This window comes from Enterobacter cloacae complex sp. P40C2 (assembly GCF_014930695.1).
Taxonomy (GTDB): domain Bacteria; phylum Pseudomonadota; class Gammaproteobacteria; order Enterobacterales; family Enterobacteriaceae; genus Enterobacter; species Enterobacter pasteurii.
On the sequence record NZ_JADBRP010000006.1, the window covers coordinates 1 to 57,671 of the forward strand.

The window sequence follows — 57,671 nt, forward strand, 5'->3', positions numbered from 1 at the left end:
GTCTTGCGACGTTAAGAATCCATGTCACTTTGAGTGCCCACACAGATTGTCTGATAAATTGTTAAAGAGCAGTGCCGCTTCGCTTTTCGCTGCGGCGCGGGGTGTGCATATTACGCTTTCCCGCTTCAGAGTCAAGTGATTATTTCGCTTTTCTCTGCTGACCCGGCGGCTTGCGTGCCGTTGTTCCGTGTCAGTGGAGGCGCATTATAGGGAGTTCTTCCGAAGTGACAAGAGGAAATTTAAAAAAAGTTTCTGACCGTGTTTTTTTTCACCAAAAGCGATGAGATCAAGCTACAAATTGTTCTATTTGATGTATCTGCAACCACAATCACACCTGAGGTGGCATAATTAGCGGCAAGAATAGTTAAGGAATAAAAGCGATGCCATTAAGCGCACAACAGCTGGCAGCCCAAAAAAACCTGTCGTACGTGCTGGCAGAGAAGCTGGCTCAGCTGATCCTGGCAGGTGTATATGCTCCAGGCAGCATCCTGCCCAGCGAGATGGAACTGGGCGATCGGTTTGGCGTAAGCCGTACCGCCGTTCGCGAAGCGGTGAAAACCTTATCGGCGAAAGGGATGGTGTTACCACGTCCGCGCATTGGCACCCGCGTTATGCCACAGGGGAACTGGAACTTTCTCGATCAGGAGTTACTCACCTGGTGGATGACCGAAGATAATTTTAACCAGGTCGTCGACCACTTTCTGGTCATGCGCAGCAGTCTTGAACCGCAGGCCTGCCTGCTTGCCGCCACGCTCGGCACCGCAGAGCAAAAAGCGCAGCTCAATACCTTAATGGAAGAGATGGTGTTCCTGAAAAAGCACTTTAACCGCGAACGCTGGGTCGAGGTCGATATGGCCTGGCATGAGCATATCTATAATATGAGCGCGAATCCGTTTCTGACGTCTTTTGCTTCTTTATTCCATTCGGTGTACCACACTTACTTTACCTCTATTACGCAGGATGAGGTGGTGAAGCTGGATCTGCATCAGGCGATTGTCGATGCTATTCAGGAGAGCGACGGGCAGCGAGCCCTGAGTGCGTGCCAGGCATTGCTGGCCGCGCCAACCCACCAGCAGGTAAATAAATGACAGAGAAAAAAGCGCGCAGTATGGCCGGATTGCCGTGGATTGCAGCCATGGCGTTCTTTATGCAGGCACTGGATGCCACTATCCTCAATACCGCACTTCCCGCAATAGCACAGAGCCTTAACCGTTCTCCGCTGGCGATGCAGTCAGCCATCATCAGTTACACCCTGACGGTGGCGATGCTTATTCCGGTTAGCGGCTGGCTGGCCGATCGATTCGGTACCCGAAAAGTTTTTATGGTGGCGGTCACGCTCTTTACGCTTGGCTCGCTGGCCTGCGCCCTCTCCACCTCATTGACGGAGCTGGTTATCTTCCGCGTGCTGCAGGGTATTGGCGGCGCGATGATGATGCCCGTCGCTCGCCTGGCGTTATTGCGCGCCTATCCGCGCAGCGAACTGCTCCCCGTACTCAACTTTGTGACCATGCCGGGGCTGGTCGGTCCGATACTTGGTCCGGTACTCGGCGGGGTACTGGTTACCTGGGCAAGCTGGCACTGGATTTTCCTGATTAATATTCCGATTGGCGTGGCCGGGCTGATTTACGCCCGCAAATACATGCCGAACTTCACCACGCCTCGACGCAGCTTCGATATGGGCGGCTTTTTCCTGTTTGGCCTGAGCCTGGTGCTCTTCTCCAGCGGGATGGAGCTGTTCGGCGAGAAAATCGTGGAAACGTGGCTGGCGCTTGCCGTTATCCTCAGCGGTATTCTGCTGTTCCTTCTTTATATACGTCACGCGCGCCGCCACCCGACGCCGCTTATCTCTTTATCCCTTTTTAATACCCGAACATTTTCCGTCGGGATCGCGGGCAATATTGCCTCACGTCTGGGCACGGGCTGCGTACCCTTCCTGATGCCGCTGATGTTGCAGGTCGGTTTTGGCTATCCGGCGCTGATCGCGGGCTGCATGATGGCGCCCACGGCAATGGGATCGATTCTGGCGAAATCCACGGTTACGCAGGTGCTGCGCTGGTTCGGCTATCGTAAAACGCTGGTTGGCGTAACGGTATTCATTGGATTGATGATTGCGCAGTTCTCGCTGCAGTCTGCGGCGTTACCCATCTGGATGCTGATCCTGCCGCTGTTTGTGCTGGGGATGGCGATGTCGACGCAGTTCACGTCGATGAATACGATAACCCTGGCGGACCTTACCGACGAGAACGCCAGCAGCGGCAACAGCGTACTGGCGGTGACCCAACAGCTGTCGATCAGCCTCGGGGTCGCCGTGAGCGCCGCGGTCCTGCGGTTTTATGAAGGGTTTGACGGTACCAATACCGTGGAGCAGTTCCACTATACCTTTATCACCATGGGCGCGCTTACGGTGGTATCGGCGCTGGTCTTTATGCTGTTAAAACCGAAAGATGGCCAGAACCTGATTAAAGAGCGTCATAAGGAAAAGGCTAAACCGAACCGCGTTCCATCAGAACAGGAGTAAGCTGCAGCCGTTGCTGTTGCAGCGTGGGCTGCGCCATGCGGTGGATCAACACATCAATGGCCAGCTCGCCCAGTTCATCCTTAGGCTGATGAATCGTCGTCAGCGGCGGCGTCATGTAGCGCGCCAGTTCGATATCATCGTAACCAATAATCGCCATATCTTCCGGAACGCGTAATCCGGCCTGATACAGCGCCTGATACGCGCCAAACGCCATCGCGTCGTTACCGATAAATACCGCCTGCGGGCGAGTCTCCTGCGCCAGCAGTTTCTGCATCGCCTCGAATCCGCCGTTAAATTCAAAATCGCCGGTGATCTGATAACCATCAGGAACGGCAAGCCCCGCACGCTGCATTGCAGAGAGATAGCCTTCCAGCCGCAGGCGCGCCGGGGTTTTATCCAGCGGACCGGTAATGCAGGCAATGCGGGTATGACCTTTATCGATCAGATGCTGCGTCGCCATATCGCCGCCCAGCAGCGAGTTATCCTGGATCAGATCGCTGGTACCGTCGAACGGCGCCCAGTCCATCATCACCGTGGGAATAGAAGGGTAGCGCTGGATGATCTCTTTCGAAGGTTGATGCGTTTCGGTACAGAGCAACAGCAGCCCGTCGACGCGTTTTTGCATCAGCGTCTCCAGATTGCGGTTCATGCGCTGCTCGTCCCCTTCGGTATTGCACAGCACCAGGCTGTAGCCGCGCTCAAAGCAGCTGCGCTCCACGCCGCGCACCAGTTCAGAATAGAAAGGGTTGGTACTGGCCGTGATCAGCATGCCGATGGTGCGCGTCTGGTTGAGCTTCAGGCTGCGCGCCAGCGCCGACGGCGCATAGTTGAGTTCTTTTATTGCAGCGTCAACTTTCTCCCGAATCGCCTCGCTGACGAAGCGATCTTTATTGATAACGTGGGAAACAGTCGAGGTAGAAACACCCGCCATACGGGCGACATCTTTCATTGTGGCCAAGCGTTACCCCTGCTGACTTAAGAATTCATCGATCTCTTTACGCCACGGCACGGAAGGCTGAGCGCCTTTACGCGTCACCGCAATCGCGGCGGCAGCATGCGCAAAGCGGATCGCGTCATCCATCGCTTTCCCTTCCAGCAGCGCCGTCACCAGCGCACCGTTAAAGGTATCTCCAGCGGCGATGGTATCGATGGCTTTCACCTTGAAGCCCGGTACGCGACGGCCTTCGCCGTTGACGCTTGCCCACACGCCGCGGCTACCGAGGGTGATAATCACGGTGCCGATGCCTTTGTCGTGCAGCGCTTTTGCTGCACGCGCTGCGTCGTCATCAGTTTCCACGCGGATCCCCGTCAGCTTTTCCGCTTCGGTTTCATTCGGGGTGATGATATCCACCAGCGCCAGCAGTTCGTCTGATAATACACGGGCAGGCGCAGGGTTCAGTACGACAGAGGTATGATTTTCCTGGGCTATTTTCGCGGCGGCGAGCACGCTTTCAACCGGCGACTCCAGCTGCATCAGCAGGGCTGCCGCTCCGGCGATGATTTCACGCTGCGCTTCAACGCGTTCTGTCGTTAACGCAGCATTGGCCCCCGCATGAATACCGATGACATTCTCACCTTCCGCGTTGACGAAAATCAGCGCCACGCCGGTAGATTCCCCTTCAACCACGCTGACTGGCGCAATATCGATATTGTCGCTGGCCAGCTGTTTGCGAACGCGCTCGCCGGTATCGTCATCGCCCGTGCAGGCGATAAACGCGATATTCGCCCCGCTGCGCCCGGCCGCTACCGCCTGGTTTGCGCCCTTACCGCCGAACGCCACCTGGTACTGTTTGCCGGTGACGGTTTCGCCCGGCGTGGGGAACGTTTCAAGGTTGAGAATGTGATCGGCATTGATACTGCCAAGGACGACGAGGTTGCCTGCGGTTTTCATGTATGAGCTGTCCATCTGAGAGCGCCACCGGTATTACCCGGTGGCGTATGCCACACTTTTCTTTTATTTGGTGTCCCTCAGGCAGCCAGCGACTGCCTGAATCGCCTTTTACTGCTTAATGACCAGCTTCAGGTCAACCGGGTATTTGGCCTGAACTTTTTCGCCCTTCAGCACTTTATCGGCAGTTTGCACGCCAGTTGCGCCAATCTGCTCAGGCAGCTGAGCGATGGTCGCAGCCAGTTTGCCATCATTTACTGCTTTTTCACCATCCGGAGTGCCGTCAAATCCGACAACCATCACATCAGTTTTACCCGCAGTCTGAAGCGCACGCAGCGCGCCCAGCGCCATTTCGTCGTTCTGAGCGAATACGGCCTTCACGTCAGGATGCGCGGTCAGCAGGTTCTGCATAACGTTCAGACCTTTAGTACGGTCGAAGTCTGCCGGCTGGCTCGCCAGCACGTTAAATTTGTGCGCAGCAACGGCCTGCTGGAAGCCTTCACCACGCTCACGCGCAGCGGACGTACCGGCAATGCCCTGTAGTTCGATAACTTTCGCGCCTTCTCCGGCTTTCTTCGCAATGTAATCACCGGCGATTTTACCGCCCAGTACGTTATCAGACGCGATGTGGCTGACAACTTCACCTTTCGTTGCCTGACGGTCAAGGGTGATGACCGGGATCTTCGCCTGGTTTGCCATCTTCACGGCGTTACCTACCGCGTCGGAATCGGTTGGGTTGATCAGCAGGATTTTGGTACCACGAACGGTTAAGTCCTGAACGTTCGCCAGCTCTTTTGCCGGGTTGTTCTGAGAGTCCAGCACCACCAGGTTGTAGCCCAGCTTGTCCGCTTCTTTCTGCGCGCCATCCTTCAGGGAGACGAAGAACGGGTTGTTCAGGGTTGAGACAACCAGCGCGATGGTATCTTTCGCCATGGCGTTAGCACTTACGGTTGCGCTCAGCGCGACAGCAGAAACCAGGGTAGCCAGTTTTTTCATGTTCATATCTAAGATGTCCTGTAGTGTCGTCAGTTACTGTTTTTTGTTGTCTACCAGTACCGCCAGCAAAATCACCACTGCCTTAACGATCATCTGGTAATAGGAGGAAACACCTAACAAATTCAAACCATTATTCAGGAAACCGAGGATCAGTGCGCCGATCAATGTCCCAACAATGCGACCTTTACCGCCAGCAAGGCTGGTACCGCCCAGAACCACTGCCGCGATGGCATCCAGCTCATACCCCGTACCCGCCGTTGGCTGCGCAGAAGAGAGGCGCGCCACTTCGATGATGCCCGCCAGAGACGCCAGCAGGCCGCACAGGGAGTAAACGATAATTTTGACTTTATTAACGCTGATGCCGGACAGACGCGTTGCCGCCTCGTTACCGCCCAGCGCATAGATATAACGGCCCAGACGGGTATGGTGCAGCATGTACCACGCCGCCAGGAAGACGATAGCCATGATCCAGACCGGCGTCGGGATACCCAGCGGACGGCCGATACCGAACCAGCCAAACAGATCGGCATTTTCGGTAAAGCCGGTATTCACCGGGCTACCGTTGGTGTACACCATGGTGACGCCGCGCAGCAGCAGCATCATCACCAGCGTGGCAATAAACGCCTGTACGCGGCCTTTTGCCACAATTACGCCGGTTACCGCGCCAATCGCCGCGCCAGCCGCCAGCGCAGCGGCAACGGCCACCAGCGCGTTGACTTCAATACCGACAATCGACGCGGCAATCGCACCGGTAAGCGCCAGCAGGGAACCGACGGACAGATCGATACCCGAAGTCAAAATCACCAGCGTCATCCCCACCGCCATAATGGCGTTTACGGAAGTCTGCTGAAGAATGTTGAACAGGTTATTAACGGTAAAAAAGTTCGGGCTCATGGTCGATACAATCGCGATCAGCACCAGCAGGGCAATCAGCGATTTTTGCTCCATCAGCCATGCCTTTGTGAAATAGCGGCGACCAGAAACAGCCTGGGTAGTCATCTTCTTACTCCTGATTCACGCGATTAAGCTTGCCCACAGCGGCAGCCATCAGAACTTCCTGGGTGGCCTGCTCGCGAGTGAATTCACCGCCGAGATGCCCTTCATGCATGACGATAATGCGATCGCTCATGCCTAATACTTCTGGCATCTCGGAAGAGACCAGAATGATGCTCAGACCGTCGGCCTTAAACTGGTTAATCAGCTGATAAATCTCTTTTTTGGCACCCACGTCTACGCCACGGGTTGGTTCATCGAGGATCAGCACTTTCGGGCGCGTCATCAGCCCGCGGGCAATGGCCACTTTCTGCTGATTACCGCCGGACAACAGGCCAATCGCCTGCTCCATCGACGGCGTTTTAACGTTAAAGAGACGGATAAAATCGCTGACCGCCTGCTGTTCATCTTTGTGCTTCAGGCTGCCGCCGCTGCGGCTGAAATAGCGCAGTGCGGTGAGTGACATGTTCTCTTTCACCGACATGCCCAGCACCAGGCCGTCGCGCTTACGGTCTTCGGAGATATAGACAATGCCGTTCGCCAGGCCATCCTGCGGCGAGCGGGTGACCACCTCGTGGCCGTCAAGAGTGACGTAACCGCTGGTGCGCGGCAGTGCGCCGTAGAGCACTTTCATAAGCTCGGTGCGCCCCGCGCCCATCAGGCCTGCGACGCCGAGGATCTCGCCCTGGCGCAGGGTAAAGGTCACGTCGTTTACGCCCGGCCCGCAGAGGTTATCCACCTTCAGGCGGATGTCGCCCGGCGCTTTGTCCAGACGCGGATACTGATCTTCAAGCTTGCGTCCCACCATCATTTCGATAAGCGAATCTTCCGTCAGCGTCGCCACTTCGCGCTCGGCGATAAACTGGCCGTCGCGAAAAACGGTGACGTCGTCGCAGATCTCGAAGATCTCTTTCATGCGGTGAGAGATATATACAATGCCGCGGCCCTGCGATTTCAGCTCGCGGATAACGCGGAACAGGGATTCGGTTTCCGTATCGGTCAGGGCGTCGGTCGGTTCATCCATAATGATGACCTTCGACTCAAAGCTCAGCACCTTAGCGATTTCCACCATCTGCTGATCGCCGATGGAGAGGTCCCCCACCAGCCGGTCGCTCTTAAAGCGCAGGTTCAGCTTCGCCAGCAGTTTGTCCGCTTCGGCGTACATGGTTTTCCAGTCGATTTTTCCGAACCGGTTCACGAACTCGCGGCCCAGGAAGATGTTCTCCGCAATGGTGAGCTGCGGGATCAGGTTTAGCTCCTGGTGGATAATGCCGATACCCGCTTCCTGCGAGGATTTCGGGCCGTTGAAGGTGGTCTCTTTACCCAGCCAGACGAGTGAACCGGCATCGCGCTGATAGATCCCGGTCAGCACTTTCATCATGGTGGATTTGCCGGCGCCGTTCTCGCCCACCAGCGCCATCACGCGTCCGGAATAAACGTTCAGCGCCGCGCCGGAGAGGGCTTTTACGCCCGGGAACGATTTATCGATCCCTTTGAGTTGCAGTAATGCGTCCATGATGGCCTCAGAAGGTGACGCCAGCACAGAGAATGATATTCGCATACGGGGAACACTCCCCGCTGCGAATCACCGCCTGACTGTCTGCGGTTTGTTGTTTGAACTGCTCGTGCGTTGTGTAACGAATTTCTATGGTGTTTCCCTGGTGCTGTTGCAGTTGCTCAATAAACGTGAGCAACGTTTCGTGGAGTTGCGGATTATGTTGTTTGATTTCCGCAGCGAGAATGGCCGTCTCAACCTGCATCTCCGCGGTCACCACTTCCAGTACCTGCATAAACGAGGGTACGCCCTGCGTTAACGCCATATCGATACGGGTTGTGCTGCGCGGAACCGGTAAGCCTGCATCGCAAACCACCAGCGTATCGGTATGCCCAAGGCGGGAAATAACCGATGAGATTTCTGAGTTGAGTACTGTGCCTTTCTTCATTTTTTGCTCCACTAGCGAAACGTTTCGCTAAAAACAGTGTAGCCGCAAGAGTGTTCAGAAAACCATCATGACGTAACGGATTTGTGATCGAAGTCGAAACGTTTCGCTAAGTGAAATGAGGCAGAAGGTAAATGCAAAAACGGTAACCCTGAGGTTACCGTTTTTTATGTTTGCGCCCTCTTACTCTGGAAAGCGCATCAGGCCACACGGAGGCTTAAATCTCGACCTGCGTCCCCAGCTCAATCACGCGGTTAGGCGGGATTTCAAACTGGTCAGGCGCGCGCAGGGCGTTACGCTGCAGGATCAAGTACAGCTTGCCGCGCAGGCGCAGATACCATGGGCGTTTTCCGATGATCAGCGACTCGTGCGACATAAAGAACGATGTCTCCATCATTCGGCAGCTTAACCCTTCCAGGCCGCAGCGGTGGAACACCTCTTCCACGTTCGGCGTTTCGCGCCAGCCGTAGCTCGCCACCACGCGCCAGAAGGTCGGCGATAGCTGCTCAATCTGCACGCGACGCACGTTGTGTACATACGGCGCGTCTTCGGTGCGCAGCGTCAGCAGGATCACGCGCTCGTGCAGCACCTTGTTGTGCTTAAGGTTATGCATCAGCGCAAACGGGATCACGTTCAGCGCGCGAGACATGTACACCGCGGTACCCGGCACGCGCACCGGCGGGGATTTCTCCAGCGAGGCGATCATCGCTTCCAGAGAGTTACCATGCTCGTGCATACGACGCAGCAGGCGGAAACGCTCGCTCTTCCACGTCGTCATCACAATAAACATCACCAGACCCAGCGTCAGCGGCAGCCAGCCACCGGAGACAATCTTGTCGAGGTTAGCGGAGAACAGCGGTACGTCGATGCAGAGGAAACCGACCAGGATCAGCCCGACCAGGAACTTATTCCAGTGCCAGTTACGGTACGCCACCGTGGTGGAGAGCAGAGAGGTCAACACCATCGTTCCGGTCACGGCGATACCATACGCCGCCGCCAGGTTACTGGAGTGCTCGAAGCTGACGATAACAATCACCACAGCAAAATAGAGCAGCCAGTTGACGAACGGAATGTAGATCTGGCCTGACTCCATCTCCGAGGTATGAATAATGCGCATCGGGGAGAGATAGCCCAGACGCACAGCCTGACGCGTCAGGGAGAACACGCCGGAGATCACCGCCTGTGAGGCAATCACCGTCGCCAGCGTCGCCAGGATCAGCATTGGGACCAGCGCCCAGTCAGGAGCCAGCAGGAAGAACGGGTTTTTAATCGCTTCAGGATGTTCAAGCAACAGCGCGCCCTGGCCGAAGTAGTTCAGCACCAGTGAAGGCAGGACAAGGCTAAACCACGCTACGCGGATAGGGAGTTTCCCGAAGTGGCCCATATCCGCATACAGCGCCTCGACGCCGGTAATGGAAAGCACCACCGCACCCAGCGCCACGAACGACACCACTTTATATTCCAGGAAGAAATGCACCGCCCACATCGGGTTCAGCGCATGCAGGACATCCGGGTTGGCAATAATGCTGCGCAAGCCCAGCGCCGCCAGGATCAGGAACCAGGCCAGCATAATAGGTGCGAACAGCTTGCCCACCAGACCGGTACCGTGTTTTTGTATGGCAAACAGCAGTGTCAGCACGATAATAGCGAGTGGAACGACCCACGTATCAAGCTGCGGCGCGACAATCTCCAGCCCCTCTATGGCTGACATCACCGAAATCGCCGGCGTTATCACCACTTCCCCATAGAAGAAGCTGCCGCCTATCAGGCCGATAATGACCAGTACGGAGGTCATTCTTGCCGACGTATTGCGTCCGGCAAGGGACATCAGGGTCAGAATACCGCCCTCGCCCGCGTTATCAGCACGCATAACGAAAGAGAGATACTTAACGGAAACTACCAGGATCAGCAGCCAGAAGATGAGCGAGAGGAAACCAAATACGGCGTCGCGCTCTACACCAAAACCAAACTGACCGGACAAACATTCACGAAGCGTATAAAGCGGGCTGGTGCCGATATCACCGTAGACAACCCCGATCGCCGCAAGCGTTACTGCGGGTAATGATTGCTTATTATCAGTGCTCATAGACTAGTCTTTTCGTTTGAATAACAAATGTGTGCTTAGTCCCTTGGCCCACAAAAAGCGCACAGTATGCACGATTCAATGCAAAATCGTACCCCTAAATGCTGCCGCATTAATGTAGCGCAAAGAAAATAGCGCCGCACTTCAGCCTATTATCAGGCCAGACCGAAACGTCTATACTCGCTTCAATTAGCCGCCACGACGGCGAAAGGATGCAAAACTATTATGGCTCACTCACATTTATTAGCAGAAAGAATTTCCCGCCTCAGCAGCGCGCTGGAGAAAGGCCTTTTCGAGCGTAGCCACGCCATTCGCCTCTGTTTACTGGCGGCGCTGAGTGGTGAAAGCGTATTTCTGCTGGGACCGCCGGGCATTGCCAAAAGCCTGATCGCGCGCCGCCTCAAGTTCGCATTCCAGAACGCCCGCGCATTTGAGTATTTGATGACCCGTTTCTCCACGCCGGAAGAAGTGTTCGGGCCGCTCTCTATTCAGGCGTTAAAGGATGAGGGACGCTATGAGCGTCTGACGGCGGGCTATCTCCCTGAAGCCGAAATCGTCTTTCTTGATGAGATCTGGAAAGCCGGTCCGGCCATACTGAACACCCTGCTGACGGCGATCAACGAACGCCGGTTCCGCAACGGCGCGAGCGAAGAGAAAATCCCCATGCGCCTGCTGGTGGCCGCGTCAAACGAACTGCCCGAAGACGACAGTAGCCTGGAAGCGCTGTATGACCGCATGCTGATCCGCCTGTGGCTGGATAAAGTGCAGGACAAGTCGAACTTCCGTTCAATGCTGGTGAGCCAGCAGGACGAGAACGAAAACCCGGTGGCAGCGTCATTGCAGGTGACGGACGAGGAATACCACCAGTGGCAGGAGGAGATCGGCAAGATAAAGCTGCCGGATAGCGTATTTGAGCTGATCTTCATGCTGCGCCAGCAGCTTGATTTACTGCCTTCCGCGCCGTATGTCTCTGACCGTCGCTGGAAAAAAGCGATTCGCCTGCTTCAGGCAAGCGCGCTGTTCAGCGGTCGCGATGCCGTCGCGCCAGTCGATCTGATCCTGCTGAAAGACTGCCTGTGGCACGACGCCGAAGGGATGAACCTGATGCAGCAGCAGCTGGACGTTTTGATGACCGGGCACGCGTGGGGCCAGCAGTCGATGCTTAACCAGCTGGGAGCAATTGCCCAACGCCGCCTCCAGCTCCAGCAGCAGCAAAGCGATAAAACCGCGCTAAAGGTGAACCGCCTCGGCGGGATGTTCGCCCGTAAGCCGCACTATGAACTGCCGGCCGAACTGACCGATGACTCGCTCACCCTGCTTCTTCAGCAGCCGCTGAAGCTGCATGATATGCAGGTAGTGCACGTGACGATCGAACGTGTCGCGCTGGCGCAGTGGCTGGATAAAGGCGGCGAGATCCGCGGCAAGCTCAACGGAATCGGCTTTGCCCAGCCGCTGACGATGGAAGTCGACAGCAGCCAGCATCTGGTGATCCGCGACGTCAGCCTTCAGGGATCGCGCCTTGCGCTGCCGGGCACGGCCTCCGACAGTATCCCGGAGGAGATCAAACAGCAGCTGGAAGCGCTGGATACAGAATGGCACCGGCAGCACACGCGCTTCAGCGAGCAGCAGAAATGCCTCTTTATCCATAGCGACTGGCTGGGCCGCATTGAAGCCAGCCTTCAGGACGTTGGCGCGCAGATCAAACAGGCGCGTCAATGCTAACGCTGGACACGCTCAACGTCATGCTGGCGGTTAGCGAGGATGGTTTAATCGAAGAGGTTGTTATCACCCTGCTTGCTTCACCGCAGCTGGCGGCCTTCTTTGAAAAATTCCCGAAGCTCAAAAGGGCAATGACGGACGATCTCCCACGCTGGCGCGATAACCTGCGGCAGCGGTTCAAGGAGACGGAAGTTCCGCCGGAGCTGACAGAGGAAGTTGCCGGCTATCAGCAGTGCCAGCGGCTTTCTACGCCGCAGTTTATTGCCCGGCTTCAGCAAACCCTGACTCTGCTTGATAACGTTCACTCCCCGTTTGCCGGCCAGGCCAGAGCGCTGGTCACGGACAACCCCACCTTCACGTCCGCGCTGCACACGCTTTTTTTACAGCGCTGGCGGCTGAGCCTTGTGGTGCAGGCCACGACCCTTAACCAGCAGCTGCTGGAGGAGGAGCGCGAACAGCTGCTCAGTGAAGTGCAGGAGCGAATGACGTTAAGCGGCCAGCTGGAACAGGTGCTGGTGGAGAATGAAAACGCTGCCGGACGGCTCTGGGATATGAGTGCCGGGCAGCTAAAGCGTGGCGATTATCAGCTGATCGTGAAGTACGGCGACTTTCTGGCAGAGCAGCCGGAGCTGATGAAGCTCGCGGAACAGCTGGGCCGCTCCCGGGAGGCCAAATCGGTCCCAAAGAAAGATGCGCCGATGGAAACCTTCCGCACGCTGGTACGCGAACCCTCCACCGTGCCGGAGCAGGTGGATGGATTACAGCAAGGTGATGACATCCTGCGCCTGCTGCCTACGGAACTCGGCACGCTGGGAATGACCGAACTGGAGTACGAGTTTTATCGTCGGCTGGTGGAAAAACAGCTGCTCACCTATCGGCTGCATGGCGAAGCCTGGCGCGAGAAGATCGGCCAGCGACCGGTAGTGCGTCAGGACTTTGACGAGCAGCCGCGCGGGCCTTTTATTGTCTGCGTGGATACGTCCGGATCGATGGGGGGCTTCAATGAACAGTGCGCAAAGGCGTTCTGCCTGGCACTGATGCGCGTGGCGCTTGCCGACCGCCGTCGCTGCTACATCATGTTATTTTCCAGCGAAGTGGTGGGATATGAACTGACCAGCTCACAGGGGCTGGAGCAGGCGATCCGCTTTTTAAGCCAGCGCTTTCGCGGGGGCACCGATCTGGCCAGCTGTTTTCGCAGCATCATTGAACGCATGCAGGGCGGCGACTGGTACGACGCGGATGCGGTGGTGATTTCCGATTTTATTGCCCAGCGGCTGCCGGACGATGTGGTGAATAAGGTGAAGGAGATGCAGCGCGTTCACCAGCACCGTTTTCATGCGGTGGCGATGTCTGCCCATGGAAAACCCGGCATCATGCGCATCTTCGATCATATCTGGCGCTTTGATACCGGGCTGCGTAGCCGCCTGCTCAGACGCTGGCGACGCTAATTAAAGAAGAGAGCCGACGCTTTCACGTACCTGCTGCGGCCAGACGCCACACTGCACCTGGCCAATGTGGGACAGCTGCAGCAGCAGCATGGTCAGACGAGACTGGCCAATACCGCCACCGATGGTCTGCGGCATTTCACCGCGCAGCAGCGCCTGGTGCCACTCCAGCTTCAGACGATCTTCATCTCCGGTAATGGCCAGCTGACGCTTCAGCGCTTCAGCATCCACGCGGATCCCCATAGACGAGAGTTCAAACGCATCTTCCAGTACCGGGTTCCAGACCAGAATATCGCCGTTCAGACCGGCATACTCGCTCTCGCCCACGGTGCTCCAGTCATCATAATCCGGCGCGCGGACGTCATGACGTTTACCGTCAGAGAGTTTGCCGCCAATGCCGATCAGGAATACCGCCCCCAGCTCTTTGGCGATCGCCCGTTCACGGCCTTTGGCATCCAGATCCGGGAAACGGCTCAGCAATTCCTGACTGTGAACAAAGTGGATCGTTTCCGGCAGGAACGGTGCCAGGCCAAACGCTTCGCTCACGGCGGCTTCAGTCGCTTTGATCCCCGCGTAAATTGCCTCAACGGTAGATTTGAGCGTACCGACGTGGCGCTCGCCGTCACCCATTACGCGCTCCCAGTCCCACTGGTCAACGTAGACAGAGTGAATCGGGGAGAGGCGGTCTTCATCGGGGCGAAGGGCTTTCATGTGCGTGTAGAGCCCTTCGCCCGCGCTGAAGTCGTGTTGTCCCAGGGTCTGACGTTTCCACTTCGCCAGTGAATGAACCACTTCGAACTGGGCGTCTGGCAGTGTTTTCACTTTCACCTGTACCGCTTTTTCGCAACCAGACAAGTTATCCTGCGTCCCGTCACCCACGCGGCTCAGAATCGGAGCCTGCACTTCAATAAGGCCAAGCTTCTCTTCCAGCTGGCGAGAAAAATGGGATTTTACGAAACTGATCTGGCGTTGTTTTGCGATGTAAGCGGTTTTCATTATTTATACTCCTGCGTCCTGTTGGTAATGATTAAGCAACAGAACCGGCACCTGATTCAATAACCCATCAACAAAAAGGCACATTCACTTTTGATTCGTTAAAATAAGGCGCTAGAATAGACATATTCATTAATCTTCATAAGAAAAAGCTATGGAAAATTATCAGATCGACAATCTGGACCGCGGCATTCTGGAAGCGCTAATGGCCAACGCACGCACCGCGTATGCCGAACTGGCGAAACAGTTTGGCGTCAGCCCCGGGACGATTCACGTGCGCGTAGAGAAAATGAAGCAGGCAGGGATCATCACCGGCGCGCGCATTGATGTCAGCCCGAAGCAGCTCGGGTACGACGTTTGCTGCTTCATTGGCATTATTCTCAAAAGTGCCAAAGACTACCCTTCCGCGCTCGAGAAGCTGAACGCGCTGGATGAGGTCACCGAGGCGTACTACACCACCGGGCACTACAGCATCTTTATAAAGGTGATGTGCCGATCCATCGACGCCCTTCAGCAGGTACTTATCAACAAGATCCAAACAATCGATGAAATTCAGTCCACCGAGACGCTGATCTCCCTGCAAAACCCGATCATGCGTACTATCCGCCCGTGATCGGGCAAATTCATTCCCACATTTTCCACAGGTAGATCCCAGCTCGTTCACAGCGTACAATGTCCGCCTCTTTATCTGAGCGAGCGATCAATGGCGGACATTACTCTTATCAGCGGCAGCACGCTTGGCGGTGCTGAATATGTAGCGGAACATCTGGCCGAGAAGCTGGAAGACGCGGGCTTTTCCACGGAAACCCTGCACGGACCGCTGCTTGACGATCTCCCGACTGACGGGGTCTGGCTGCTGATCACCTCCACGCACGGCGCGGGCGATCTGCCGGATAACCTGCAACCTTTATATGACGAACTGCTGGAACAACAGCCCGATCTGTCAAACGTCCGGTTTGGCGCAGTCGGGATCGGCAGCCGTGAATATGACACGTTCTGTGGCGCAATAGAGAAAGTCGAAGCTGCGGTGACCGCTTGCGGAGCAAAACAGCTGGGTGAAACGCTGAAGATCAACATCCTCGATCATGACATTCCGGAAGATCCAGCCGAGATCTGGTTGGGTGAATGGAAAAATTTACTCAAAAACGATTAAAGATCGCGCGATCAGATGTGGATAACTCTGGTTAAAAGCTCGTATTAAGCCGTAGTTATCCAAAGTATAACCCTGAGACTGTTTTCGCCCTGTGTATAAAGTGGCGATCTGATCCCAGCTTATACGGTCCAGGATCACCGATCATTCACAGCAAACGATCCTTCCTAACTGCATGATCTTATTTATTGGATCGGACTTATCCACAAAGGTCTGCGATCCTAATAAGAGATCACAATAGAACAGATCTCTAAATAAAAAGATCTTCTTTTTAATAGCCCAGGATCCCAATGCTTTCTCGAAAGACTAAAGTTGAGTAGAATCCACGGCCCGGGCTTCAATCCATTTTCATACCGCTTTACGCGAGGCAGACCACCATGTTTTATCAGGATCCTTTTGACGTCATCATCATTGGCGGGGGTCACGCAGGCACTGAGGCCGCAATGGCCGCAGCGCGAATGGGTCAGCAGACCCTGCTTTTGACACACAATATCGACACGCTGGGACAAATGTCCTGTAATCCGGCGATTGGCGGCATTGGGAAAGGACACCTGGTAAAAGAAGTGGATGCACTTGGCGGCCTGATGGCGAAAGCGATCGATCGCGCTGGCATTCAGTTTAGGATACTAAACGCGAGCAAAGGTCCGGCTGTACGTGCCACCCGTGCACAGGCAGACCGCGTGCTTTACCGTCAGGCCGTGCGCACAGCGCTGGAGAACCAGCCGAACCTGATGATCTTCCAGCAGGCGGTTGAAGATCTTATCGTTGAGAACGATCGCGTTGTGGGTGCCGTGACCCAGATGGGGCTTAAGTTCCGCGCTAAAGCGGTGGTACTCACCGTCGGGACCTTCCTGGACGGCAAGATCCACATCGGTCTGGATAACTACAGCGGTGGCCGCGCCGGCGATCCGCCGTCCATTCCGCTGTCACGCCGTCTGCGCGAGCTGCCGCTGCGCGTGAGCCGCCTGAAAACCGGTACGCCGCCGCGCATTGATGCGCGCACTATCGATTTCAGCATACTGGCGCAGCAGCACGGCGATAATCCGATGCCGGTGTTCTCGTTCATGGGCAATGCGGCGCAACATCCGCAGCAGGTGCCGTGCTACATCACGCATACCAACGAAAAAACCCATGACGTGATCCGCAATAACCTCGATCGCAGCCCAATGTACGCAGGCGTGATCGAAGGGATCGGACCACGCTACTGCCCGTCGATCGAAGACAAGGTGATGCGCTTTGCCGATCGTAACCAGCATCAGATCTTCCTCGAGCCGGAAGGGCTGACCTCTAACGAAATTTACCCGAACGGCATCTCCACCAGCCTGCCGTTCGACGTGCAGATGCAAATAGTGCGCTCAATGCAGGGTATGGAGAACGCGAAAATCGTTCGTCCTGGCTACGCTATTGAGTACGATTTCTTCGATCCGCGTGACCTGAAGCCGACGCTGGAGAGCAAATTCATCCAGGGTCTGTTCTTCGCCGGCCAGATTAACGGCACCACCGGTTACGAAGAAGCCGCAGCGCAGGGTCTGCTTGCCGGTCTGAACGCCGCCCGTTTCTCTGCTGAGAAAGAGGGCTGGGCACCGGGGCGTTCCCAGGCTTATCTGGGCGTGCTGGTTGACGATCTCTGCACGCTGGGTACCAAAGAACCGTACCGTATGTTTACCTCTCGCGCGGAATATCGTCTGATGCTGCGCGAAGACAACGCCGATCTGCGTCTGACCGAGATCGGCCGCGAGCTGGGTCTGGTGGACGACGATCGCTGGGCGCGCTTCAACGAGAAGCTGGAGCGTATCGAACAGGAACGTCAGCGTCTGAAAACCACATGGGTAAACCCGCAGGCGGAAACCGCTGCCGAAGTAAACGCTCACTTAACTGCGCCGCTTTCGCGTGAGGCCAGCGGTGAAGATCTGCTGCGTCGTCCGGAAGTCACGTATGAGAACCTGGTCAAACTGACGGCGTTCGCGCCGGGCCTGGAAGACGCTGAAGCGGCTGAGCAGGTCGAAATTCAGGTGAAATACGAAGGTTACATCGCGCGCCAGCAGGATGAGATCGAGAAACAGCAGCGCAACGAAAATACGCTGCTGCCGGAAATGCTGGACTATCGTCAGGTGACGGGCCTTTCCAACGAAGTGATCGCTAAGCTGAACGATCACAAACCTGTGTCGATTGGCCAGGCCTCGCGTATCTCCGGCGTCACACCCGCCGCGATTTCGATTCTGCTGGTGTGGTTGAAAAAGCAGGGCATGCTGCGCCGTAGTGCGTAATGCCCTGAACATTGCCCGGTGGCGCTGCGCTTACCGGGCTTACTGAACCCCGTAGGGCGGGTTAGCGAAGCGTCACCCGCCGCTTAAGTATCTCAACAGGTATTCACCGTGCTCAATAAACTCTCTCGTCTGCTGGAACAGGCAGGTATTTCGCTCACCGATCACCAGAAAAACCAGCTGGTGGCCTATGTCGATATGCTGAACAAATGGAACAAAGCGTACAACCTGACCTCCGTACGCGATCCCAACGAGATGCTGATTCGCCATATTCTCGATAGCATCGTGGTGGCGCCGTATCTTAACGGTGAACGTTTTATCGACGTAGGTACGGGTCCGGGCCTGCCGGGGGTTCCGTTGTCCATTGTCCGTCCGGAGAGTCATTTCACGCTGCTGGATAGCCTGGGCAAGCGCGTTCGCTTTTTACGCCAGGTCCAGCATGAACTGAAGCTGGAAAACATTACGCCCGTGCAGAGCAGGGTAGAGGCGTTTCCGGCAGAGCCGCCGTTTGACGGGGTTATCAGCCGTGCCTTTGCCTCGCTCAACGATATGGTGAGCTGGTGTAAGCACCTGCCGGCAGAAAATGGCCGTTTTTATGCGCTTAAAGGGCAGCTCCCGGGGGATGAAATTGAGCAGCTTCCGGACGGCTATACTGTCGAATCCATTGAGAAACTCCAGATTCCTCAGCTCGATGGCGAGCGCCATCTGGTTATAATTAAGCCAAACTCTTTTTAAAAAATTAATAAAAAATGTGGAATTTGTGCTGTTCTGATCGTGTTAAAAAACAGCACTTCCAGCCAGAACGGACGCTGGTTAATTTAACCTTGTTGTTACTATGGATTTTCTTGTGGTTAACCTTACCTTATTCATTCACCATGAAGATAATCAACAATGAAAATATCAGCCTGCTAAAAGTGGGTGCTGGCAACCAGAATGTGATGTTAAATATTTATTAAGAATGTCAATAAAAGGTTTTTGTTGTAGATAAGCCTGTTTTAAAAATAGTTGCGAATTTTTATCTTGAATTTCATAAAGATGGAATAAAGCGTTTTACGTCTTTGATAAATACAACTTTATCGCAAATGTGCAATTTGTGATCTTGTGCACGCTTTATCATCAACGTTTTCGCGCTGTTTGCAGTTTCGCCTGAAGGTCGACGCTTTGGTCAAAAGTTGAAAAATAGCGCTGGGGAAAAATATTTAAACATTTATTCACCTTTTCGCTACTTAATGTTTGAAATCACGGGTACGCACCGTATAATTTGACCGCTTTTTGATGCTTGACTCTGAGCCTTAAAGGACGTTTTATACGACACGCGGCATACCTCGAAGGGAGCAGGAGTAAAAACGTGATGTCTGTGTCGCTCTTGAGTAGAAACGTTGCTCGTAAGCTTCTGTTCATTCAGTTTCTGGCTGTGATAGCAAGTGGACTGCTGTTTAGCCTCAAAGACCCCTTCTGGGGCATCTCCGCCGCGTGCGGGGGTTTGGCGGTAGTGCTGCCAAACGTGTTGTTTATGATTTTTGCCTGGCGTCATCAGGCGCATACACCTGCCAAAGGCCGCGTGGCCTGGTCCTTCGCTCTCGGCGAAGTGTGTAAGGTGTTGCTGACCTTTGCATTGCTGGTGATGGCGCTGGCGGTTTTGAAAGTGGTATTCATGCCGCTGATAGCAACGTGGGTTTTGGTGCTGGTGGTACAAGTTCTGGCTCCAGCTGTAATCAATAACAAAGGGTAAAAGGCATCATGGCTTCAGAAAATATGACGCCGCAGGATTACATAGGTCACCATCTGAATAACCTTCAGCTGGACCTGCGTACATTCTCGCTGGTGGATCCACATCACCCCCCGGCCACCTTCTGGACGATCAACATCGACTCCATGTTCTTCTCGGTGGTTTTGGGTCTTCTGTTCCTGGCCATGTTCCGCAGCGTTGCTAAAAAGGCGACCAGCGGTGTTCCAGGGAAATTCCAGACGTTCGTTGAGATGATCATCGGCTTCGTTCATGGCAGCGTGAAAGACATGTACCATGGTAAGAGCAAGCTGATTGCTCCGCTGGCCCTGACCGTGTTCGTTTGGGTGTTCCTGATGAACCTGATGGACCTTCTGCCTATCGATTTCCTGCCGTGGATCGGCGAGCATGTCTTCGGTCTGCCTGCTCTGCGCGTGGTTCCGTCTGCGGACGTGAACATCACCCTGTCGATGGCGCTGGGCGTGTTTATCCTGATTCTTTTCTACAGCATCAAAATGAAAGGCGTAAGCGGCTTTGTGAAAGAGCTTACCTTGCAGCCGTTCAACCACTGGGCGTTTATTCCGGTCAACCTGATCCTGGAAGGCGTTAGCCTGCTGTCCAAACCTGTTTCACTGGGTCTGCGACTGTTCGGCAATATGTATGCGGGTGAGCTGATTTTCATTCTGATCGCGGGTCTTCTGCCGTGGTGGTCACAGTGGATTCTGAATGTGCCATGGGCCATTTTCCACATCCTGATCATTACGCTGCAAGCCTTTATCTTCATGGTTCTGACGATCGTCTATCTGTCGATGGCGTCTGAAGAGCACTGATTTTTTACCAACACTACTACGTTTTAATTGAAACAAACTGGAGACTGTCATGGAAAACCTGAATATGGATCTGCTGTACATGGCTGCCGCTGTGATGATGGGTCTGGCGGCTATCGGTGCTGCGATCGGTATCGGCATCCTCGGAGGTAAATTCCTGGAAGGCGCAGCGCGTCAACCGGATCTGATTCCTCTGCTGCGTACTCAGTTCTTTATCGTTATGGGTCTGGTGGATGCAATCCCAATGATCGCTGTAGGTCTGGGTCTGTACGTGATGTTTGCTGTCGCGTAGTAGTTGTTTTAAAACCCCAAGCCACAGAAATTTAAGAGGTATTGTGCTGTGAACATGAACGCAACAATCCTCGGCCAGGCCATCGCGTTTATTATCTTTGTCTGGTTCTGCATGAAGTATGTATGGCCGCCTTTAATGGCTGCCATCGAAAAACGTCAGAAAGAAATTGCTGACGGTCTGGCTTCCGCAGAACGCGCTAAGAAAGATTTGGACCTTGCACAGGCCAACGCGACAGACCAGCTGAAAAAAGCGAAAGCTGAAGCTCAGGTAATCATTGAACAGGCTAACAAACGCCGTTCACAGATCCTGGACGAAGCCAAAGCTGAAGCAGAACAGGAACGTACTAAGATCGTGACACAGGCTCAGGCTGAAATTGAAGCTGAGCGTAAACGTGCTCGTGAAGAACTGCGTAAGCAGGTTGCGATTCTGGCTGTTGCTGGCGCCGAGAAGATCATCGAACGTTCCGTGGATGAAGCTGCTAACAGCGACATCGTGGACAAACTTGTCGCTGAACTGTAAGGAGGGAGGGGCTGATGTCTGAATTTGTTACGGTAGCTCGCCCCTACGCCAAAGCAGCTTTTGACTTTGCTGTCGAACACCAAAATGTCGATCGCTGGCAGAACATGCTGGCGTTTGCCGCTGAGGTGACGAAAAACGAACAAATGGCCGAGTTGCTTTCCGGTGCGTTAGCACCTGAAACTCTCGCCGCGTCGTTTATCGCCGTGTGCGGAGAGCAACTGGATGCCAACGGCCAGAACCTGATTAAGGTAATGGCAGAAAATGGTCGTCTCCGTGTGCTCCCGGATGTTCTCGAGCAGTTTGAGCACTTACGTGCCCTTAGTGAAGCAACCGCTGAAGTTGAAGTAACTTCCGCGACTGAACTGAGTGACGAACAGCTTGCGAAAATCACTGCCGCGATGGAAAAACGTCTGTCACGCAAAGTTAAGCTGAATTGCAAAATCGATAAGTCTGTAATGGCAGGCGTAATCATCCGCTCGGGTGATATGGTCATTGATGGCAGCGTACGCGGCCGTCTTGAGCGCCTTGCAGACGTCTTGCAGTCTTAAGGGGACTGGAGCATGCAACTGAATTCCACCGAAATCAGCGAACTGATCAAGCAGCGCATTGCTCAGTTCAGTGTTGTGAGTGAAGCTCACAACGAAGGTACTATTGTTTCTGTAAGTGACGGTGTTATCCGCATCCACGGCCTGGCCGATTGTATGCAGGGTGAGATGATTTCCCTGCCGGGTAACCGTTACGCTATCGCACTGAACCTGGAGCGCGACTCCGTAGGTGCAGTTGTGATGGGTCCATACGCTGACCTCGCCGAAGGCATGAAGGTTAAGTGTACTGGCCGTATTCTGGAAGTGCCGGTTGGCCGTGGCCTGCTGGGTCGTGTTGTTAACACCCTGGGTGCGCCAATCGACGGTAAAGGTCCGGTTGAGCACGATGGCTTCTCCCCAATTGAAGTTATCGCACCGGGCGTTATCGACCGTCAGTCCGTTGATCAGCCAGTGCAGACTGGTTATAAGTCCGTTGATGCCATGATCCCAATCGGTCGTGGTCAGCGTGAACTGATCATCGGTGACCGTCAGACCGGTAAAACCGCGATGGCAATCGACGCCATCATCAACCAGCGTGACTCCGGCATCAAATGTGTGTACGTGGCTATCGGCCAGAAAGCGTCCACCATTTCCAACGTGGTTCGTAAACTGGAAGAGCACGGCGCGCTGTCTAACACCATCGTTGTTGTGGCTACCGCTTCTGAATCCGCTGCACTGCAATACCTGGCACCATACGCCGGTTGCGCAATGGGCGAATACTTCCGTGACCGCGGTGAAGATGCGCTGATCGTATACGATGACCTGTCTAAACAGGCCGTTGCTTATCGTCAGGTTTCCCTGCTGCTCCGTCGTCCACCAGGACGTGAAGCATTCCCGGGCGACGTATTCTACCTCCACTCTCGTCTGCTGGAGCGTGCTTCCCGCGTTAACGCGGAATACGTCGAGAACTTCACCAAAGGTGAAGTGAAGGGTAAAACGGGTTCTCTGACCGCGCTGCCGATCATTGAAACCCAGGCGGGTGACGTTTCTGCGTTCGTTCCGACTAACGTAATCTCCATTACCGATGGTCAGATCTTCCTGGAAACCAACCTGTTTAACTCCGGTATTCGTCCGGCGGTTAACCCGGGTATCTCCGTATCCCGTGTTGGTGGTGCTGCTCAGACCAAGATCATCAAGAAACTGTCCGGTGGTATCCGTACCGCACTGGCACAGTATCGTGAACTGGCTGCGTTCTCTCAGTTCGCATCCGATCTGGACGAAGCAACCCGTAAACAGCTGAGCCACGGTCAGAAAGTGACCGAGCTGCTGAAGCAGAAACAGTACGCTCCAATGTCTGTTGCTCAGCAGGGCCTGGTACTGTTCGCGGCTGAACGCGGTTACCTCGAAGATGTGGAACTGGCGAAAATCGGTAGCTTCGAAGCCGCTCTGCTGGCTTACGTCGACCGTGATCACGCTCCGCTGATGCAAGAGATCAACCAGACCGGTGGCTATAACGACGAAATCGAAGGCAAGCTGAAAGCTATCCTCGATTCCTTCAAAGCAACCCAATCCTGGTAATCGTCCGGCGGCTTGTCTCAGGACAAGCCGCCTGGCATTGAGGAGAAGCTCATGGCCGGCGCAAAAGAGATACGTAGTAAGATCGCAAGCGTCCAGAACACGCAAAAGATCACTAAAGCGATGGAGATGGTCGCCGCTTCCAAAATGCGTAAATCGCAGGATCGCATGGCGGCCAGCCGTCCTTATGCAGAGACCATGCGCAAAGTGATTGGTCACCTTGCAAACGGTAATCTGGAATATAAGCACCCTTACCTGGAAGAACGCGACGTTAAGCGCGTAGGCTACCTGGTGGTGTCGACTGACCGTGGTCTGTGTGGCGGCTTGAACATTAACCTGTTCAAAAAACTGCTGGCGGATATGAAAGGCTGGTCCGATAAAGGCGTTCAGTGCGATCTGGCACTGATTGGCTCTAAAGGCGTCTCTTTCTTTAACTCCGTTGGCGGCAATATTGTCGCTCAGGTGACCGGTATGGGTGATAACCCGTCCCTGTCCGAACTGATCGGCCCGGTTAAAGTGATGTTGCAGGCCTATGATGAAGGCCGTCTGGACAGACTGTACGTTGTCAGCAACAAATTTATTAACACCATGTCTCAGGTGCCAACGCTCACTCAGATGCTGCCTTTACCGGCATCAGAAGATGACGAGCTGAAACAGAAAGCCTGGGATTACCTGTATGAACCCGATCCGAAACCGCTGCTGGATACCCTGCTGCGTCGTTACGTTGAATCTCAGGTTTATCAGGGCGTTGTAGAAAACCTGGCCAGCGAGCAGGCCGCACGAATGGTGGCGATGAAAGCCGCGACCGATAATGGCGGCAGCCTGATTAAAGAGCTGCAGTTGGTTTACAACAAAGCTCGTCAGGCCAGCATTACTCAGGAACTCACCGAGATCGTCTCGGGGGCCGCCGCGGTTTAACCAGGTTTACGAATTACGTAGAGGATTCAAGATGGCTACTGGAAAGATTGTCCAGGTAATCGGCGCCGTGGTGGACGTCGAGTTCCCTCAGGACGCCGTACCACGCGTGTACGACGCGCTTGAGGTACAGAATGGTAACGAGAGCCTGGTGCTGGAAGTTCAGCAGCAGCTCGGCGGCGGTATCGTGCGTACCATCGCCATGGGTTCTTCCGACGGTCTGCGTCGTGGTCTGGAAGTTAAAGACCTTGAGCACCCGATCGAAGTCCCGGTAGGTAAAGCAACACTGGGTCGTATCATGAACGTATTGGGTCAGCCAATCGACATGAAAGGCGACATCGGTGAAGAAGAGCGTTGGGCTATCCACCGCGCGGCACCTTCCTACGAAGAGCTGTCCAGCTCTCAGGAACTGCTGGAAACCGGCATCAAAGTTATCGACCTGATGTGTCCGTTCGCGAAGGGCGGTAAAGTTGGTCTGTTCGGTGGTGCGGGTGTAGGTAAAACCGTAAACATGATGGAGCTGATCCGTAACATCGCGATCGAGCACTCCGGTTACTCCGTGTTTGCGGGCGTAGGTGAGCGTACTCGTGAGGGTAACGACTTCTACCACGAAATGACCGACTCCAACGTTCTGGACAAAGTTTCCCTGGTTTACGGCCAGATGAACGAGCCACCAGGAAACCGTCTGCGCGTAGCGCTGACTGGTCTGACTATGGCTGAGAAGTTCCGTGACGAAGGCCGTGACGTTCTGCTGTTCGTTGATAACATCTACCGTTATACCCTGGCCGGTACGGAAGTATCCGCACTGCTGGGTCGTATGCCTTCTGCGGTAGGTTATCAGCCAACGCTTGCGGAAGAGATGGGTGTTCTTCAGGAACGTATCACCTCTACCAAAACCGGTTCTATCACCTCCGTTCAGGCGGTATACGTACCTGCGGATGACCTGACTGACCCATCTCCAGCAACCACCTTTGCTCACTTAGATGCAACCGTGGTACTGAGCCGTCAGATCGCGTCTCTGGGTATCTACCCGGCCGTTGACCCGCTGGACTCCACCAGCCGTCAGCTGGATCCACTGGTTGTTGGTCAGGAACACTACGACACCGCGCGTGGCGTACAGTCCCTGCTGCAACGTTACCAGGAACTGAAAGACATCATCGCCATCCTGGGTATGGATGAACTGTCTGAAGAAGACAAACTGGTGGTAGCACGCGCGCGTAAGATCCAGCGCTTCCTGTCCCAGCCGTTCTTCGTTGCGGAAGTATTCACCGGTTCTCCAGGTAAATACGTTTCCCTGAAAGACACCATCCGGGGCTTTAAAGGCATCATGGAAGGCGAATACGATCACCTGCCAGAGCAGGCGTTCTACATGGTTGGTTCCATCGAAGAAGCCGTGGAAAAAGCCAAAAAACTTTAACGCCTTAATCGGAGGGTGATATGGCAATGACTTACCACCTGGACGTCGTCAGCGCAGAGCAACAAATGTTCTCTGGTCTGGTCGAGAAAATCCAGGTAACGGGTAGTGAAGGTGAACTGGGTATTTTCCCGGGTCACGCACCGCTGCTCACCGCCATTAAGCCTGGTATGATCCGCATCGTTAAACAGTTCGGTCACGAAGAGTTTATCTATCTGTCCGGCGGCATTCTTGAAGTGCAGCCTGGCAGTGTGACCGTTCTGGCCGATACCGCTATTCGTGGCCAGGATCTCGACGAAGCGCGAGCCCTGGAATCGAAGCGTAAGGCTGAAGAGCACATTAGCAGCTCTCATGGTGACGTGGATTACGCTCAGGCGTCTGCGGAGCTGGCCAAAGCGATCGCCAAACTGCGCGTTATCGAGTTGACCAAAAAAGCGATGTAACACCGGCTTGAAAAGCACAAAAGCCAGTCTGGTTCCCAGGCTGGCTTTTTTTATGGCTCCGTCCAGGGGCTGAACTTTATTCATGCAGCAAAAAAATAGCTAACCTGTTGTCGCTGCTGGTTACTTACCGTGGGAATGCTATATTCCAGAGAAAAAGGGGTTTACTCAGCCCCTAAAGATGGCCTCAAATAGCCATTACAGGCCGATGTTGAACGTTTTAACACCACTCCATTTTTTTGCGCAAAATATGTAGAATTTTCAACATCAAAGGGTTTAACTTCTCACATAAATTACAGTCAGGACGCGTATGTTGAATAATGCGATGAGCGTGGTCATCCTTGCCGCTGGCAAAGGCACCCGCATGTATTCCGATCTTCCTAAAGTGCTCCACACACTGGCAGGAAAGCCTATGGTGAAGCATGTCATTGATGCAGCAAATGAATTAGGTGCCAGCCAGGTACATCTGGTTTATGGCCATGGCGGTGATTTGCTGAAAAAAACGCTGCATGACGATAAGCTCAACTGGGTGCTACAGGCAGAACAGCTCGGTACCGGTCACGCAATGCAGCAGGCTGCACCCTTCTTCGCCGATGACGAAGATATCCTTATGCTTTACGGCGACGTCCCGTTGATTTCTGTAGAAACCCTGACTCGCCTGCGTGAAGCCAAACCGCAGGGCGGCATTGGGTTGCTAACCGTTGTACTGGACGATCCGAGCGGCTATGGCCGTATTACCCGTGAAAACGGCAACGTGACGGGAATTGTCGAGCATAAAGATGCCAGCGAAGCGCAGCGTAAAATTCAGGAGATCAACACCGGTATCCTGATTGCGAACGGTGCCGATCTGAAGCGCTGGCTGTCGAAGCTCGACAACAACAACGCCCAGGGTGAGTACTACATTACCGATATTATTGCGATGGCGTACCGTGAAGGGCGTGAAATTGCCGCCGTTCATCCGGCACGCATCAGCGAAACGGACGGGGTTAACAACCGTTTGCAGCTGTCCCGCCTTGAGCGTATTTACCAGGCCGAGCAGGCTGAAAAGCTGCTGCTGGCGGGCGTGATGCTGCGCGATCCTGCGCGTTTCGATCTGCGCGGCACGCTGGCCCACGGGCGCGACGTTGAAATTGATACTAACGTTATCCTGGAGGGTAACGTGACGCTGGGCAATCGCGTCAAAATTGGCGCCGGCTGCGTGATTAAAAACAGCATTATCGGTGACGACTGCGAAATCAGCCCGTACAGCGTGGTGGAAGATGCGCATCTTGAAGCGGCGTGCACCATCGGTCCATTTGCGCGTCTGCGCCCGGGCGCCGAGCTGCTGGAAGGCGCTCACGTGGGCAACTTCGTCGAAATGAAAAAAGCGCGTCTGGGCAAAGGCTCCAAGGCTGGTCATCTGACCTATTTGGGCGATGCAGAAATTGGCGATAACGTGAACATTGGTGCAGGTACCATCACCTGTAACTATGACGGTGCCAATAAGTTTAAAACCATCATCGGCGACGACGTGTTTGTTGGCTCAGACACGCAGCTGGTGGCGCCCGTCACTGTAGGTAATGGCGTGACCATTGCTGCCGGAACGACCGTAACGCGCGACGTAGCGGATAACGAGTTAGTGTTAAGCCGCGTGCCACAGGTACACAAGCAGGGCTGGAAACGCCCGGTGAAGAAAAAGTAACGACAATATACACCCCTCACCCCTATGGGGAGAGGGCCGGGGTGAGGGGATAATATAATCCTCCCCCCACAGGCAGTACCCATAACAATAACCCCACTCTCTACAAGGCTCGGGGCGCCCGGAAAGGGCAAATACAGGTCAGCGACAACGCATGGCATAACGCCATAATCAGGAAATCTAACTATGTGTGGAATTGTTGGCGCAGTTGCGCAGCGTGATATTGCTGAAATCCTTCTCGAAGGTTTACGTCGTCTGGAATACCGTGGCTATGACTCTGCCGGTCTGGCCGTTGTTGATGCAGAAGGTCATATGACCCGTCTGCGTCGTCTCGGTAAAGTGCAAATGCTGGCCCAGGCCGCGGAAGAACATTCCCTGCACGGTGGCACCGGTATCGCGCATACCCGCTGGGCGACCCACGGCGAGCCGTCTGAAGGCAACGCGCACCCGCATGTGTCTGAACACATTGTGGTAGTGCATAACGGCATTATCGAAAACCACGAACCGCTGCGCGAAGAGCTGAAAGCGCGCGGCTATACCTTTGTCTCTGAAACTGACACCGAAGTGATTGCTCACCTCGTACACTGGGAGCTGGCACAGGGCGGTACGCTGCGTGAAGCGGTGCTGCGCGCTATCCCTCAGCTGCGCGGTGCTTACGGCACGGTAATTATGGACTCCCGCGATCCGTCCACGCTGCTGGCCGCGCGTTCCGGTAGCCCAATGGTGATCGGTCTGGGCATGGGCGAAAACTTTATCGCTTCCGACCAGCTGGCGCTGCTGCCGGTTACCCGCCGCTTCATCTTCCTGGAAGAGGGCGACATTGCCGAAGTTACGCGTCGCAGCGTGACCGTATTCGACACCAAAGGCGAGCAGGTTAAGCGTCAGGAGATCGAATCAAACCTGCAGTACGACGCGGGCGACAAAGGCGCCTACCGTCACTACATGCAGAAAGAGATCTACGAGCAGCCAAACGCGATTAAAAACACCCTGACCGGGCGCATCAGCCACGGTGAGGTGGATCTGAGCGAGCTGGGCGCAAACGCCAACGAGCTGCTGGGCAAGGTTGAGCACATTCAGATCGTGGCCTGCGGTACCTCTTACAACTCCGGTATGGTCTCTCGCTACTGGTTTGAATCTCTGGCTGGCGTGCCGTGCGACGTGGAAATTGCCTCTGAATTCCGCTATCGCAAATCCGCGGTGCGTCGTAACAGCCTGATGATCACCCTTTCCCAGTCTGGCGAAACGGCGGATACCCTGGCGGCGCTGCGTCTGTCTAAGGAGCTAGGCTACCTGGGCTCGCTGGCAATCTGTAACGTGCCGGGCTCCTCGCTGGTGCGTGAGTCCGATCTGGCGCTGATGACCAAAGCGGGCACCGAAATCGGCGTGGCCTCCACCAAAGCGTTTACCACTCAGCTGACCGTTCTGCTGATGCTGGTGGCAAAACTGGCTCGTCTGAAAGGCCAGGATGCTTCCGTTGAGCACGACATCGTGCACGGCCTGCAGGCGCTGCCGAGCCGTATCGAGCAGATGCTGTCTCAGGACAAACGCATTGAAGCGCTGGCTGAAGACTTCTCTGACAAACACCATGCCCTGTTCCTGGGTCGTGGCGATCAGTACCCGATTGCGCTGGAAGGCGCGCTGAAGCTGAAAGAGATCTCCTACATCCACGCTGAAGCTTACGCCGCAGGGGAACTGAAACACGGCCCGCTGGCGCTGATCGACGCGGATATGCCGGTTATTGTCGTGGCACCAAACAACGAACTGCTGGAAAAATTGAAATCTAACATCGAAGAAGTGCGCGCCCGTGGCGGTGTTCTGTATGTCTTCGCGGATAAAGATGCCGGTTTCGCCAGCAGCGACAACATGCACATCATCGAGATGCCGCATGTGGAAGAGGTGATTGCGCCGATCTTCTACACCGTACCGCTGCAGCTGCTGGCTTACCACGTCGCGCTGATCAAGGGCACCGACGTTGACCAGCCGCGTAACCTGGCGAAATCCGTTACCGTAGAATAATCCTTCCAGGCTCCACCATCCGGTGGGGCCTTTTTTATGACAATCCGTCATTTTCAGCTATTTTATCAGTGTCACATAAAGAAAATATTACTGAAAACAGGCTGTCATGTTATCTGGTAATCTCTTGATAAATAAAGAGAGTTTGACTTGTTTTTAAGTGAAATTTTCTTTGTCATAAAACTGTCATAATTCGTACATTTATCTGTCACCTGTTTGTCCTATTTTGCTCATCGTAGCCACTTAAACAATGATTTACGAAATCCTTGCAGGAGACATTATGAAAGTTATGCGTACCACTGTCGCAACTGTTGTCGCCGCGACCTTATCTCTGAGCGCTTTCTCTGCCTTCGCAGCAGCAAGCCTGACTGGCGCTGGTGCAACCTTCCCTGCGCCGGTGTATGCCAAATGGGCGGATACCTACCAGAAAGAAACCGGCAACAAGGTTAACTATCAGGGTATCGGCTCCTCCGGTGGCGTAAAACAAATTACCGCGAATACCGTTGATTTCGGCGCATCCGACGCTCCGCTGTCTGATGAGAAACTGAATCAGGAAGGCCTGTTCCAGTTCCCGACCGTGATCGGCGGCGTTGTGCTGGCCGTTAACATCCCTGGCCTGAAATCAGGCGAGCTGGTGCTGGACGGCAAAACCCTGGGCGACATCTACCTGGGCAAAATCAAAAAATGGGACGACGAAGCCATCACTAAGCTGAACCCGGGCGTTAAGCTGCCTTCGCAGAATATCGCTGTGGTTCGCCGCGCCGACGGTTCAGGTACCTCCTTCGTATTCACCAGCTACCTGGCGAAAGTTAACGAAGAGTGGAAATCTAAAGTGGGTTCCGGCTCTACCGTTAACTGGCCAACCGGCCTGGGCGGTAAAGGCAATGACGGCATCGCCGCATTCGTGCAGCGTCTGCCTGGCTCCATCGGCTACGTAGAGTACGCCTACGCTAAGCAGAACAATCTGGCCTACACCAAACTGGTCTCTGCTGACGGCAAACCGGTTAGCCCGACCGAAGAGAACTTCGCCAACGCCGCCAAAGGCGCTGACTGGAGCAAATCCTTCGCTCAGGACCTGACCAACCAGAAAGGCGATGATGCATGGCCAATCACTTCCACCACCTTCATTCTGGTCCACAAAGATCAGAAGAAACCTGAGCAGGGTGCTGAAGTGCTGAAGTTCTTCGACTGGGCATACAAAAACGGCGGCAAACAGGCTAATGACCTGGATTACGCCAGCCTGCCAGACAGCGTGGTTGAGCAGATTCGTGCTGCATGGAAAACCAACGTGAAAGACAGCAGCGGTAAAGCACTGTACTAACAGGATATAGTTAACGAAGATGGCGGGCGGCGTTAACGCCTACCCGCCCTACGGTTCAGACTGTAGGCCCGGTAAGCGCCAGCGCCACCGGGCATATTCGTAAAACGTCTCAAAAAGAAGAGTAATTTATGGCTGCAACCAAGCCTGCATTTAACCCTCCGGGTAAAAAAGGTGACATGATTTTCATCGCCCTGGTCAAACTGGCTGCGCTGATTGTGCTATTGCTGCTGGGCGGCATTATCGTGTCCCTGATCTTTTCCTCCTGGCCGAGCATTCAGAAATTTGGTTTCTCCTTCCTGTGGACCAAAGAGTGGGATGCGCCGAACGATATCTACGGTGCGCTGGTGCCGATTTACGGCACGCTGGTCACCTCCTTTATCGCCCTGCTGATTGCCGTTCCGGTGAGCTTCGGTATTGCCCTGTTCCTGACGGAGCTGGCACCCGGCTGGCTGCGACGTCCGCTGGGTATCGCCATTGAACTGCTGGCGGCCATTCCAAGCATCGTTTACGGCATGTGGGGTCTCTTTATCTTTGCTCCGCTGTTTGCGACGTACTTCCAGGAGCCGGTGGGTAACGTTCTCTCTGCCGTTCCGTTTGTGGGTGCGCTGTTCTCAGGCCCGGCGTTCGGTATCGGTATTCTGGCGGCCGGGGTGATCCTCGCCATCATGATTATTCCGTACATTGCGGCGGTAATGCGCGATGTCTTCGAACAAACCCCGGTGATGATGAAAGAGTCGGCCTACGGCATCGGCTGCACCACCTGGGAAGTGATCTGGCGCATCGTTCTTCCGTTCACCAAAAATGGGGTGATCGGCGGCATAATGCTGGGTTTAGGCCGCGCGCTCGGCGAAACCATGGCGGTGACCTTTATCATCGGTAACACCTACCAGCTCGACAGCGTTTCGCTGTATATGCCGGGGAACAGCATCACTTCCGCGCTGGCGAACGAATTCGCCGAAGCCGAATCGGGTCTGCACGTCGCGGCGCTGATGGAGCTGGGTCTGATCCTGTTTGTTATCACCTTTATCGTGCTGGCTATCTCCAAGCTGATGATTATGCGTCTGGCTAAAAATGAGGGGGCACGCTAATGGCGACTCTCGACATGCAAAACACCGCCCAGCTTGCGGAATCTCGCCGTAAAATGCAGTCAAAGCGCCGGATTAAAAACCGCATTGCGCTGACGCTTTCGATGGCAACGATGGCATTCGGCCTGTTCTGGCTGATCTGGATCCTGATGTCCACCATCACCCGCGGTATTGATGGAATGTCCCTGGCGCTGTTCACCGAGATGACGCCGCCGCCGAACACGGCGGGCGGCGGTCTGGCAAACGCCCTGGCGGGTAGTGGCCTGCTGATCCTGTGGGCGACCGTTTTCGGTACGCCGCTGGGCATCATGGCGGGTATCTACCTGGCGGAATACGGCCGTAAGTCCTGGATCGCTGAAGTCATCCGCTTTATCAACGACATTCTGCTTTCTGCCCCGTCGATTGTGGTAGGTCTGTTTGTTTACACCATCGTGGTGGCACAAATGGAACACTTCTCCGGCTGGGCGGGTGTGATCGCGCTGGCGCTGCTACAGGTGCCTATCGTTATTCGTACCACTGAAAACATGCTGAAACTGGTGCCGGACAGCCTGCGTGAAGCGGCTTACGCGCTGGGCACGCCGAAATGGAAGATGATTTCGGCGATTACCCTGAAAGCGTCCGTCTCCGGGATCATGACCGGTATCCTGCTGGCTATCGCCCGTATCGCCGGTGAAACCGCACCGCTGCTGTTTACCGCGCTCTCCAACCAGTTCTGGAGCACGGACATGATGCAGCCGATCGCCAACCTGCCGGTGACGATCTTTAAATTTGCGATGAGCCCATTCGCGGAATGGCAGCAGCTGGCCTGGGCCGGGGTGCTGATCATCACCCTTTGCGTACTGTTGCTGAACATTCTGGCGCGCGTCATTTTCGCGAAGAAGAAACACGGTTAAATTTTTACGGCGCGGCACATCGCGGCGCCGAATGAGGAAATGAGTCAATGAGTATGGTTGATACTGCCCCGGGTAAGATTCAGGTTCGTGATTTGAACTTCTACTACGGCAAATTCCATGCCCTGAAGAACATCAACCTGGATATCGCGAAGAACCAGGTGACGGCATTCATCGGTCCGTCAGGCTGTGGTAAATCCACGCTGCTGCGTACCTTTAACAAGATGTATTCGCTCTATCCGGAGCAGCGCGCAGAAGGTGAAATTCTGCTGGACGGTGACAACATCCTGACCAATACCCAGGATATCGCCCTGCTGCGTGCGAAAGTGGGTATGGTGTTCCAGAAACCAACGCCGTTCCCGATGTCGATTTATGACAACATTGCTTTCGGCGTGCGTCTGTTTGAGAAACTCTCCCGCGCGGATATGGACGAGCGCGTGCAGTGGGCATTGACCAAGGCCGCATTATGGAACGAAACCAAAGATAAACTTCACCAGAGCGGGTACTCTCTCTCCGGTGGTCAGCAGCAGCGTCTGTGCATTGCGCGCGGTATCGCCATTCGCCCGGAAGTGTTGCTGCTGGATGAGCCGTGTTCAGCGCTGGACCCGATCTCAACCGGGCGTATCGAAGAGCTGATCACCGAGCTGAAGCAGGATTACACCGTGGTGATCGTTACCCACAACATGCAGCAGGCTGCGCGTTGCTCTGACCACACGGCGTTTATGTACCTGGGCGAGCTGATTGAGTTCAGTAACACGGACGATCTGTTCACCAAGCCCGCGAAGAAACAAACCGAAGATTATATTACTGGCCGCTACGGTTGATTTGCCTCAGTGCATGTGGAGAAACCATGGACAACCTCAATCTTAATAAACACATTTCCGGCCAGTTCAACGCAGAGCTGGAAAGCATTCGCACCCAGGTGATGACCATGGGCGGCATGGTCGAGCAGCAGCTTTCTGATGCGATCACGGCGATGCATAACCAGGACAGCGAGCTGGCGAAGCGCGTCATTGAAGGCGACAAAAACGTCAATATGATGGAAGTGGCCATCGACGAGGCCTGCGTGCGCATTATTGCGAAGCGTCAGCCGACGGCGAGCGACCTGCGCCTGGTGATGGCGATCATCAAAACCATCGCCGAGCTGGAACGTATCGGTGACGTTGCGGATAAAATCTGCCGCACCGCGCTGGAGAAGTTCTCTCAGCAGCACCAGCCGCTGCTGGTGAGCCTGGAGTCGCTGGGCCGCCACACCGTGCAGATGCTGCACGACGTGCTTGATGCTTTCGCGCGTATGGATCTGGACGAAGCGGTCCGTATCTACCGTGAAGACAAAAAAGTTGACCAGGAATACGAAGGCATCGTGCGTCAGCTGATGACCTACATGATGGAAGATTCACGCACCATTCCAAGCGTTCTGACCGCGCTGTTCTGCGCGCGCTCAATCGAGCGTATCGGTGACCGCTGCCAGAATATTTGTGAATACATCTTCTACTTCGTTAAGGGTCAGGATTTCCGACACGTGGGCGGCGACGAGCTGGACAAGCTGCTGGCGGGTAAAGATCCGAAAGAGTAAGGGTTATGGCGGGTGGCGCGTAGCGCATACCCGCCCTGTTTTCATTTACCGCGTAATATCCCACCCGCGCGCCTTCCACAGTGCAGGCAGCTGCGCCAGATCGGTAAAGGTGGTCACTTTTGGATGATCGATCGGCTTGTTGTGCGGATCGGCACAGAAGTAAAACACCTCCATTCCCGCATCAATTCCCGACTGCGCGCCCGCAGAAGAATCATCCACCAGAATACAGTTCTGCACGTTGACGTTCATCGCTTTCGCCGCGTGGAACATCAGCGCCGGATCGGGTTTCCAGCGCTGGATATCGTAGCCGCTGAACAGTTTTTCCGGGAAGTGGTGCAACAGGTCCAGCTTGCCGAGTGAATGCTGCATCTTGCTGACCGGACCGTTAGAGACCACGCAGATCGGCACCGTCATCGCATCCAGCAGCGCGTTAGCCCCGGCGATCACCTCCAGTTCGGCATCGAACAGGCGTGCGACCTCGGCGCGGTACACCGGCTCCAGATCCGCTTTCGCCAGATCCACACCGTGCTCTTCGTTAATGATGTCGATGATCTCGTACAGCTTCACGCCCTTAAAGCGTTTAAACACCTCTTCGAGATCGAGCGTAATGCCAAATTCCTGGAACATGGCGACATACGCGCGCGAACAAATGACCTCACTGTCTACCAGCGTACCGTCACAGTCGAAAAATACCGCTTCAATTCCGGACATGCCCTTCCCTTTTAACAAGTTTAACGTTTACGTACGACAGTTTAACGAGACGCAATCGTTGCCGTATAAGCAAAATCAATGAAAAAAGTATCCCGTAACCGCCACTATTGTCGCATTTTGGTATAGGATAGCGACGAATTTTCCCTCCTTGTTCGGAAATTGATGATGAGTCAACAACACACTACCCAGACGTCTGGTCAGGGTCTGCTTGAGCGCGTGTTTAAACTGCGCGAGCACGGCACAACGGCACGCACCGAAGTGATCGCCGGTTTTACTACCTTCCTGACGATGGTCTATATCGTTTTTGTTAACCCGCAAATTCTGGGCGTGGCTGGCATGGACACCAGCGCCGTCTTTGTAACCACCTGTCTGATCGCGGCCCTTGGCAGCATTCTGATGGGCATTTTCGCTAACCTGCCCGTGGCGCTGGCCCCGGCAATGGGTCTGAATGCGTTCTTCGCTTTCGTGGTGGTTCAGGCAATGGGCCTGCCGTGGCAGGTCGGTATGGGCGCCATTTTCTGGGGTGCGGTAGGCCTGCTGCTGCTGACCATCTTCCGCGTGCGCTACTGGATGATTGCCAATATCCCGGTGAGCCTGCGCGTAGGCATCACCAGCGGTATCGGTCTGTTCATCGGCATGATGGGGCTGAAAAACGCCGGCGTTATCGTGGCGAACCCGGAAACCCTGGTGAGCATTGGTAACCTGACCTCCCACAGCGTGCTGCTGGGCGTGCTCGGCTTCTTTATTATCGCGATCCTGGCGTCGCGCAACATCCATGCCGCGGTGCTGGTTTCTATCATTGTGACCACGCTGCTGGGCTGGATGCTGGGGGACGTGCATTACAACGGTATCGTCTCTGCGCCACCGAGCGTTTCCACCGTGATTGGCCACGTCGATCTGGCTGGCTCTCTGAACCTGGGCCTGGCAGGGGTGATTTTCTCCTTCATGCTGGTCAACCTGTTTGACTCCTCCGGTACGCTGATCGGCGTGACCGATAAAGCGGGTCTGGCAGATGAAAAAGGTAAATTCCCGCGCATGAAGCAGGCGCTGTATGTGGATAGCGTCTCTTCCGTCGCCGGCTCTTTCATCGGCACCTCGTCTGTTACCGCTTACATTGAATCCTCTTCCGGCGTGTCCGTGGGCGGCCGTACCGGCCTGACGGCGGTAGTCGTGGGGCTGCTGTTCCTGCTGGTGATCTTCCTCTCTCCGCTTGCCGGGATGGTGCCTCCGTACGCGGCTGCGGGTGCGCTGATTTATGTCGGCGTGCTGATGACGTCGAGCCTGGCGCGCGTGAAGTGGGAAGATTTAACGGAAGCCGTTCCGGCGTTTATCACCGCGGTAATGATGCCGTTCAGCTTCTCGATTACCGAAGGTATCGCGCTGGGCTTTATCTCCTACTGCGTGATGAAGATCGGCACCGGCCGCTTCCGCGAACTCAGCCCGTGCGTCATCATCGTGGCGCTGCTGTTTGTGCTGAAGATTGTGTTCATCGACGCCAAATAAACAGCAAGCCCTTTTCGGAGAAAAGGGCTTTAGTGTTTGTACCCTCTCCCTGCGGGAGAGGGTCAGGGTGAGGGCATCAGCCCGCACCTCACCTTACGCCTTCACCCTCTTGATATAATCCCCAAACGCCGTCAGCTGGCCAGAGAGATGGTCGCGCGTGCTTTGATCCACCACTTCACCCGTCTGCGGGTCGACCTTGTTCTGAATCACGCCACCCATAAATTCCGGCTTGTTCATCACCATCGCATCCAGGAACACCAGGATCTGACGCAGGTGATACTGGCAGCGCGCGCCGCCGATGGCACCCATAGAACTGGTCTGGATCAGCACCGGCTTGCCTGACAGCGGCTGCTCCGGTAAGCGGGATAACCAGTCAATGGCGTTCTTCAGGCCACCCGGTACCGAATAGTTATATTCTGGCGTCACGATCACTACGCCGTCGGCCTGGCGGATCTGCTCGGCTATTGCCTCCACGCTTTGCGGGAATCCTTCTTCCTGCTGAACATCAGCATCATAAAGCGGGATGTCGCCGATTGATGGCAGGGCGCTAATCTCCATTCCAGCCGGTGCCAGCTGCGGCAGCGTGCGGGCAATCATCCCGTTAAACGAACCTTTGCGCAGGCTCCCCAGTAACGTAACAACTTTCAACGTATCAGACATGATTACTCCTGTTTCATCATGATGACCCTGAACGGATCAGCTAAGGGTATATGCTTTTTCTGCCGGTAAACTGGTTAATCGTATCAGGCGCGCGGCGGGCTCGTTGGCGCGCTCGGGTACATCCGGAAGACTACGCCAGCCGCGTATACTGTCAAACTCCCAGACTTTTAGTCGTTCGATGGCGGGGGTAACCGCAACGGACCAGATCAGCACGTCCTCAGCGTCGCTGAGCGCCTCTACCAGCGACGCTTTCGCGGCACGCAGGCGCCCGGAGCCGGGAAGCAGCTGCAACAGGCTGGCGTCGTCTGACGCCGCGCCGCTCAGTTTACGGATGCTCTGGCGAAGGGTGATGAGCTGCGCTCTGGCTTCAACGGGATCGTTCTGGTTACGTACCCACAGCTTTTCATTGCTGGAGAGCGGGTATTCATCAAGCGCGTTGGCACCGTGGAAGCTGCGCGTCACGCGTTGCAGTTCCATATCCAGTCCGCAATCGCCTTCCGTGGTCAGGGCGACGCCAACAATATTGCCGGTGTAAGCGATGGAAAAACGGGGCAGCGCCGAGTCCGCAAACACCGGACGTCCCTCTGGCTGGATAATGATGTCCGGTAGTTCGCTGGTGCCGTACAGCATAAAAAGCAGTTCAGCGAGGAGTGCCCTGGAGGCTAAAAACCGCGTCCTGCGGTGTTCTGGTAGCTTGAGTGCCTCGCTGTGGCAGGCTGAAGAAACTCTGGCCGATACGAGATGCCCTTCTGTTAATGTCCCTCGTGCAAAGTGCGTAGCCATTTTTCGCTCCCTGATAATGGTCGTATTCGGTTAAACGGTTACATGATTATCGCTTAACTCAGCTTCTGTTTTAATCAGTAAATGGAAATATGAGAAGCCTGAGAACCGAACTTTACATTATCTTAGGCGAAAACCTGACCTGGCGCGGTATACAGCGCTTTTATCGTCTCGCGTAGCCAGAGAATTTTCGGATTATGGCTGTTCCGTTTATGCCAGATCAGCGTGAAGGGCACGGTCAGCTTTTCTGCCTGCGCTTCATCGATGGGGATGGGAAGGCAGATCAGATTTCGCTGGTGGAGTTGGTTGTAATGGCGGCAGTAGCCTGGCGCGGTCGCGATATAGTGATGGCCGGGCTGCGCCGCCATAAACATCGACTGTTCAAAACCGGGCAGGCTCATGGCGATATTGCGCTCCCGGCCCATTTCTCTTAGCACCTCGTCGAGCGCCCAGGTATCGCTGCGTTCCCAGAAGATGCTGATATGCGGGTAGCGCAGAAACGTCTCGAGGTTCCACTCATCCTGAAGCGCCGGGTGATCTTCCCGCAAATAGACGCAGGGACGGTCGCTGAACAGGATTTCATAGTCAATAAACCACGGCATCAGCTTTAACAGCTCCCGCGAGCGCGGATGCGTTTCGCGACCGGTAAAGCCCAGATCGACCTCTCCGCGCGTGATGGCGTCCAGCGAGTCATAATCCCAGTGGCGCATCTTCACCGTGGCCTGCGGATAGCGCTGATTAACCTGCTCCAGCAGATCGTTAAACCGGATCAACATCAGCGGCGTTTCCGCAGCCAGCTCGAAGTTCAGGCCGCCGGGCGAATCGTGGTGGAATTTATCGAGGATCTGATTGCCAATCTGCATCCAGTCGGCCAGATCCTGCTCCAGGCTCACCGTCAGCGGCGTGGGCAGCAGCCCTAACGGCGTTTTCACAAACAGCGGATCGTCGAACCAGTCGCGCAGCTTCGCCAGCGATTTACTCACCGCGGAGGGCGTCACGTTCATCCGCTTCGCGGCCTTGGTGACGCTGCGCTCCTGAAGCAGGAGCTGCAGGCAAAGTAAAAGATTAAGATCGAGATTGCGGATGGGCTTCTTCATAGTTCGCCGCGGGCTGAATGACCATAAGTAAGGTGATGCAGAGTATGCTACAGCCAATCAGAACCCCGATCAGCATATTCAGCGCGTTAAGGCCGATCACCGCCGCCAGCCAAATCCACAGCGACGAACCGCAAACCTGGGCAATGCCCAGCACCGAACTTGCGACACCCGCGCGCAGCGAGAACGGGCCAAGCGCCTGGCTCATCGCCACGCCGAAGCCGACGGAAAACCCGGCGCAAATCAGGGTGATGCCCACCAGCATCAGCGCGTGCGAACTGGCGGTTGCCAGGATCGCGCCAGCGGCAAGGAACAGCGCCTGCGAAGTCAGCATCAGCGTGCGCTGGGGGAAAATATTGAGCGCAAAAGGCGTTGAGAAAGAGACCGCCATGCTGACCATCGCGGTTAGCGCCATCACCGCTGAATACTCGCCGCGATCGAAGCCCATCGTCTCCATCAACAAAACCGGGGAAACGTTTACATAGGTGAGGATCACCGCCACGCTAAGCGTGGTGATTGCCAGCCGGCTAAGGAAAAAGCGATTCAACAATTTTTCAGCCGGATGGATGGTTGCGGTATGGGGGAACTGCTGCGAACCGGGGTGGGTCTCTTTCAGCACCGTCACGGACAGGATAAAGACGATGGCGCCCATTGCCGCCATGGTCCAGAAAAGGCTCTGCCACGGAAATTTGAGCATGATCAGGTAGCCTATAACCGGTGCCAGTACGGGAATGATGCAGGTAATGCCGTTCAGCATTGAGAGCACCTTGGCGCGGCGCTGGGCGCTCAGGGTATCGCGCAGAATGGCAAACGCCACCACGTAGCAGCCGCCCGCGCCAATGCCCTGAATAAAACGCCCGGTCAGGAACAGGGGACTTCCCTGCGCGACAGAGCAGAGTATGGATGCCAGCGCGAAGACGATCGCACCGGTAATGGCGACGGGCTGACGCCCGGCCTTATCCGCGATTTTTCCCGCAAACACCATTGAGGACGCCATCCCCGCAAGGTAGGCCGAAAACGCGATGTGCAGCTGTGCCTCACTGGCCCCCAGATCCCGCGCGATGTGCGGTAAACCCACCAGATACATATCAATGCCGGACGGATAAAGCAGAACCAGCGCAAAACTACAAAACAGAAAACGAGCCATATATCCCCCATAGATGCAGGCAAGCAGAATAGGGGGATGGCGGGGATTAGGCGAGTTGCCATTTGGACAATGGTGATTTCCTGAGAGGAAATCACCCTGTGCTAGCGGGAATTACTTACCGATACAGAAGCTCGAGAAAATCCTTCCCAGCAGATCGTCCGACGTAAACTCTCCGGTGATCTCACTCAGATTCTGCTGCGCCAGACGCAGCTCCTCCGCCAGCAGTTCACCCGCCCACGCGCCGATCAGCTGGGCTTTACCCTGGTCAAGATGGCGAGCCGCCTCTTCCAGCGCCTGCAGGTGACGGCGACGCGCCAGGAAGCCACCTTCCATACTCGTATCAAAGCCCATGCTCTGCTTGAGATGGTTACGCAGGTCGTCCACGCCTTCCCCGGTGCGCGCCGAGAGGCGAATCAGTGAGTGACCATTCACATCGCTGATGCCCAGCGTTTCGCCGGTCACGTCCGCTTTGTTACGCACCACGGTGATCGGCAGTTTAGCCGGCAGACGGGCGATAAAGTCTGGCCAGATCTCCGCCGGATCGACGGCGTCGGTCGTGGTGCCGTCCACCATAAACAGCACGCGGTCGGCCTGCTCAATCTCCTGCCAGGCGCGCTCGATACCGATACGCTCAACCTCGTCGCTGGCATCGCGCAGCCCGGCGGTGTCGATGATATGCAGCGGCATGCCGTCGATATGGATATGCTCGCGCAGCACGTCGCGGGTCGTCCCGGCAATGTCGGTCACGATCGCCGCCTCACGGCCCGCGAGGGCGTTCAGCAGGCTCGATTTCCCGGCGTTCGGGCGTCCGGCAATCACCACCTTCATCCCTTCACGCAGCAGGCTGCCCTGACGCGCTTCGGCACGCACCGCGTCGAGATCGCTCATCACCTGATTGAGCTGGGCTTCGATTTTGCCGTCAGAGAGGAAGTCGATCTCCTCGTCCGGGAAGTCGATAGCCGCTTCGACGTAGATTCGCAGGTGAGTAAGTGCTTCCACAAGATGATTTACGCGCGCGGAGAAGGCCCCCTGCAGCGAGTTCAGCGCGGAGCGGGCTGCCTGTTCGGAGCTGGCGTCGATCAGGTCTGCAATCGCCTCGGCCTGCGCCAGGTCGAGCTTGTCGTTCAGGAAGGCACGCTCGGAGAACTCGCCCGGCTTCGCAATGCGCAGGCCAGGCAGGGTCAGAATACGCTTTAACAGCAGGTCGAGGATCACCGGGCCGCCGTGGCCCTGGAGCTCCAGCACGTCTTCACCGGTAAAGGAGTTCGGGCCGGGGAACCACAGCGCAATGCCCTGGTCCAGCGGGGTGCCGTCGGCATCTTTAAACGGCAGATAATCGGCGTAGCGCGGTTTTGGCAGTTTACCCAGCACCGCTTCGGCCACCTCGCGCGCCTTCAGGCCGGAGATGCGCAGAATGCCTACACCACCGCGTCCCGGTGGGGTTGCCTGGGCGACGATAGTGTCGTTATGGCTCATGGTTGCTCTCGTTCAGTACAAATAAAAAAGGCGGTCAATCGACCGCCCTTATTTTAGCGTTAACTTACCGAATCAGGACTTTTTCTTTTCGCGGCTGTGCAGGCCACGTTTTTCCAGACCACGGTAGATCAGCTGCTGCTGGATGATGGTCACCAGGTTGCTGACGATATAGTACAGCACCAGACCTGACGGGAACCACAGGAAGAACACGGTGAAGATGACCGGCATAAAGGTCATGATCTTCTGCTGCATCGGGTCGGTCACGGTGGTCGGAGACATCTTCTGAATGAAGAACATCGTCACGCCCATCAGGATCGGCAGGATGTAGTACGGGTCCTGTGCGGACAGGTCATGGATCCACAGGGCGAACGGCGCGTGGCGCAGCTCAACGGAACCCATCAGCATGTAGTACAGCGCAAGGAAGATTGGCATCTGAATCAGCAGCGGGAAGCAACCACCCAGCGGGTTCACTTTCTCTGCTTTATACAGGGCCATCATTTCCTGGCTCTGACGCTGTTTGTCATCGCCCAGACGCTCACGCATTGCCTGAATCTTCGGCTGCAGCATACGCATCTTCGCCATGGAGGTGTACTGCGCCTTAGTCAGCGGGTACATGATGCCACGAACGATAAAGGTGATAACGATGATGGAGAAGCCCCAGTTACCCAGGAAGCTGTGGATGAACTTCAGCAGCTTGAACAGCGGCTGAGAGATGAACCACAGCCAACCGTAATCTACGGTCAGGTCCAGGTGTGGCGCAACGGCAGCCATTTTGTCCTGGATTTCCGGGCCAACCCACAGGGTGCTTGCCAGCTTACCGGTTTGACCCGGCTGCACCAGAACCGGCTGAGATTTGTAGCCGATAGCGGCAATACCGTTGCCGAGGTTCGCGGTGTAGAAGTTATTCGTCCCGTCGTTATTCGGTACCCACGCCGTTGCGAAATACTGCTGCAGCATTGCGACCCAACCGCCTTTAGAGCTGACGTTCAGGTTTTCGTTATCGGCAATGGTATCGAACTTGTATTTCTCGTACTTGGTGTCTGGCGTGGAGTACGCCGCGCCGCGGAAGGTATGCAGCGCAAAGTTGCTGCTTCCGGTGTCACGGTGAGACGGCAGATTGATGGACTGCTTCAGCTGACCAAAGGTAGAGATTTCCAGCGGTTTCTCACCGGCGTTCTGTACGCTGTAGCCCACGTTCACCGCATACTCACCGCGTTTCAGGGTGAAGGTTTTGGTGAAGGTGTTGCCTGCGGCGTCGGTGTAGGTCATCGGGATAACCAGTTCGTTCTGACCATCAGCCAGCACAAACGTGTCATTCTCGACGTTATACAGTGGACGCGCACCGTTAGCCGGGTTATCCGGGCCATCACGACCGGTCAGGCCGCTCTGCGCCTGGTAGATAAACTCAGGCGTGGTTTCCAGTAACTGGAACGGTTCGGTAGACTTCAGCTCTTTCGGGTAGGTCAACAGCAGCGCCTGCTCAACATCACCGCCACGGGTGTTGATAGTCAGCTCAAGCACATCGGTTTTAACCGTAATCTGTTTCCCCTGGCCACTGGCCGGTACGCCCTGGTCGGCGGCGCTACCCGCTGCGGTGGTCGTGGTCTGCGTGGTCTGCTGCTGGGGTTGAGGATTTTTATCCTGCTCCCATGCCTGCCAGATCATGAAAGACACGAACAACAAAGCGATGATAAGAAGATTGCGTTGCGAATCCATCGTTAGTGTTCTCTGGTATCAAAGGGTCCTGGAGGGACGGGGTCGTCTCCACCTGGGTGTAAAGGGTGGCATTTTAATACGCGTTTCACCGTCAACCAACTGCCTTTTATCACTCCAAACCTGCGCAATGCCTCAATTCCGTAGCTTGAGCATGTTGGGGTGAAACGGCAATGTGGCCCGAGTAGCGGACTAATCAGGCGTTGATAGACCCTGATGAGGGCTATCAGGACCCGCGAGCCAGGCGACAGTGGCGGCGCCATAATTTTTCCAACGCTTCCGAGAGAGCACGGTTATCGAGGTCGGCAACCCCTTTTTTAGCCACCACCACGAAATCCATCGAAGGCAGTTCGTGTTGACGTAAACGGAAGCTTTCACGCGTCAGACGTTTAATCCGGTTGCGTTCATGCGCACGCTTAACGTTTTTCTTGGCGACTGTGAGACCGATGCGGGGATGCCCCAGCGAATTTTGGCGGCCGAGGATGGTGATTTGCGGCGTGCCAGCCCGTTGTGGCTGCTGGAAGACGAAAGTGAAATGAGTGGGAGTTAACAAACGTAACTCCCTGGGAAATGCTAGCTTAACCACTCAGGGGTTAGCTTTATTACTTGGAAACGGTCAGACGAGCGCGGCCTTTAGCACGACGACGTGCCAGAACCTGACGACCATTTTTAGTAGCCATACGAGCACGGAAGCCGTGAGAACGGTTGCGCTTCAGTACAGACGGTTGAAAAGTGCGTTTCATGGCGATTTCTACCTAAACTTGAATAAATTCACTGACTTTTGCGTATACCCGAACGAGTTTCGAACGACTAACGCCTCAGCGTGGGTGATTAAAGAGGCCGGATTGTAATAATTGTACACTCCGGAGTCAATTCTCTTTCCTTATTTCCTGCGTATTTCCGCACTATTTTGCGTGGAAAATGAGCAGCGAACGACGCAGGAAGATGAGCCTCACGCGCCGGGTCGAGGATTATACGGCGTCATCCACAAAGCGCAAGGATCGTCCCGGATCTTCGTTAGATCATTTAAGCCAAAAAAGGTCTGTGCTCATTAAATTTTCCAATATGCGCGCTAAATCGCGGGGCACTCGCGTCAGGATCGTTTACACTTACCCGGTTTCGGATCTTCCTGTGGATAAATCGGGAAGAATCTGTGAGAAACAGAAGATCTCTGTCTCAGTTTAGGCTATGATCCGCGGTCCCGATTGGGATCCCAGGATCCTGGTCAGGATTTAATTGCAGATAGCAATTCGCACGTCCCCCTTTTGCACAGGGTCATGTCGATGTGCGCCAACAATCATGAATATTCAATAGTTTTCTTTTATTGTTCGAGTGGAGTCCGCCGTGTCACTTTCGCTTTGGCAGCAGTGTCTTGCCCGATTGCAGGATGAGTTACCAGCCACAGAATTCAGTATGTGGATCCGCCCGTTGCAGGCGGAACTGAGCGATAACACGCTGGCTTTGTATGCGCCAAACCGTTTCGTGCTCGATTGGGTAAGGGATAAATACCTTAATAACATCAATGGACTGCTGAACGATTTCTGCGGATCAGATGCCCCACAGCTGCGTTTTGAAGTGGGCACAAAGCCGGTCACCCAAACCGTTCGTGAAGTTGTCAATGTGGCAGCCCCTGCTCAGGCGGCGCCCGCTCCTGCACCGCGTGTTGCACCGGCTCGTCAGGGCTGGGATAACGTTCCGGCCCCCGCAGAGCCTACCTACCGCTCTAACGTTAACGTGAAGCACACGTTCGATAACTTCGTTGAAGGTAAATCGAACCAGCTGGCACGCGCGGCGGCCCGCCAGGTTGCCGATAACCCCGGTGGTGCTTACAACCCGCTGTTCCTTTATGGCGGCACGGGTCTCGGTAAAACGCACCTGCTGCACGCGGTGGGTAACGGCATTATGGCGCGTAAGCCCAATGCCAAAGTAGTGTATATGCACTCCGAGCGCTTCGTTCAGGACATGGTAAAAGCCCTGCAAAACAATGCGATCGAAGAGTTTAAACGCTACTACCGTTCCGTTGACGCACTGCTGATCGATGACATCCAGTTCTTTGCCAATAAGGAACGATCGCAGGAAGAGTTTTTCCACACCTTTAACGCCCTGCTGGAAGGCAATCAGCAGATCATTTTGACCTCGGATCGTTATCCAAAAGAGATCAACGGCGTTGAAGATCGTCTGAAATCCCGCTTCGGCTGGGGCCTGACCGTGGCGATCGAGCCGCCGGAGCTGGAAACCCGCGTCGCGATCCTGATGAAAAAAGCCGATGAGAACGACATTCGCCTGCCGGGTGAAGTGGCGTTCTTTATTGCCAAGCGCCTGCGTTCCAACGTTCGTGAGCTGGAAGGGGCACTGAATCGCGTTATCGCCAACGCCAATTTTACCGGTCGTGCGATCACCATCGATTTTGTGCGTGAAGCGCTGCGCGATTTGTTGGCATTGCAGGAAAAACTGGTCACCATCGACAATATTCAGAAGACGGTGGCTGAGTACTACAAGATCAAAGTGGCAGATTTACTGTCTAAACGTCGTTCCCGCTCGGTGGCGCGTCCGCGTCAGATGGCGATGGCGCTGGCAAAAGAGCTAACCAACCACAGCCTGCCGGAAATCGGTGATGCGTTTGGTGGCCGTGACCATACGACCGTGCTGCACGCCTGTCGCAAGATTGAGCAGTTACGCGAAGAAAGCCACGACATAAAAGAAGATTTTTCCAATTTAATCAGAACATTATCATCGTGACGCTATGAAATTTACCGTTGAACGTGAACATTTATTAAAACCGCTGCAACAGGTGAGTGGCCCATTAGGTGGCCGCCCAACGCTGCCTATTCTCGGAAACCTGCTGCTTCAGGTCGCGGACGGTACGCTGTCGCTGACCGGCACAGATCTGGAAATGGAAATGATCGCGCGCGTTACGCTGACGCAGCCGCACGACGCGGGCGCGACCACGGTTCCGGCACGTAAATTCTTTGATATCTGCCGTGGGCTGCCGGAAGGTGCTGAAATTGCCGTACAGCTGGAGGGCGACCGCATGCTGGTGCGCTCTGGCCGCAGCCGTTTCTCACTCTCCACGCTGCCCGCTGCGGACTTCCCGAACCTGGACGACTGGCAGAGCGAGGTTGAATTTACCCTGCCGCAGGCAACGATGAAGCGTCTGATTGAAGCCACGCAGTTCTCGATGGCGCATCAGGACGTTCGCTACTACTTAAACGGCATGCTGTTCGAAACCGAAGGCGAAGAGCTGCGTACCGTGGCCACCGACGGGCACCGTCTGGCGGTCTGTTCTATGCCGATTGGCGATTCACTGCCAAACCATTCGGTGATCGTGCCGCGTAAGGGCGTGATTGAGCTGATGCGTATGCTCGACGGTGGCGACACGCCGCTGCGCGTGCAGATTGGCAGCAACAACATTCGCGCACACGTGGGTGATTTTGTCTTCACGTCGAAGCTGGTTGACGGTCGTTTCCCTGACTATCGCCGCGTATTGCCGAAAAACCCGGACAAAACGCTGGAAGCGGGCTGCGATATCCTCAAGCAGGCGTTCGCCCGTGCGGCCATTCTCTCTAATGAGAAATTCCGCGGCGTACGTCTGTACGTGAGTGAAAACCAGATCAAAATCACCGCTAATAACCCGGAGCAGGAAGAGGCAGAAGAGATTCTGGACGTCACCTACGCCGGGGCTGAGATGGAAATCGGCTTCAACGTCAGCTACGTGCTGGATGTGCTCAATGCACTGAAATGCGAGAACGTTCGCATTCTGCTGACTGACTCCGTTTCGAGCGTACAGATTGAAGATGCGGCCAGCCAAAGCGCGGCTTATGTTGTCATGCCAATGAGACTGTAATGTCGCTCACCCGTCTGTTGATCCGCGACTTTCGCAATATCGAAAGCGCGGATCTCGCTTTATCCCCTGGCTTTAACTTTCTGGTTGGCGCAAACGGCAGCGGCAAAACCAGCGTGCTTGAGGCCATCTATACGCTCGGCCACGGTCGGGCGTTTCGCAGTTTGCAGATTGGTCGCGTGATTCGCCACGAGCAGGAATCCTTTGTTCTGCACGGGCGTTTACAGGGCGCTGAGCGGGAAACCGCCATCGGCCTGACCAAAGACAAGCAGGGCGACAGCAAGGTACGCATCGACGGCACCGACGGCCACAAGGTGGCGGAGCTGGCGCTGCTGATGCCGATGCAGCTGATTACGCCGGAGGGGTTTACTTTACTCAACGGCGGCCCCAAATACAGAAGAGCGTTCCTCGACTGGGGATGCTTTCACAACGAAGCCGGCTTCTTTAACGCCTGGAGCAACCTGAAGCGTCTGCTTAAGCAGCGTAACGCCGCGTTGCGTCAGGTCACGCGCTACGCCCAGCTGCGTCCGTGGGACATGGAATTAATTCCTCTTGCGGAACAAATCAGCCGCTGGCGTGCCGAATACAGCGCGGGTATCGCCGAAGACATGGCCGACACCTGCAAACAGTTTTTACCCGAATTCTCTCTCACCTTCTCGTTCCAGCGTGGCTGGGAGAAAGAGACGGATTATGCCGAGGTGTTAGAGAGAAGCTTCGAGCGCGATCGCATGTTGACCTACACCGCGCACGGCCCGCACAAGGCGGATTTCCGCATTCGTGCTGACGGCGCACCGGTAGAAGACACGCTGTCGCGCGGGCAGCTAAAGCTCCTGATGTGCGCGCTGCGCCTGGCGCAGGGGGAGTTCCTCACCCGCGAAAGCGGACGACGCTGCCTGTACCTGATAGATGATTTTGCCTCGGAACTTGACGACGCGCGGCGCGGGCTGCTTGCCAGCCGCTTAAAAGCCACGCAGTCGCAGGTTTTCGTCAGCGCTATCAGCGCTGAACACGTTATGGACATGTCGGACGAAAATTCGAAGATGTTTACCGTGGAAAAGGGTAAAATAACGGATTAACCCAAGTTGAAATGAGCGAGAAACGTTGATGTCGAATTCTTATGACTCCTCCAGTATCAAAGTCCTGAAAGGACTGGATGCGGTGCGTAAGCGCCCGGGTATGTATATCGGCGACACGGATGACGGCACCGGTCTGCACCACATGGTATTCGAGGTGGTAGATAACGCTATCGACGAAGCGCTCGCGGGTCACTGTAAAGACATCGTGGTCACGATCCATGCGGACAACTCCGTGTCCGTTACCGATGATGGTCGTGGCATCCCAACCGGTATTCACCCGGAAGAGGGCGTATCTGCTGCGGAAGTGATCATGACCGTTCTGCACGCAGGCGGTAAGTTCGATGATAACTCGTATAAGGTTTCCGGCGGTCTGCACGGCGTAGGGGTTTCCGTAGTAAACGCCCTGTCGCAGAAGCTGGAGCTGGTTATCCAGCGCGAAGGCAAAATTCACCGTCAGATCTACCAGCACGGCGTGCCTGAAGCCCCGCTGGCCGTTACCGGCGATACCGAGAAAACCGGTACCATGGTGCGTTTCTGGCCGAGCCTCGAAACCTTCACCAACGTTACCGAGTTTGAGTACGACATCCTGGCGAAACGCCTGCGTGAACTGTCGTTCCTGAACTCCGGCGTGTCGATTCGTCTGCGCGACAAACGCGACAACAAAGAAGACCACTTCCACTACGAAGGCGGTATCAAGGCGTTCGTTGAGTACCTGAACAAGAACAAAACGCCAATTCACCCGAATATCTTCTACTTCTCCACTGAAAAAGACGGCATCGGCGTGGAAGTGGCATTGCAGTGGAACGACGGCTTCCAGGAAAACATCTACTGCTTCACCAACAACATTCCGCAGCGCGACGGCGGTACTCACCTTGCGGGCTTCCGCGCGGCGATGACCCGTACCCTGAACGCCTACATGGATAAAGAAGGCTACAGCAAAAAAGCGAAAGTCAGCGCCACCGGCGACGATGCCCGTGAAGGCCTGATTGCTGTTGTTTCCGTGAAGGTGCCGGATCCGAAGTTCTCCTCGCAGACCAAAGACAAGCTGGTCTCTTCTGAGGTGAAATCGGCGGTTGAGCAGCAGATGAACGAGCTGCTGAGCGACTACCTGCAGGAAAACCCGTCCGACGCGAAAATCGTGGTGGGCAAAATTATCGATGCGGCCCGTGCCCGTGAAGCGGCGCGTAAAGCCCGTGAAATGACCCGTCGTAAAGGCGCGCTGGACTTAGCCGGCCTGCCGGGCAAGCTGGCTGACTGTCAGGAGCGCGATCCGGCGCTGTCTGAACTGTACCTTGTGGAAGGGGACTCCGCGGGCGGTTCTGCGAAGCAGGGCCGTAACCGTAAGAACCAGGCGATTCTGCCGCTGAAGGGTAAAATCCTGAACGTTGAGAAAGCGCGCTTCGACAAGATGCTCTCTTCTCAGGAAGTGGCGACGCTTATCACCGCGCTCGGCTGCGGTATCGGTCGCGACGAGTACAACCCGGACAAGCTGCGCTATCACAGCATCATCATCATGACCGATGCGGACGTCGACGGCTCGCACATTCGTACGCTGCTGTTGACCTTCTTCTATCGTCAGATGCCGGAAATCGTTGAGCGCGGCCACGTCTACATTGCACAGCCACCGCTGTACAAAGTGAAGAAAGGCAAGCAGGAACAGTACATTAAAGATGACGATGCGATGGATCAGTATCAAATCGCGATCGCCCTTGATGGCGCGACCCTGCACGCAAACTCCAGCGCGCCAGCGCTGGCCGGCGAGCCGCTGGAGCGTCTGGTCTCCGAGTTCAACGCCACGCAGAAAATGATTGGCCGTATGGAGCGTCGCTACCCGAAAGCGCTGCTGAAGGAGCTGATTTATCAGCCAACCCTGACCGAAGCCGATCTGAGCAACGAGCAGGCCGTGACCCGCTGGGTAAACACCCTGGTGAGCGAGCTGAACGAGAAAGAGCAGCACGGCAGCCAGTGGAAGTTTGACGTTCAGCAGAACGCGGCGCAGCAGTTCGAGCCGATTGTCCGCGTCCGTACTCACGGCGTCGACACCGACTACCCGCTGGAGCACGAGTTTGTGACCGGTCCGGAATACCGCCGTATCTGCACCCTGGGCGAGAAGCTGCGCGGTCTGATCGAAGACGATGCGTTCATCGAACGTGGCGAGCGCCGTCAGCCGGTGGCAAGCTTCGAGCAGGCGCTGGAATGGCTGGTGAAAGAGTCCCGTCGCGGCCTTTCTATTCAGCGTTATAAAGGTCTGGGAGAAATGAACCCGGATCAGCTGTGGGAAACCACCATGGATCCGGAAAGCCGCCGCATGCTGCGCGTTACCGTTAAAGACGCGATTGCAGCGGATCAGCTGTTCACGACCCTGATGGGCGACGCGGTTGAACCACGTCGTGCCTTCATCGAAGAGAACGCCCTGAAAGCGGCGAATATCGATATTTAATCGTTGTTATACTGCACGACTCAGGCCGCGCATTTAGCGCGGCTTTTTTATGGGCGCAGGCATATCCAGCGACAGCACTGACGGTAAACGGCTGGCAAGCGTATCGACAGCAATTCTAACCCTCAGCGGCAGATGCGGCGTCTGTTGCCAGACTGCATGAACGTCGAAGCGCACGTCCGGTGCCTGCTTTAAAAGCGGGATGAGTTTTCCCTGATGTATTTCTCTGCGAGCCATCCAGCAGGGCAACCACGCAAGGCCGTGTCCGGCCAGCGCAGCGTCGCAGATTGCCTGTAAATCATCCATATTGAGCGATGAGCGGGGAGTAAAGGTGTGCGATCTCCCTTCGCTATCCATCAGTTGCCAGGGTAGCACTCTGCCCGATCGCAGATAGTTAATGGCAGTGTGGTGGGGTAAATCAGCAACGTTTTCTGGCTGGCCGTTCTTCATCAGGTAATCCGGAGCGGCGCACAGCACCATGCGGTGCTCGCCCAGCCTTCTGGCGACCAGCACGCTGCTGTCCTGTAGCGTGCCGTTACGTACCGCCATATCAAAGCCTTCCTCTACCAGATCCACCACGCGATCGCTGAATGACATTTCAAGCTCAAGCCCGGGATGTTCCTGCGTCAGTTCTATCAGCAGCGGCGCGACGCACTGGCGACCAAACAGTACCGGCATGGCGACGCGCAGGCGGCCGCTGACCTGCTGCTTGCCTGTTTCAAGCAGCGACTCCGCGCCCCGAATTTCCTCCAGCGCACGCAGGCAGCGTTCATAAAACAGAGCGCCGTTGTCGGTAAGCCTCTGGCTGCGGGTGGTGCGCTGGAAAAGACGTACGCCCAGCCGCTCTTCAAGGCGGGCGATGCTTTTTCCTACCGCAGAGCGCGACAGGTGCAGACGAACAGCGGCCTGAGCAAAACTTCCCGCCTCAACGGCGGCCACAAAGACAGGAATATCCTTCAGCGTATCGGTCATAGATTGTATCCACTGCGTCATCAATTATGGGAAAAGTTATCGCCACTGGCGACCACGCGTCAACGGTAGACTGTCAGTCCTATAGCTTATTTGATGGCAGGAGAGAAAAAATGACAGAGACAATGCAGCGCTGGTCTATGAACGCCCTCGGGCGCGATAGCCTCAAGATAATTCAGGAGCCGGTGCCACAGCCAGGCCCGGGTGAAGTGCGCGTACGGGTGAATGCCGTTGCGCTCAACTATCGCGATAAAATGGTGATTGAAGGCACGATGCCGATTCCGCTTTCCTTCCCGTTCACTCCGGCATCTGACATGGCGGGCGTGGTGGACAGCGTTGGTGAAGGCGTGACGCGGTTCCAGCCCGGCGCTCGCGTTATCTCAACCTTCTTTCCGGAGTGGATCGACGGTAAGCCGCAGGCGGACGCCCGTAATTTGCCCTATAAAACGAGCGGAGGGTACTTCCCGGGGATGCTGGCCGAGTATGTGGTTGTGAAGGAAAGCGCGCTGGTGGCATCCCCGGAGACGCTGAATGACGAAGAGGCCAGCACGCTGCCCTGCGCAGGGCTTACCGCCTGGTTCGCGCTGGTGGAGCGCGGGAACTTGCGAGCCGGACAATCGGTGCTGGTTCAGGGAACGGGCGGCGTGGCGATCTTTGCCCTGCAAATTGCAAAAGCGCACGGAGCGGAGGTGTTTGTCACCTCGGGAAGCGATGACAAACTGGCGCAGGCCAAAGAACTCGGGGCCAGTCAGGGTATTAACCGGCTGAAGGGCGACTGGGCAGAAGATACGCTGGCGCTCACGCAGGATCGCGGCATCGACCATATTATCGAAACCGTAGGTGGGGAGAACCTGAAGCATTCCCTGCGCGCGGTAGCCGTTCACGGGCGTATCTCCGTCATTGGCGTGCTGGCCGGAACGGACATTTCCCTGCCTGCTGGCGAGCTGCTGCTGAAATCCCCCGTTATTCAGGGCATTGGCGTGGGGCACCGCCGTGCGCTGGAAGATTTCGTCCGCGCCGTGGATGTGATGGAACTCAAGCCCGTGATTGAGCATCGTTACCGCTTTGATGAACTTGAACAGGCGCTTGAACATCTGGATCGCGGTGCGTTTGGTAAAATTGTCCTTACCCGCAAGTAAGTTGACGTTCCCCAGGATAAGCGTAAAAGGGGTGTTTCCGTTGCGCAATGTAGCTCTATTTTTGTGTGCTTAATCGCGTTAGCATGAGGTAGCACTCATTCATCCTGGGGATCCCATGGCTATCAAACTCATTGCAATCGATATGGACGGCACGCTGCTGCTGCCTGACCACACCATCTCTCCCGCCGTTAAAAACGCGATCGCCGCCGCCCGCGAAAAAGGCGTGAACGTGGTGCTGACCACTGGTCGCCCGTATGCCGGGGTGCACAGCTACCTGAAAGAGCTGCACATGAATCAGCCGGGCGATTACTGCATCACGTATAACGGCGCGCTGGTACAAAAGGCCGCAGATGGCAGCACGGTGGCACAAACTGCGCTGAGCTATGATGACTACCTGTTCCTTGAAAAACTCTCCCGCGAAGTGGGCTCCCACTTCCACGCGCTCGATCGCACTACGCTGTATACCGCTAACCGCGATATCAGCTACTACACGGTGCATGAATCCTACGTTGCGACCATCCCGCTGGTGTTCTGCGAAGCGGAAAAAATGGACCCGGCGACGCAGTTCCTGAAAGTAATGATGATCGACGAACCGGCGATTCTGGACAAAGCCATTGCGCGCATTCCTGCAGAGGTGAAAGAGAAATACACCGTGCTGAAAAGCGCGCCGTACTTCCTCGAAATCCTCGATAAACGCGTCAATAAAGGCACCGGCGTGAAGTCGCTTGCCGATGCGCTGGGCATTAAGCCTGAGGAGATTATGGCGCTGGGCGACCAGGAGAATGACATCGCGATGATCGAGTATGCGGGCATGGGCGTGGCGATGGATAACGCGATCCCGTCGGTGAAAGAAGTGGCGAACTTCGTCACCAAATCTAACCTGGAAGACGGCGTGGCTTATGCGATTGAGAAATTTGTCCTGTCCTAGCAGCTGTCCGTAATCATCAGCCTCGGTTATCAACCGGGGCTTTTTTTGGCCCTGAATTTATCGAATTGTTCTTTTTGTGATCTGGATTGTAGTACAACATTAAATGATTGTACTACATTGTCGTCACAGCAAAGGCGAAAGGCCTCACGTTTGTACTGCAAAAGTGAGGCGAAATTCAGCGGTCGCGGTAAAGTAGTGATGGACTTACAGAGCACAAGGACTCTCCATGACACTCAATAAAACCGACCGCATTGTCATCACGCTGGGCACTCAGATTGTGGGTGGTAAATACGTTCCCGGTTCGCCGCTGCCGGCGGAGGCCGAACTTTGCGAAGAGTTTGAAACCTCGCGCAACATCATCCGGGAAGTGTTCCGCTCGCTGATGGCGAAGCGGTTGATTGAAATGAAACGCTATCGCGGCGCGTTTGTCGCGCCGCGCAACCAGTGGAACTACCTCGATACCGATGTCCTGCAGTGGGTGCTGGAAAACGACTACGACCCGCGGCTTATCGGCGCGATGAGTGAAGTGCGAAACCTGGTGGAACCGGCCATTGCCCGATGGGCAGCGGAGCGCGCAACGTCAGGCGACCTGGCGCAGATTGAGTCGGCTTTAAACGACATGATCGCCAATAACCAGAACCGGGAAGCGTTCAACGAGGCGGATATTCGCTTTCACGAGGCGGTATTGCAGTCGGTGCATAACCCGGTGTTACAGCAGCTTAGCGTGGCGATTAGCTCGCTACAGCGAGCGGTATTTGAACGTACCTGGATGGGCGATGAGGCCAACATGCCGAAAACGCTCCAGGAACATAAAGCGCTGTTTGATGCGATACGGCATCAGGACGGCGATGCGGCAGAGCAGGCGGCTCTCACCATGATTGCCAGCTCAACACGAAGGTTGAAGGAAATCACATGACATCACGCTACATCGCAATTGACTGGGGATCGACCAACCTGCGCGCCTGGCTGTACCAGGGCGAGCAATGCCTGGAAAGCAGGCAATCAGAGGCGGGCGTGACGCGCCTGAACGGTAAATCCCCGGAGGCGGTGTTAGCAGAAGTGACGCAAGACTGGCGCGACGGCGCTACGCCGGTGGTGATGGCGGGAATGGTCGGCAGTAACGTGGGCTGGAAGGTTGCCCCCTATCTGCCTGTCCCGGCCCATTTTGCCGCCATTGGCGAGCAGTTAACGTCCGTTGACGACAATGTCTGGATTATTCCCGGCCTGTGCGTCTCTCGCGACGATAACCATAACGTGATGCGCGGCGAAGAGACACAGCTGCTCGGCGCGCGCGCGCTCTCTCCCTCTTCCGTCTACGTTATGCCCGGTACGCACTGCAAATGGGTGCAGACCGATGCCGGGCAAATTCATGATTTTCGCACCGTGATGACCGGCGAATTACACCATTTGCTGATTAAGCATTCGCTGGTGGGCGCCGGTTTGCCTGAGCAGGTTCCGTCGCCGGAGGCGTTTGCCGCCGGGCTTGAGCGCGGGATCGCCTCCCCTGCCGTTTTGCCACAGATTTTTGAGGTTCGCGCTTCGCACGTGCTGGGAAATCTCCCGCGCGAGGAGGTTAGCGAATTTTTGTCCGGCCTGCTGATTGGCGCGGAAGTCGCCTCCCTGGCCGACGCGTTCGCCGGGCAGCAGACCATCACCCTCGTCGCGGGCTCATCGCTGACGTCTCGTTACCGGCAGGCGTTTCGCGCCGTCGGTCGGGATGTTGCTGCGGTGGAAGGCGACACGGCATTTCAGGCAGGAATAAGGAGCATCGCTCATGCAGTGGCAAACTAGTCTTCCCCTTATCGCAATTTTACGCGGCATTACGCCCGATGAGGCGCTTGCCCACGTCGGCGCGGTTATCGACGCCGGTTTCGACGCGGTGGAAATCCCGCTCAACTCCCCGGAATGGGAAAAAAGCATTCCGGCCGTGGTGGATGCGTTTGGTCATAAAGCACTGATTGGCGCGGGAACCGTGTTACAGCCGGAGCAGGTGGACAGGCTGGCGAAGATGGGCTGCAAACTCATCGTCACCCCCAACATCAACCCCGAGGTCATCCGCCGGGCGGTGGGCTACGGCATGACCGTCTGCCCGGGATGCGCTACGGCTACCGAAGCCTTTACCGCTCTCGATGCGGGCGCGCAGTCGCTCAAAATTTTCCCGTCGTCGGCCTTTGGCCCGGATTACATCAAAGCGCTGAAAGCGGTCTTACCCGCCAGCGTGCCGGTATTTGCCGTGGGCGGCGTAACGCCAGAAAACCTGGCGCAGTGGATGAAGGCAGGCTGCGCGGGCGCGGGGCTGGGCAGCGATCTCTATCGCGCCGGACAGTCCGTGGAGCGTACCGCGCAGCAGGCGGCAGCATTTGTAAAAGCGTATCGAGAGGCAGTGCAATGAAAATAACCAAACTCACCACGTACCGTTTACCCCCGCGCTGGATGTTCCTGAAAATCGAAACCGATGAAGGCGTGGTTGGCTGGGGCGAGCCGGTGATTGAAGGCCGCGCGCGCACGGTTGAGGCCGCCGTGCATGAGCTGGGGGAATACCTGATTGGTCAGGATCCGGCGCGCATCAACGACCTGTGGCAGGTGATGTACCGGGCGGGCTTCTACCGCGGCGGCCCGATTCTGATGAGCGCCATCGCCGGTATCGACCAGGCGCTGTGGGATATCAAAGGCAAAGTGCTGAATGCCCCGGTCTGGCAGCTGATGGGCGGCCTGGTGCGCGACAAAATCAAGGCCTACAGCTGGGTAGGCGGCGACCGTCCGGCAGAGGTGATCGACGGCATACACAAGCTGCGCGGCATCGGGTTCGATACCTTTAAGCTCAACGGCTGCGAAGAGATGGGTATCGTCGATAACTCCCGCGCCGTAGACCGGGCGGTGAATACCGTGGCGCAAATCCGCGAGGCCTTCGGCAACGAGATTGAGTTTGGCCTGGACTTCCACGGACGCGTCAGCGCGCCGATGGCTAAGGTGCTGATCAAAGAGCTGGAGCCGTATCGCCCGCTGTTTATCGAAGAGCCGGTGCTGGCCGAGCAGGCAGAGTACTACCCGAAACTGGCAGAACAGACGCACATTCCAATCGCGGCGGGTGAACGCATGTTCTCGCGCTTCGAGTTTAAACGCGTGCTGGAGGCGGGCGGCGTTGCGATCCTGCAGCCGGATCTCTCCCATGCGGGCGGCATCACCGAATGCTACAAAATTGCCGGCATGGCGGAAGCCTACGATGTTGCGCTGGCGCCGCACTGTCCGCTCGGGCCGATTGCGCTGGCGGCCTGCCTGCACGTCGACTTTGTCTCCCGTAATGCGGTGTTCCAGGAGCAAAGCATGGGTATTCACTATAACAAGGGCGCGGAGCTGCTCGACTTTGTGAAAAACAAAGAAGACTTCAGCATGGAAGGCGGTTTCTTTAAACC

Annotated in this window: 54 protein-coding genes (1 of these 54 running past the window's edge); 35 read left to right on the forward strand and 19 right to left on the reverse strand. The window is 55.6% G+C overall.

Annotated features, from left to right (window positions below; all coding sequences use genetic code 11):
- The first annotated feature begins 380 nt into the window (after positions 1-380).
- Together IM304_RS12615 and mdtD are read left to right on the forward strand one after the other, a co-directional pair.
- Positions 381-1,088, forward strand: coding sequence for a FadR/GntR family transcriptional regulator (locus IM304_RS12615; protein WP_148420334.1), 708 nt, complete (start codon positions 381-383; stop codon positions 1,086-1,088).
- The gene (gene mdtD, locus IM304_RS12620) at positions 1,085-2,518 is read left to right on the forward strand and encodes a multidrug transporter subunit MdtD (protein WP_148420335.1); all 1,434 of its coding nucleotides are present in this window, start codon (positions 1,085-1,087) and stop codon (positions 2,516-2,518) included. The genes IM304_RS12615 and mdtD overlap by 4 nt, the downstream gene beginning before the upstream one ends.
- Here mdtD and rbsR read toward each other — a convergent pair.
- From rbsR to kup, 7 genes are all read right to left on the reverse strand, one after another.
- The gene (rbsR, locus tag IM304_RS12625) at positions 2,484-3,476 is read right to left on the reverse strand and encodes a ribose operon transcriptional repressor RbsR (RefSeq protein WP_193355462.1); all 993 of its coding nucleotides are present in this window, start codon (positions 3,474-3,476) and stop codon (positions 2,484-2,486) included. The genes mdtD and rbsR overlap by 35 nt on opposite strands.
- A gap of 3 nt (positions 3,477-3,479) precedes the next feature.
- Positions 3,480-4,409: a ribokinase gene (gene rbsK, locus IM304_RS12630; protein ID WP_148420479.1), complete on the reverse strand. Its 930-nt coding sequence runs from the start codon at positions 4,407-4,409 to the stop codon at positions 3,480-3,482.
- A gap of 108 nt (positions 4,410-4,517) precedes the next feature.
- On the reverse strand, positions 4,518-5,408 hold the full coding sequence (rbsB, locus tag IM304_RS12635; protein WP_148420337.1) for a ribose ABC transporter substrate-binding protein RbsB: 891 nt from the start codon (positions 5,406-5,408) through the stop codon (positions 4,518-4,520).
- Positions 5,409-5,435: 27 nt separating this feature from the next.
- Positions 5,436-6,401, reverse strand: coding sequence for a ribose ABC transporter permease (gene rbsC / locus IM304_RS12640; protein WP_108368022.1), 966 nt, complete (start codon positions 6,399-6,401; stop codon positions 5,436-5,438).
- 4 nt (positions 6,402-6,405) lie between these two features.
- Positions 6,406-7,911, reverse strand: coding sequence for a ribose ABC transporter ATP-binding protein RbsA (gene rbsA / locus IM304_RS12645; protein WP_176611157.1), 1,506 nt, complete (start codon positions 7,909-7,911; stop codon positions 6,406-6,408).
- A gap of 7 nt (positions 7,912-7,918) precedes the next feature.
- Positions 7,919-8,338, reverse strand: coding sequence for a D-ribose pyranase (gene rbsD, locus IM304_RS12650; protein ID WP_193355461.1), 420 nt, complete (start codon positions 8,336-8,338; stop codon positions 7,919-7,921).
- A gap of 214 nt (positions 8,339-8,552) precedes the next feature.
- On the reverse strand, positions 8,553-10,421 hold the full coding sequence (kup, locus tag IM304_RS12655; RefSeq protein ID WP_148420340.1) for a low affinity potassium transporter Kup: 1,869 nt from the start codon (positions 10,419-10,421) through the stop codon (positions 8,553-8,555).
- Positions 10,422-10,643: 222 nt separating this feature from the next.
- Here kup and ravA point away from each other — a divergent pair, with 222 nt between their 5' ends.
- Both ravA and viaA read left to right on the forward strand, forming a co-directional pair.
- Positions 10,644-12,140, forward strand: coding sequence for an ATPase RavA (gene ravA, locus IM304_RS12660; RefSeq protein ID WP_193355460.1), 1,497 nt, complete (start codon positions 10,644-10,646; stop codon positions 12,138-12,140).
- Positions 12,134-13,585 carry an ATPase RavA stimulator ViaA gene (gene viaA / locus IM304_RS12665; protein ID WP_193355459.1) on the forward strand — a complete coding sequence of 484 codons (1,452 nt, stop codon included), beginning with the start codon at positions 12,134-12,136 and terminating at the stop codon, positions 13,583-13,585. Before ravA ends, viaA begins: the two co-directional genes overlap by 7 nt.
- On the opposite strand, the gene asnA is transcribed toward viaA, so the two are convergent.
- Complete coding sequence (asnA, locus tag IM304_RS12670; RefSeq protein ID WP_193355458.1) at positions 13,586-14,578, reverse strand: aspartate--ammonia ligase; 993 nt, start codon at positions 14,576-14,578, stop codon at positions 13,586-13,588.
- 151 nt (positions 14,579-14,729) lie between these two features.
- On the opposite strand from asnA, the gene asnC reads away from it, so the two are divergent.
- The 20 genes from asnC to phoU all read left to right on the forward strand — a co-directional run bounded on the left by asnC (position 14,730) and on the right by phoU (position 34,784).
- Complete coding sequence (asnC, locus tag IM304_RS12675; RefSeq protein WP_003862383.1) at positions 14,730-15,188, forward strand: transcriptional regulator AsnC; 459 nt, start codon at positions 14,730-14,732, stop codon at positions 15,186-15,188.
- 90 nt (positions 15,189-15,278) lie between these two features.
- Positions 15,279-15,728, forward strand: a complete 450-nt coding sequence (gene mioC, locus IM304_RS12680) for an FMN-binding protein MioC (protein WP_020882767.1) — start codon at positions 15,279-15,281, stop codon at positions 15,726-15,728.
- Between the two features lie 374 nt (positions 15,729-16,102).
- Positions 16,103-17,992 (forward strand): tRNA uridine-5-carboxymethylaminomethyl(34) synthesis enzyme MnmG, encoded by a 1,890-nt coding sequence (mnmG, locus tag IM304_RS12685; RefSeq protein ID WP_193355457.1) that lies wholly within the window; start codon positions 16,103-16,105, stop codon positions 17,990-17,992.
- A 108-nt stretch (positions 17,993-18,100) separates the two neighbouring features.
- On the forward strand, positions 18,101-18,724 hold the full coding sequence (gene rsmG, locus IM304_RS12690; RefSeq protein WP_193355456.1) for a 16S rRNA (guanine(527)-N(7))-methyltransferase RsmG: 624 nt from the start codon (positions 18,101-18,103) through the stop codon (positions 18,722-18,724).
- A gap of 616 nt (positions 18,725-19,340) precedes the next feature.
- On the forward strand, positions 19,341-19,721 hold the full coding sequence (gene atpI / locus IM304_RS12695) for a F0F1 ATP synthase subunit I (protein WP_003862375.1): 381 nt from the start codon (positions 19,341-19,343) through the stop codon (positions 19,719-19,721).
- An 8-nt stretch (positions 19,722-19,729) separates the two neighbouring features.
- Positions 19,730-20,545, forward strand: a complete 816-nt coding sequence (gene atpB / locus IM304_RS12700; RefSeq protein WP_148420346.1) for a F0F1 ATP synthase subunit A — start codon at positions 19,730-19,732, stop codon at positions 20,543-20,545.
- A 49-nt stretch (positions 20,546-20,594) separates the two neighbouring features.
- The gene (gene atpE, locus IM304_RS12705) at positions 20,595-20,834 is read left to right on the forward strand and encodes a F0F1 ATP synthase subunit C (RefSeq protein ID WP_000429386.1); all 240 of its coding nucleotides are present in this window, start codon (positions 20,595-20,597) and stop codon (positions 20,832-20,834) included.
- A 48-nt stretch (positions 20,835-20,882) separates the two neighbouring features.
- Complete coding sequence (gene atpF, locus IM304_RS12710; protein WP_013099406.1) at positions 20,883-21,353, forward strand: F0F1 ATP synthase subunit B; 471 nt, start codon at positions 20,883-20,885, stop codon at positions 21,351-21,353.
- Between the two features lie 14 nt (positions 21,354-21,367).
- The gene (gene atpH / locus IM304_RS12715; protein ID WP_003862369.1) at positions 21,368-21,901 is read left to right on the forward strand and encodes a F0F1 ATP synthase subunit delta; all 534 of its coding nucleotides are present in this window, start codon (positions 21,368-21,370) and stop codon (positions 21,899-21,901) included.
- A gap of 12 nt (positions 21,902-21,913) precedes the next feature.
- Positions 21,914-23,455 (forward strand): F0F1 ATP synthase subunit alpha, encoded by a 1,542-nt coding sequence (gene atpA / locus IM304_RS12720; protein ID WP_006808751.1) that lies wholly within the window; start codon positions 21,914-21,916, stop codon positions 23,453-23,455.
- A gap of 51 nt (positions 23,456-23,506) precedes the next feature.
- The gene (atpG, locus tag IM304_RS12725; protein ID WP_003862364.1) at positions 23,507-24,370 is read left to right on the forward strand and encodes a F0F1 ATP synthase subunit gamma; all 864 of its coding nucleotides are present in this window, start codon (positions 23,507-23,509) and stop codon (positions 24,368-24,370) included.
- A 31-nt stretch (positions 24,371-24,401) separates the two neighbouring features.
- Positions 24,402-25,784: a F0F1 ATP synthase subunit beta gene (gene atpD / locus IM304_RS12730; RefSeq protein WP_003862362.1), complete on the forward strand. Its 1,383-nt coding sequence runs from the start codon at positions 24,402-24,404 to the stop codon at positions 25,782-25,784.
- Between the two features lie 20 nt (positions 25,785-25,804).
- A complete protein-coding gene (locus tag IM304_RS12735; protein ID WP_006177560.1) occupies positions 25,805-26,224 on the forward strand; it encodes a F0F1 ATP synthase subunit epsilon in 420 nt (139 codons plus the stop codon).
- A 307-nt stretch (positions 26,225-26,531) separates the two neighbouring features.
- Positions 26,532-27,902 (forward strand): bifunctional UDP-N-acetylglucosamine diphosphorylase/glucosamine-1-phosphate N-acetyltransferase GlmU, encoded by a 1,371-nt coding sequence (glmU, locus tag IM304_RS12740; protein ID WP_176609139.1) that lies wholly within the window; start codon positions 26,532-26,534, stop codon positions 27,900-27,902.
- Positions 27,903-28,085: 183 nt separating this feature from the next.
- The gene (glmS, locus tag IM304_RS12745) at positions 28,086-29,915 is read left to right on the forward strand and encodes a glutamine--fructose-6-phosphate transaminase (isomerizing) (RefSeq protein WP_148420348.1); all 1,830 of its coding nucleotides are present in this window, start codon (positions 28,086-28,088) and stop codon (positions 29,913-29,915) included.
- Between the two features lie 277 nt (positions 29,916-30,192).
- Positions 30,193-31,233: a phosphate ABC transporter substrate-binding protein PstS gene (gene pstS / locus IM304_RS12750; protein ID WP_063452042.1), complete on the forward strand. Its 1,041-nt coding sequence runs from the start codon at positions 30,193-30,195 to the stop codon at positions 31,231-31,233.
- A gap of 128 nt (positions 31,234-31,361) precedes the next feature.
- Positions 31,362-32,321 carry a phosphate ABC transporter permease PstC gene (gene pstC / locus IM304_RS12755; RefSeq protein WP_193355455.1) on the forward strand — a complete coding sequence of 320 codons (960 nt, stop codon included), beginning with the start codon at positions 31,362-31,364 and terminating at the stop codon, positions 32,319-32,321.
- Complete coding sequence (pstA, locus tag IM304_RS12760; protein WP_003861156.1) at positions 32,321-33,211, forward strand: phosphate ABC transporter permease PstA; 891 nt, start codon at positions 32,321-32,323, stop codon at positions 33,209-33,211. The genes pstC and pstA overlap by 1 nt, the downstream gene beginning before the upstream one ends.
- 47 nt (positions 33,212-33,258) lie before the next feature.
- Entirely contained in the window at positions 33,259-34,032 is a 774-nt protein-coding gene (pstB, locus tag IM304_RS12765) for a phosphate ABC transporter ATP-binding protein PstB (protein WP_015961095.1), read from the forward strand.
- Positions 34,033-34,058: 26 nt separating this feature from the next.
- Complete coding sequence (phoU, locus tag IM304_RS12770; protein ID WP_008500182.1) at positions 34,059-34,784, forward strand: phosphate signaling complex protein PhoU; 726 nt, start codon at positions 34,059-34,061, stop codon at positions 34,782-34,784.
- Positions 34,785-34,829: 45 nt separating this feature from the next.
- Here the strand turns inward: phoU and yieH are convergent, their stop codons facing one another.
- Positions 34,830-35,495 (reverse strand): 6-phosphogluconate phosphatase, encoded by a 666-nt coding sequence (yieH, locus tag IM304_RS12775; RefSeq protein ID WP_148420350.1) that lies wholly within the window; start codon positions 35,493-35,495, stop codon positions 34,830-34,832.
- Between the two features lie 165 nt (positions 35,496-35,660).
- Here yieH and adeP point away from each other — a divergent pair, with 165 nt between their 5' ends.
- Positions 35,661-36,998 (forward strand): adenine permease AdeP, encoded by a 1,338-nt coding sequence (adeP, locus tag IM304_RS12780; protein WP_148420480.1) that lies wholly within the window; start codon positions 35,661-35,663, stop codon positions 36,996-36,998.
- A gap of 93 nt (positions 36,999-37,091) precedes the next feature.
- Here the strand turns inward: adeP and IM304_RS12785 are convergent, their stop codons facing one another.
- The 9 genes from IM304_RS12785 to rpmH all read right to left on the reverse strand — a co-directional run bounded on the left by IM304_RS12785 (position 37,092) and on the right by rpmH (position 44,611).
- The gene (locus tag IM304_RS12785; protein ID WP_193355454.1) at positions 37,092-37,658 is read right to left on the reverse strand and encodes an NADPH-dependent FMN reductase; all 567 of its coding nucleotides are present in this window, start codon (positions 37,656-37,658) and stop codon (positions 37,092-37,094) included.
- Positions 37,659-37,694: 36 nt separating this feature from the next.
- Positions 37,695-38,441 carry a 4'-phosphopantetheinyl transferase superfamily protein gene (locus tag IM304_RS12790; protein ID WP_193355453.1) on the reverse strand — a complete coding sequence of 249 codons (747 nt, stop codon included), beginning with the start codon at positions 38,439-38,441 and terminating at the stop codon, positions 37,695-37,697.
- A gap of 122 nt (positions 38,442-38,563) precedes the next feature.
- Positions 38,564-39,535, reverse strand: coding sequence for an HTH-type transcriptional regulator YidZ (yidZ, locus tag IM304_RS12795; protein WP_148420353.1), 972 nt, complete (start codon positions 39,533-39,535; stop codon positions 38,564-38,566).
- Positions 39,504-40,679: an MFS transporter gene (locus IM304_RS12800; protein ID WP_193355452.1), complete on the reverse strand. Its 1,176-nt coding sequence runs from the start codon at positions 40,677-40,679 to the stop codon at positions 39,504-39,506. The genes yidZ and IM304_RS12800 overlap by 32 nt, the downstream gene beginning before the upstream one ends.
- A gap of 111 nt (positions 40,680-40,790) precedes the next feature.
- Positions 40,791-42,155: a tRNA uridine-5-carboxymethylaminomethyl(34) synthesis GTPase MnmE gene (gene mnmE, locus IM304_RS12805; protein WP_049137086.1), complete on the reverse strand. Its 1,365-nt coding sequence runs from the start codon at positions 42,153-42,155 to the stop codon at positions 40,791-40,793.
- 72 nt (positions 42,156-42,227) lie between these two features.
- Complete coding sequence (yidC, locus tag IM304_RS12810; protein WP_176609136.1) at positions 42,228-43,871, reverse strand: membrane protein insertase YidC; 1,644 nt, start codon at positions 43,869-43,871, stop codon at positions 42,228-42,230.
- Positions 43,872-43,873: 2 nt separating this feature from the next.
- Entirely contained in the window at positions 43,874-44,131 is a 258-nt protein-coding gene (gene yidD, locus IM304_RS12815) for a membrane protein insertion efficiency factor YidD (RefSeq protein ID WP_001307474.1), read from the reverse strand.
- Complete coding sequence (gene rnpA, locus IM304_RS12820) at positions 44,095-44,454, reverse strand: ribonuclease P protein component (protein ID WP_003861126.1); 360 nt, start codon at positions 44,452-44,454, stop codon at positions 44,095-44,097. Before rnpA ends, yidD begins: the two co-directional genes overlap by 37 nt.
- 16 nt (positions 44,455-44,470) lie before the next feature.
- Positions 44,471-44,611 (reverse strand): 50S ribosomal protein L34, encoded by a 141-nt coding sequence (gene rpmH, locus IM304_RS12825; RefSeq protein WP_000831330.1) that lies wholly within the window; start codon positions 44,609-44,611, stop codon positions 44,471-44,473.
- Positions 44,612-45,212: 601 nt separating this feature from the next.
- Between rpmH and dnaA the strand changes: the two genes are divergently transcribed.
- From dnaA to gyrB, 4 genes are read left to right on the forward strand one after another with little or no spacing between them, the layout of a single operon-like run.
- Complete coding sequence (dnaA, locus tag IM304_RS12830; protein WP_003861124.1) at positions 45,213-46,607, forward strand: chromosomal replication initiator protein DnaA; 1,395 nt, start codon at positions 45,213-45,215, stop codon at positions 46,605-46,607.
- 4 nt (positions 46,608-46,611) lie between these two features.
- Positions 46,612-47,712: a DNA polymerase III subunit beta gene (gene dnaN / locus IM304_RS12835; protein ID WP_003861122.1), complete on the forward strand. Its 1,101-nt coding sequence runs from the start codon at positions 46,612-46,614 to the stop codon at positions 47,710-47,712.
- Positions 47,712-48,785, forward strand: coding sequence for a DNA replication/repair protein RecF (gene recF / locus IM304_RS12840; RefSeq protein ID WP_045260850.1), 1,074 nt, complete (start codon positions 47,712-47,714; stop codon positions 48,783-48,785). Before dnaN ends, recF begins: the two co-directional genes overlap by 1 nt.
- Positions 48,786-48,813: 28 nt before the next feature.
- Positions 48,814-51,225 (forward strand): DNA topoisomerase (ATP-hydrolyzing) subunit B, encoded by a 2,412-nt coding sequence (gene gyrB, locus IM304_RS12845; protein WP_148420357.1) that lies wholly within the window; start codon positions 48,814-48,816, stop codon positions 51,223-51,225.
- A 33-nt stretch (positions 51,226-51,258) separates the two neighbouring features.
- Here gyrB and IM304_RS12850 read toward each other — a convergent pair whose 3' ends face one another.
- Entirely contained in the window at positions 51,259-52,194 is a 936-nt protein-coding gene (locus IM304_RS12850) for a LysR family transcriptional regulator (protein ID WP_193355451.1), read from the reverse strand.
- 110 nt (positions 52,195-52,304) lie between these two features.
- On the opposite strand from IM304_RS12850, the gene IM304_RS12855 reads away from it, so the two are divergent.
- The 6 genes from IM304_RS12855 to dgoD all read left to right on the forward strand — a co-directional run.
- Positions 52,305-53,330, forward strand: a complete 1,026-nt coding sequence (locus IM304_RS12855) for an NAD(P)-dependent alcohol dehydrogenase (RefSeq protein WP_193355450.1) — start codon at positions 52,305-52,307, stop codon at positions 53,328-53,330.
- A gap of 115 nt (positions 53,331-53,445) precedes the next feature.
- Positions 53,446-54,258 carry a sugar-phosphatase gene (gene yidA / locus IM304_RS12860; protein WP_148420360.1) on the forward strand — a complete coding sequence of 271 codons (813 nt, stop codon included), beginning with the start codon at positions 53,446-53,448 and terminating at the stop codon, positions 54,256-54,258.
- A 226-nt stretch (positions 54,259-54,484) separates the two neighbouring features.
- A complete protein-coding gene (gene dgoR, locus IM304_RS12865; protein WP_193355449.1) occupies positions 54,485-55,174 on the forward strand; it encodes a D-galactonate utilization transcriptional regulator DgoR in 690 nt (229 codons plus the stop codon).
- Complete coding sequence (locus IM304_RS12870) at positions 55,171-56,049, forward strand: 2-dehydro-3-deoxygalactonokinase (RefSeq protein ID WP_193355448.1); 879 nt, start codon at positions 55,171-55,173, stop codon at positions 56,047-56,049. The genes dgoR and IM304_RS12870 overlap by 4 nt, the downstream gene beginning before the upstream one ends.
- Positions 56,033-56,650 (forward strand): 2-dehydro-3-deoxy-6-phosphogalactonate aldolase, encoded by a 618-nt coding sequence (locus tag IM304_RS12875; protein WP_193355447.1) that lies wholly within the window; start codon positions 56,033-56,035, stop codon positions 56,648-56,650. The genes IM304_RS12870 and IM304_RS12875 overlap by 17 nt, the downstream gene beginning before the upstream one ends.
- Positions 56,647-57,671 carry the 5' portion of a galactonate dehydratase gene (dgoD, locus tag IM304_RS12880; protein WP_176609130.1) on the forward strand. It continues 124 nt past the right edge of the window, so the window shows 1,025 of its 1,149 coding nt (coding positions 1-1,025); it begins with the start codon at positions 56,647-56,649; the stop codon falls past the right edge of the window. The genes IM304_RS12875 and dgoD overlap by 4 nt, the downstream gene beginning before the upstream one ends.

What these genes read in the sequence shown, in the direction of transcription:
- atpH (WP_003862369.1), top strand. Translation starts at nt 21,368, where the DNA reads ATGTCTGAATTTGTTACGGTAGCTCGCCCCTACGCCAAAGCAGCTTTT.
- pstS (WP_063452042.1), top strand. Translation starts at nt 30,193, where the DNA reads ATGAAAGTTATGCGTACCACTGTCGCAACTGTTGTCGCCGCGACCTTA.
- rpmH (WP_000831330.1), bottom strand. Translation starts at nt 44,611, where the DNA reads ATGAAACGCACTTTTCAACCGTCTGTACTGAAGCGCAACCGTTCTCAC.
- mioC (WP_020882767.1), top strand. Translation starts at nt 15,279, where the DNA reads ATGGCGGACATTACTCTTATCAGCGGCAGCACGCTTGGCGGTGCTGAA.
- phoU (WP_008500182.1), top strand. Translation starts at nt 34,059, where the DNA reads ATGGACAACCTCAATCTTAATAAACACATTTCCGGCCAGTTCAACGCA.
- gyrB (WP_148420357.1), top strand. Translation starts at nt 48,814, where the DNA reads ATGTCGAATTCTTATGACTCCTCCAGTATCAAAGTCCTGAAAGGACTG.
- mdtD (WP_148420335.1), top strand. Translation starts at nt 1,085, where the DNA reads ATGACAGAGAAAAAAGCGCGCAGTATGGCCGGATTGCCGTGGATTGCA.
- IM304_RS12615 (WP_148420334.1), top strand. Translation starts at nt 381, where the DNA reads ATGCCATTAAGCGCACAACAGCTGGCAGCCCAAAAAAACCTGTCGTAC.
- atpI (WP_003862375.1), top strand. Translation starts at nt 19,341, where the DNA reads ATGTCTGTGTCGCTCTTGAGTAGAAACGTTGCTCGTAAGCTTCTGTTC.
- asnA (WP_193355458.1), bottom strand. Translation starts at nt 14,578, where the DNA reads ATGAAAACCGCTTACATCGCAAAACAACGCCAGATCAGTTTCGTAAAA.
- mnmE (WP_049137086.1), bottom strand. Translation starts at nt 42,155, where the DNA reads ATGAGCCATAACGACACTATCGTCGCCCAGGCAACCCCACCGGGACGC.
- dgoR (WP_193355449.1), top strand. Translation starts at nt 54,485, where the DNA reads ATGACACTCAATAAAACCGACCGCATTGTCATCACGCTGGGCACTCAG.
- rbsA (WP_176611157.1), bottom strand. Translation starts at nt 7,911, where the DNA reads ATGGACGCATTACTGCAACTCAAAGGGATCGATAAATCGTTCCCGGGC.
- yidD (WP_001307474.1), bottom strand. Translation starts at nt 44,131, where the DNA reads ATGGCGCCGCCACTGTCGCCTGGCTCGCGGGTCCTGATAGCCCTCATC.
- yidA (WP_148420360.1), top strand. Translation starts at nt 53,446, where the DNA reads ATGGCTATCAAACTCATTGCAATCGATATGGACGGCACGCTGCTGCTG.
- pstC (WP_193355455.1), top strand. Translation starts at nt 31,362, where the DNA reads ATGGCTGCAACCAAGCCTGCATTTAACCCTCCGGGTAAAAAAGGTGAC.
- dnaN (WP_003861122.1), top strand. Translation starts at nt 46,612, where the DNA reads ATGAAATTTACCGTTGAACGTGAACATTTATTAAAACCGCTGCAACAG.
- IM304_RS12800 (WP_193355452.1), bottom strand. Translation starts at nt 40,679, where the DNA reads ATGGCTCGTTTTCTGTTTTGTAGTTTTGCGCTGGTTCTGCTTTATCCG.
- yidZ (WP_148420353.1), bottom strand. Translation starts at nt 39,535, where the DNA reads ATGAAGAAGCCCATCCGCAATCTCGATCTTAATCTTTTACTTTGCCTG.
- atpB (WP_148420346.1), top strand. Translation starts at nt 19,730, where the DNA reads ATGGCTTCAGAAAATATGACGCCGCAGGATTACATAGGTCACCATCTG.
- yieH (WP_148420350.1), bottom strand. Translation starts at nt 35,495, where the DNA reads ATGTCCGGAATTGAAGCGGTATTTTTCGACTGTGACGGTACGCTGGTA.
- IM304_RS12870 (WP_193355448.1), top strand. Translation starts at nt 55,171, where the DNA reads ATGACATCACGCTACATCGCAATTGACTGGGGATCGACCAACCTGCGC.
- atpA (WP_006808751.1), top strand. Translation starts at nt 21,914, where the DNA reads ATGCAACTGAATTCCACCGAAATCAGCGAACTGATCAAGCAGCGCATT.
- asnC (WP_003862383.1), top strand. Translation starts at nt 14,730, where the DNA reads ATGGAAAATTATCAGATCGACAATCTGGACCGCGGCATTCTGGAAGCG.
- yidC (WP_176609136.1), bottom strand. Translation starts at nt 43,871, where the DNA reads ATGGATTCGCAACGCAATCTTCTTATCATCGCTTTGTTGTTCGTGTCT.
- kup (WP_148420340.1), bottom strand. Translation starts at nt 10,421, where the DNA reads ATGAGCACTGATAATAAGCAATCATTACCCGCAGTAACGCTTGCGGCG.
- rbsC (WP_108368022.1), bottom strand. Translation starts at nt 6,401, where the DNA reads ATGACTACCCAGGCTGTTTCTGGTCGCCGCTATTTCACAAAGGCATGG.
- adeP (WP_148420480.1), top strand. Translation starts at nt 35,661, where the DNA reads ATGAGTCAACAACACACTACCCAGACGTCTGGTCAGGGTCTGCTTGAG.
- IM304_RS12790 (WP_193355453.1), bottom strand. Translation starts at nt 38,441, where the DNA reads ATGGCTACGCACTTTGCACGAGGGACATTAACAGAAGGGCATCTCGTA.
- IM304_RS12785 (WP_193355454.1), bottom strand. Translation starts at nt 37,658, where the DNA reads ATGTCTGATACGTTGAAAGTTGTTACGTTACTGGGGAGCCTGCGCAAA.
- atpD (WP_003862362.1), top strand. Translation starts at nt 24,402, where the DNA reads ATGGCTACTGGAAAGATTGTCCAGGTAATCGGCGCCGTGGTGGACGTC.
- atpE (WP_000429386.1), top strand. Translation starts at nt 20,595, where the DNA reads ATGGAAAACCTGAATATGGATCTGCTGTACATGGCTGCCGCTGTGATG.
- glmU (WP_176609139.1), top strand. Translation starts at nt 26,532, where the DNA reads ATGTTGAATAATGCGATGAGCGTGGTCATCCTTGCCGCTGGCAAAGGC.
- glmS (WP_148420348.1), top strand. Translation starts at nt 28,086, where the DNA reads ATGTGTGGAATTGTTGGCGCAGTTGCGCAGCGTGATATTGCTGAAATC.
- pstB (WP_015961095.1), top strand. Translation starts at nt 33,259, where the DNA reads ATGAGTATGGTTGATACTGCCCCGGGTAAGATTCAGGTTCGTGATTTG.
- IM304_RS12875 (WP_193355447.1), top strand. Translation starts at nt 56,033, where the DNA reads ATGCAGTGGCAAACTAGTCTTCCCCTTATCGCAATTTTACGCGGCATT.
- rbsD (WP_193355461.1), bottom strand. Translation starts at nt 8,338, where the DNA reads ATGAAGAAAGGCACAGTACTCAACTCAGAAATCTCATCGGTTATTTCC.
- mnmG (WP_193355457.1), top strand. Translation starts at nt 16,103, where the DNA reads ATGTTTTATCAGGATCCTTTTGACGTCATCATCATTGGCGGGGGTCAC.
- IM304_RS12855 (WP_193355450.1), top strand. Translation starts at nt 52,305, where the DNA reads ATGACAGAGACAATGCAGCGCTGGTCTATGAACGCCCTCGGGCGCGAT.
- IM304_RS12850 (WP_193355451.1), bottom strand. Translation starts at nt 52,194, where the DNA reads ATGACCGATACGCTGAAGGATATTCCTGTCTTTGTGGCCGCCGTTGAG.
- ravA (WP_193355460.1), top strand. Translation starts at nt 10,644, where the DNA reads ATGGCTCACTCACATTTATTAGCAGAAAGAATTTCCCGCCTCAGCAGC.
- IM304_RS12735 (WP_006177560.1), top strand. Translation starts at nt 25,805, where the DNA reads ATGGCAATGACTTACCACCTGGACGTCGTCAGCGCAGAGCAACAAATG.
- rbsK (WP_148420479.1), bottom strand. Translation starts at nt 4,409, where the DNA reads ATGAAAACCGCAGGCAACCTCGTCGTCCTTGGCAGTATCAATGCCGAT.
- recF (WP_045260850.1), top strand. Translation starts at nt 47,712, where the DNA reads ATGTCGCTCACCCGTCTGTTGATCCGCGACTTTCGCAATATCGAAAGC.
- viaA (WP_193355459.1), top strand. Translation starts at nt 12,134, where the DNA reads ATGCTAACGCTGGACACGCTCAACGTCATGCTGGCGGTTAGCGAGGAT.
- rbsB (WP_148420337.1), bottom strand. Translation starts at nt 5,408, where the DNA reads ATGAACATGAAAAAACTGGCTACCCTGGTTTCTGCTGTCGCGCTGAGC.
- pstA (WP_003861156.1), top strand. Translation starts at nt 32,321, where the DNA reads ATGGCGACTCTCGACATGCAAAACACCGCCCAGCTTGCGGAATCTCGC.
- atpG (WP_003862364.1), top strand. Translation starts at nt 23,507, where the DNA reads ATGGCCGGCGCAAAAGAGATACGTAGTAAGATCGCAAGCGTCCAGAAC.